Consider the following 57671-nt stretch of genomic DNA (forward strand, 5'->3'; position numbering starts at 1 on the left):
CTGACGTTCTGGGTACGGCGCCGGAGCGGCGGGCTGGAGACCTGCGCTCGCTCCGCGTCGGCGGTGAGCGTGGGCAGGGCCGCGTACGCGGCCGTCATGCGGTGGCGGTCGGCTGACTCCAGCATGGCCAGGAACCGGCCTGTCGTCGTGCCCGCCGCCTGGGACAGGCCCACGATGCTCAGCGCGAACTGCCCCTGCTGCAGGGCATCCAGGGAGGTGGCGAGCACGGAGAAGCACAGCTCGACATGGGCAGGGACCTGAGTGGCCTTGTCGACGGCGAGCGCGGCAAGATCCTCTTCCGTCAGGACCACCTCGCGTACCTGGTTCGCCGCGGCGTGTTGGGCGAGGGCCAGAAGGTGTTCGTCCCGGCGGGTTGAGCCCTGGACGGGTCGCTTGAGGACCGAGCCTCGGTACCCCGCCGGAAAACCGAGGCCGATGTCGGGATCGGTGAGGTCACGGACCGGAATGAGGGCGCCCATGCTGTAGCGCTCCAGGAAACGGGCGCGGTAGTCCTGCCAGGCCGGGGGCCCAGCCGGGAACGGCGAGATACGGGCCATGACTTGAAGGGCGTGTTCTGCTTCTCGGGCGACCTCGGCGGGCAGGACGACTTCGCAGTCGGGCCGCAGATTCACCACCAGGGTCCGCTCGGTGACGCCGGTCAGGGCTGTCATGCGGCGGGTGGCCTCGGTGCGCAGAGCCCGCTGTTCGTCGGCCGGGGCATGGTCGTGCCGGATCAGAAGCTGATGGATCTGCCGGAGATGCCCAACCGTTGCTGCCTGGGGCTCCATGCTGACGGTTGTCAGTTCGGCTAGGTCTGTCAGTTCGGCCACCAAGTGCCCGAGGGCGTCGTCGCAGGTCATGGGCGCCCGCAGGCTGGTGATGAGGATCTGGTGCGCGACGAGGCCATGCACCATGTCCTCGATCACCGACGTGGGCGTGTCGGGATAGCCGGCGTGCAGTTTGGCGATGATGTCGTCGACCGTGATCGCCGAACGGGCCAGTTCAAGGACTGCCTCGGCAGCGGGGGTGCGGCGCAGGGTGACCTCGGCCGGGCCGTTCTTGCCCGGCTGATGCGGTACGGCGATCCGGGTGCCCCGGACGATGCAGGTGGGATCGGCGATCACGGGCAGGCGGTGCAGCAGATCGCGGTTCTGCTCCAGGGCGGTGACGATCTCGGTGAGCCACTCGGCGTCCGCTCGGGCGAAAGCCCGGTGTCCGGCGCCCCATTGGACGTGGGCCTGGATCCCGAGGCGTACGGGCGCGGGGCCGGCGAACAGGCCGAAGGGGGTGGCACGGTGCTGCATCCGCAGCAGGTAGCGCACCAGGGAGATGACCGTGCGCCGAACGGTTCGGGGCCGCTGCTTACGGCTGTCGAGCACGCCGTGCACGGCCTCGACCAGAAGAGGGCTGGCGACCTCGATGGCAGCCGCCGTGGCATCGTCCGTCCAGACCTTGCCGATCCACTCCCGCCAGTGCTCTACATCGCCGGAGGAGCTGCCGTCCAGGTCAGGCCAGGGAGGCACCTGGGCCGCCAGCGGCCGGGCGGCTGCTCTGATCAGAATCGCGTCAACGGCCTTGTACATCCCCATCCCCGTGGCTCCTTCGTCCGTCGTCCTGGGCGGTGCGGGGCCGGGCCGGGCCGAGGACTTCGGCCCGGACCCGCACCGGTTGGTCAGCCTCCGATGCAGGTGCTGTTGGAGCAGGCGGACTGGCAGGTCGCCCCGCAGCCGTCGCCGGTGTCGTTCAGAAGACCCGGCACGACCGGGGCGGACGCGATGGTCTCGATGTTGAGGTCGAAGTCCGTGTCGGCGGCGGCCGTGAAGTCCGTGGCGGCCTTGAGCGCGGTGCTGCCCTGCTGTGCCATCTCGAATTCCTCCTGTAGGGCTGGGTGGGATGTGCCTTGCTGTCCTGGCCGGTGGGCGCTGTCGGCGCTACGGCCAGGTGATCAGGACCCGCGTGTGGGGCCGGTCGACGACCCGGCCCTCGGGAAGCTGCCCGTCCGGAGTGGACGCCGGGTAGACCTCGACCTGTGCCCGGTCGCGGCGGTGCTCGCCGTCCCAGACCCGGATCTCCTCCACCAGGCGCTCGGCGACCTTCTGGCCCTGCGAGCCGTGGCCGATGGCGCCAAGCTCGAATCGGTCCGGGTTGTCGGTACGACGCACGGTGCGGTAGGCGAAGCTGTCCGCGTCGACGAGCGTGGGCACGCCGAGCGGCGAGGCGGAGGCGACCAGGCCGCGTTCGCGGGCAGCCGGTGTCGCGGCCAAGAGCGGCAGGTTGTCCAGCGCGGTTGCCAGCCACAGGTCCAGGTGCTCGCTGGACTCGTCACCGGCGAGCGTCACCCCGGACCAGGCTTCGACACGAGGGCTGCGCAGGGCAACTCGCAGCCCGTCGGCATCGGGCTCGGGGTGACCGTCCAGCCGCAGCCCGACCTCTTCGCCCTCGGTGTCGTGCAGGAGGACCAGGCGGACCCGGTTCTCGCCGACGCCCTGCATGGGCACGAAACCGCACAGCTCGACGCTGTCGCTCACCAACCGGTCGCCGTGGCGGACGAGCGCGACGGTGCGGGTCATGCCGCGCATCCGCAGCGGCACGACGACACGGCCGCCGTCGACGAGTTGTCCGGTCCAGGCCGGCGGGATGTCGGCGGCCTGGACGGTCACGATGACACGGTCGTACGGGGCATGCTCCGCCATGCCGTACTCGCCGTCGGCGGTGACGACGCGCACCTGCTGGTCGTAGCCGGTCTCGGCCAGGAACTTCTCGGCGCGTGCGGTGACGTCGGGGTCGATGTCCACGGTGACGACGAGGCCCTCGGGGCCGACGATCTCGGCGAGGTAGGCGGCGTTGACGCCACCGGAGCCGATCTCCAGGACCCGCATACCGGACCGGATGTCGGCCTGTTCGATCTGCATGGCCTGGATGCGGGCGGCGGACACCGAGCTGATGGCCACGCCGTCGGCATCCTTTTTCGTGATCGCGGCATTCTCCGCCTGGTACACCGCCGCCATGTCATCTTCGGGGGTGGCCAGATGACGAGGGACTTTGCAGAACGCAGCCACGACGTGCGGGCTCCGGGCTGCACCGAGCGCGATCAGCTCCCGGACCATCGCGTCACGCAACTGCTGGTCGGACGCGGGGGCTCCGTCGTCAGGGGTGGTCATGTCGGGGACGTTGTTCACGGGCTCTCTCTTTCTCGGCGGTGGAGGTTGTCACGACGCCGCCTCCAGGGGCACGGGCTGGTCGACGTGCTCGGTGGCCATGGGACTCAGCGACCAGCTGCACCACACCCACTTACCGCGACGGTTCCCCCGCCTGCGGTATCCCCAGTCGTCCGACAACGCCTCCACCAGCGCTAACCCGCGGCCAGACTCGTCGTCGGCCGACTCGCGCCGCGGCACCGGAAGAGCGGAAGAGACGTCGGCGACCTCGACGAGGACCGTCTCGTCGCGCTGCTGCAACACCATCACGATCGGCTCTGAGGCGTGCTGCAGGGCATTGGTCACGAGCTCTGACGCGACGAGCACCATGTCGTCCACCAGGTTGTCCAGGCCCCATGCGGCCAGCGTCTCGTGCACGGTCCAGCGCGCCCTGGACACGGCTTCCGGTCTGGGCTCCAGAGGCGTCGCGACCGCGCGCAGGATGCGGCCGACCGACGACCGCGATCCGGTGGCCTTCATCATTCCCACCCGCGCGATGCGTCCTGGACTCGCCGTACGGTCCCCGTGCCGTTGCTGAAACGGCTGACCGAGGCGCAATCGGCGCCTTCACCGGCCGGAGTCGCCCACGACCGCACGGGCAGGGTGGTGGGACAGGCCCGGCCACCACCCGGACGTAGGGGAAGCGGCCGTCTGCCCCGGAGGGCCAGTGGGGGACTTTCCTGCATCACAGCGAGGCTCCTTGGAAGGGACGGACAAGACCGAGCGGGATCTCAACCACCGTGTACGTTGCCGGTGATGGCTCCTCGCACTCGGTGACGGCGACCAGAGTGGGCCTGATGTGGATCTCACCGCCATGGCCCAGCAGATAGCGTCCGGCGCTCTTCCGGGTGACAGACAGCGCGCGCGGGTAGCGTCGAAGCGTCGTCTGAGCCGAGGGCGTTGCGTGCGGAGCAGGTGACGGGATCTCCTGCATGCGAGGGAGCCGCAGGCCCAGGGCCGACGGCAGATGGTCAGTGGTCTTCTTGGCCGAGAGGGGCCGACGATGGATGAACGTCCCAGGACGCTACTCAAGGCCCTGGTGGCCCAACGCCACTGGCGCTACAGCGACTTCGTGGCCCACTTCAGCCGTACCGCCGAGAAGGTCATCAAGAAGGGCACCGCGAACCCGACGATCTCCGAGGCACAGTTCCGCCGCTGGACCGCGGGAACCATCCGGACCCTGCCCAGCCCGGACGCCTGCCAGGTGCTGGAGGAGATGTTCGGCGTCAGTGCCGCCGCCCTGTTCCAGGCGCCGCCCTCGCCCGAGTCACCCGCACCCGCATTCAGCCTGAAAGACGAGATCGACATGACCGCACGCGACGCATCCAGCGAGGCCGGCGCCGCCGCCTCCGCGTCCATCTCCGACACCACCCTCGACCAGTTGCGAGACGACGTCGCCGAACTCGCCCGCCGCTACCACTCCTTCTCGGCGTTCGAGGTCCTCCAGACAGCGCGCAGGCTGAGGGAGGAAGCCGAACAGCACCGAGACCGCACACAGGTACCCGCCCAGCAACAGGACCTGCTGATCATCGCCGGCCAAGCCTGCGCACTGCTGTCCGCGGCGGCCTTCGACCTCGGTTCTCTCGACGGCGCCACCCGCCTCGCCCGAGCCTCCGCGCTGTACGGGGAGACCGCCCGCTTCACACCGCTACGGGCCTTCGCCGGAGGCGCTCTCGCCTACATCGCCTACTTCTCCGGCCGCCCCGCCGAGGCAGCCCAGATCGCGCAACGCGCGCAGATGCTCACCGGCCTCGGCGACGTCGCGCACCGCCGCCTGGCGGCCATCGAGGCACGCGCGCACGGCCACCGAGGCGACGCCGCCTCCGCCCAGCAGGCCATCGACGTCTCCCATCGTGAGGGACGCGGTGTAACCGACGACCTGCACGACGGCGTGGCCGGCGAATTCGGCTTCCCCGGCGAGCGGTTGGCCATGTCCAACGCCTCGACCTGCCTGCTCCTCGGTGACGGCGAACAGGCCGAGACCGCAGCCCGCACCGCCCTGGAGCTGGTAACCAGCAAGCCCGAGGCACTCCGCTCTGCACACGTCGTGGGCGGCGCCGCCGCGGACCTGGCCGCCGCCCGGCTGCTGAGCGGCGATCTCGACGGAGCCGCCGAAGCCCTCGAACCCGTCTGGACCGTGCCAGGTGAGCAACGCGCCACCGGCCTGCTGACCCGCACCGCGCGCATCCGCCGGGCCCTGACCGCCGAACGCTTCCGCCGAACACCCCTCGCCGACGAAATCAGCGAGCGCCTGGAGCACTTCAGCCGACTCGCCGCCCAGCACCAACTTGGTGCGGGCGCCGGAGCAGTGGCCGCCCTGGAGGGCTGAGGGAACTCAGGAAGCAGAGGCCAGGGCAGCGAGAATCTTGGCCTCCTTCTCGGGGGCGAGCCCGTGCTCCGCCCAGCGGGGATGATCCACGGGGCGACCGTCGGCCCGCAACCACGCCCAAGTGTCCGTGATCGTCTCGGTGAGCGGGCGGCACCGCAGACCGGCCTCCACCGCCCGGCCGGCGTCCACCGACCACACCCCTGTGTGAGTACGCCACAAGGGCAGTTCGGTCCACTGCCGCACTCCGTGCTCGGCGAGCAACTCCGGCTCCACCCACACCAGGTGACCGTCCGTCCCGGTGACGGCGAGGCACGCGAGCAGGAAGTCCCCGAAGCCCATCCCCTCGGGGTGGGCCACATTGAAGGCACTGCCATTGGTCGCAGCTGCCTGGTCCACGGCGAAGGCCGCGACATCGCGCACGTCGACCGGCTGGATGAGCCGGTCAGCCGGAGCCGGCGCCAGCACAGATCCGCCCCGGCCGGCCCGGTGCAGCCACCACGGCAGCCGACCCACGTACTCACCCGGCCCAAGAATGACCCCGGGCCGCAGAAACACCGCCCGCTCACCGAACGCCTCACTGACCGCCCGCTCCCCGCCGGCCTTCTGAAACCCGTACTTGGTGGGCGAACCGTCCGAGCCCGTGTAGCCGAAGGACTCGTCCGCGTCGGACGGGCACTCCAGCACCTCAGACGACTCGGTCAGAGTCTGATGCGGCCACCCCGAATACACCGACACGGTCGAGACGTGCACCCACCGGGACGCCGCATCACGCAGCGCCTGTGCGGCCAGCCGCACGTCACGCGGCGGCAGCTCGGAACTCGACGTGTCGATCACGGCATCCCAAGGACCCTGGGAAGCAAGCCGGTTGAGGTCCGCTACTTCAGTACGGTCGCCATGGACCGCACGCACCCCGGGCACGTCCCGCCTGGACCGGCCACGGTTGAACGTCGTCACGTCCCAGCCACGGCGTAGTACCTCGTCCACGATGCTCTTGCCCAGGAACCACGTACCGCCCAAGACCAGAATCCTCATGCCCAGAATCCTGCCCTTCCCGAGGACCCAGGAGAAGAGACCCCAATCCAGCAGTGGGGAACAGAGCCTTGTTTCCTACGCTCGCCGAGTCGATGTGTTCGGGGGTGGGCCATGTCCACGCTCCGCCCGTCATGATGAGCCGGGAGGGGCGGATGATCGAGTGAGCGAAGTGTTCGACGGGACCATGGACGTATCCGTTATGGCCGTGGGCCTGGAGCAAGGGTGGCAGTAATGAACAGGTCCGTTTCCTGGAGCGAGGCGGCGTTCGTTGCCACGGCCTGCTGGGCGGTCAGCGCTCTGGGATACGGTGTGATCGCCGCCCTCGACGAGCCGCAACTGTCTGTCGCTCCCCTCATCGGACTGGGGCTTGCCCAGTGGTTTTGGGCGCGCCACCGCTCCTGGTTCGCTGCAGTCGCGGCAGGTCTCGCGGGGGCTGTCGTACTGTTCGGGCTTGTCGACATCCTGCGGCCGGAGCTGGGCCGGTATGTCGCGGACGCGTTGTCCACAGGGGCCGCAGCGACCGTCATCGTGGCCGTGCTCACGCTGGTGGAGCGGGGAAGGGGACACCGTGATCGCGCGGCAGATCGGTAACTCCCAGGCGGCGAGCCGTCCGCACCAATAGCTACGAAAGATTCGTCCGGGTACTCAGTGCGCGAATCAACATCAGAAGCCCGCTCAAATCTGCCGCAACCTGAGCGTTCTGCCCGCGCCTTGCGATGTGATCGACCATACTTCACGCTGAACGCCGCGATCGATGCACACCAGAGAGGATCGACATGGCGAGCGATACCCTCAAAATCAGTGTCCCAGGCGAGTTGGCGGATCTCCTTGTGACCGAGGGACACGCAACAGCAGCGCGGGGGAGGCGGAGTGGTGAATGGGCGCTGGATGCCCCATTTCTTGGCCAGGCCACGACCGTCATCGCTCTGCTCCAGGCTCCGCAGACGGTGGAGTACTTGGCACGCACTCTGCGCACACTGGTGTCTCGTCATCGGGCCACTCGCAGTGGCGCTGGCACCGGGGGCGAGTCCATGGTGCACATTGAGGCAGTAGGCCCTAATGGCCAGATCCGCTTCGATGGAGAAGCGAGCGTGGAAGAAATCGAGAAACTTCTTCGGCAGACTATTTTCGCCGCCGAGAATGACGGATAATCTACGCAGCGCCATCCGTAGGCGCTATATTCATTTTCTATCTGCAACACTGAGGCGAATCCTTCCTTTGAGCACGGTCAACAAGCTCAGAGAAGTGGATTCCGAAGATGTCCGAGCCATCTCAAGGATGTATCAGATACTCGATCGAAAACCTCTATACGCATCCAGCCTTGAGCATGTAATATCTTCGGTCATTGAGCATTATTCTCAATCAACCTATTCATCGCTCACCAGGTCATTGCTATCGGCATTGACACATGAAACTGCATTAAGATTTGACGAGATAGGCCGCCCCGAACAGGCCAACGAATGCCGTAATATGGCAGAGAAGTGGGCAGTCGGCGACTCCGATCAAGTGATTACTTGGTTGCGATTCTCGATTTCCGACTCCAGCAAACTTCACGAGCTGAAACCTCTGACCGTTGACGCTATAATCCGGGCACTCCTATTCGAAGTCGATAGATCCAGCCCCCGGCTTAATCGACCTCTCGTGCTCAGTGAGGTCGCCCACGCAGCGTTCGTCACGGGCAACTCCTTGCGACTCAAGACCGCGACCGATAAACTAGCAAATGCTGCAAATTCTCCCGGATTCCAGGCACTCATAAAATACTACGAATCCCGAATACTCGTCGCGGTCGGAAAATTAAAGGAATCCGAGCCACTGGTCGTAGAATTCGAGGAGATGGCCGCAGGGATCGCTAAGTCCGACCCTGCCTACGGGCACACGGATTTCCTACGTCGGCACCTCAAGGAGAGGTCCACGATCACTCAGGACTACACCGCCGATGAGTCCAGCGCCATGGGGCGGGCGGCAGTGGCGATGCAGCGCGGCGACTGGCAGCAGGCTGTCGAGTTCAACGAGCAAGCTGCAGCCGAGCTGCCCCTGGGTGCACTGCGCTCAAGTATGCATGGATTGGCCGAGACGGCCCGGCTAATGGGCGGCATGCTCGAGACATCATCTGCGGTCAATGCAAGTCTGGACCGAATGGCTTTGAATAATCTATTCGCCGCCAGGTCACTCCTGCCTTTGGAAAACCTGCTAGTACATTTATTTGCACAGGCCGTGAATATTTACGAATCGGGTGACGCATCGGCACCTGTAGCCCGGGTCTCCGATCTATTGGGAGAATTCCGCGGCGGTGCCGGCGTTGGTCGTGGGCACGGGAAATCCGGGTACCGGAGTGACGCTCTCGCCGATCTTACGTTGGTGGACTTCCTCTCCCACACTACCCAGGCAGTGACCCTCTCCGAGGTAAGTGACGCCTTTCCCGAACATCATGTCGTTTGGGTCAACTTCGCAGAGATGCAGAGTGGTGGACACGTGATCGTCACTACGACTCTGCGCCCAGGCTCCCCAGTTCCCCTAGTCCGTCGGACGCCTCTGTCACAATCGGATGGGAAGGCGCTGGCCCAATGCCTGGACGAAGAATCCGAAGAGGCCCCGCCCGAGGCCGTGGCCCGTGTCCGGCAGATGTTTTTCTCAGATCTGGGACAGGCATCCACTCAAGGAGCCAGAGTCCTAGTGGTGCCCGATGCGCCGACCTGGTGCATGCCCTGGAATGAACTGGCACCGCCCAGCGTGGAGGAGATCGCACTATCGGTTTCCATAGCTGCGGCTATGCGCATTCCACCACCCTCCTCAGTCGATGTTCCGCGTCTCATTGGCATCTTCGACGAAGTCGACCTTCACGGGTCACGCAAGGAAGTAAAAGCACTGGAAGATTTGGCGGCGGCAGGATATATTCATTTCACGCGCGCCTATTCAATAGATGAACTCCGCAACAAACTGGAGTCTTCGCGGTACGACGTGCTCACGGTCAGCGTGCACGGCACCACAGGCAACGGTATTGAGTACCGCATGCTTCTTCCTGATGGGCCCTCGTCCCCGGCAGGTCTGCTTCAACTGCAACTCCCACCGACGGTCGTTCTGGGTTGTTGCTGGTCAGCGAAGTCTTCCGAACAACCAGACACCACCGCCGCCGTACTGGCATGCCTCGTAGCTGGGGCCTCCCGGGTCGTCGGTGGCCTCTGGGCCATCGACGACGAAATCGCTGGCGACTTGCTCGCGCGCATGTATGAAATGCATTTCCTCTTCAGGAAACCGCTCGCGCAAGCCTTGCGAAGCGCTCACCTGACGCTCGACCCGGAGGTGCGCCCCGGGGCCGCAGGGTTGATTGTCGTCGGGCGAATCTGAGGGGCATCCCCGGAGCAAGCCTTGGCAAACCCTCAGCTAAGTGCAAGAACAACCCCGAGTAGTTCCTCAGTGCACGTCCGTCGCCTGTCCGTAGAGGCGAGCGGCACCTGTGAACACAGGCTCAACATCTCCCCCTGTTCGGCCCGGGGGCACCACCAACGACCGACGTGGCGTGAGACCCAGCGACACCATAGTCCCCAGCCTCTCCGATCGCGACCAGAAGGGCCGCTGATGCGGCGCACCCGGCCAGGCGCACTGGCTGCCCAAGTGCCATGCCCAGCAGCGACAGCGCGAAGGAAACCGTGATCCACCACACGGTGGCGGATCTCGCTTCCGACCACCACCGCAGACCCTGTTTCATCGGGCAACGCCAGTGATGGGGAAAGTGGAGACTGCCAGGGCGAGCCACTGCCAGGCCATCGTCGTGGTCTCTTTCGCGTAATAGGCGAACAACGGGACGACGATGTCGGCGGAGATGGGCCGCAGAAGGTGTTCGGTGCGCTCGCCGGGTGAGACGGTTTCGGCCGCCCGCCATTTGGTGGCGGGGTCACGGGTGGTGCGCAGGATCAGGCCCATCGCGCCGCCGGCGACGGTCGCGTGGACGCCGCCGTGCCGATCACCGTTGGCGCGATCGCGCCGCTTCCTGCTGGGGGATGGCTGCTGCGACGGGGGCCGGAGTGGGGTTCGACTTTGGGCGCCGAGGCGGTGCGGTGACGTATCCGAGGTGGTGCCGCCGCCAGACGAGGACGTCGCTGGCTGAGTCGGCGCTGTCGAGTTCGCGTTGGGCGGCGGCTTTGGCCAGTAGGGCGGCCGTGTCGTGGCCAGCTTGTTCGGCCTGGTCGAGGAGGGCTGTCAGTCCGTTCCAGCCGGGCTCGGCCTGGAGGCGGTCGGCGAGGTGGGGTAGGGCGGCGTGGACCGTGGCGGTGTGGCGGCGCCGGTTCGGGGCGGGCAGGTGTTCGCCATGGGCGCGCAGGGTGGCCAGTGGGCCGGCAGCGGTGGCCTGGTAGGCGGTACGCAGGTGACGGGCGGCGAACTGGGCGGCCTCGGCCTGCTGGGCGTGGCCACGAGCGGCGTGCCAGCGGGCGGCAGCGACAACGGCCAGGATCACGACGTCGAGGATCAGGGCGGTGGCGGCGCCGTCCGGGCCGCGGCCGAGGGCCGTGCCGGAGTGGACGATCTGGCCGGCTGCACGGCGCAGGGCGTACATCTCCTGATTCTTGGCGCGGATGTGGGAGCGGCTGGCACGCTCGAAATGGCGTGCGGCTGCTTGCAGTTCGGCGCGGCTGGAGGGGGGTGAGGTCTGGGCGAGAGCGTCGAGGACCTCGCCGACCCCGATCAGCTGGGCTGCCGCTGTGGTGTCGTCCGCGGACGTCATCGACGCGAGGGCGGAGTCGGCGGCCTGGACTGCGACGTAGCGGGCGCGGGCTGGTGCCGAGGCGCCGCTCGGGTCCAGGACCGTGGGCTGTGCGGTCGTGTCCGTGGGGGTGGTGAACCGTTTCCGGATGCGGGGCAGGGAGAGGTCAGGGGCGAGGGTGGATCCGGCGAACCAGATGGGTTCCTGGGTCTCGTTGCGGTCGCCGACCATGGCGACCTTGTAGCCGAGGGCATCGCCGGAGGGCGCGGTGCGTTTCTTTATGCGTACGCCTTCCGCGGCGAGCCGGTCGAAGAACTCCGTCTCGTCGGCGGCGCCGGCGAGGGCGCGGCGGACGTGTTCGTGCAGCAGTTCGCGGGAGGCGGCTTCCTGACCGAGGCGTTCGGCCTTGTGGCGCTCGGCGCTGGTGGGGCGCTTGGCGGCGGTGCCGTCGCCTTCGTTGAGGCGGCAGAGCCCGAACTCCTTCTCGATCTTGCGGCATTCGGCCTGGGCGCGGGTGCCGTCCTTGTGGTGGCGGGGGCGGGTGCGGTCGGCGCGGACGAGGGTGGCGACGATGTGGATGTGGTCGGGAGCGTGGCGGACGGCGATCCAGCGGCAGGCTTGGTCGTCGCCGTCGGGGGCGATGCCGGTGGCGTTCAGGACCCGGCGGGCGACGGTGGCCCATTCCTCGTCGGACAGGATCCGGTCGCCGGGGGCTGTACGGACGGGGCAGTGCCACACGTGCTTCTTCGGCGCGTTGTCGCCGAGGGCGTCGACCCACAGGTCGAGGTCGGCGGCCAGGTCGCTGAAGGTGGCGTGCGCATCGCGGCCGGGGTCGGGCAGGTGGGGATCGTAGGCGGCGACGAGGTGTGGGTCGACGTGGGCCTCGATGTCGCTGGTGCGGTAGAGGTAGTGGATCAGTCCGATGGTGCGGGAGCCGCGGGAGACGTCGGGGACCAAGGTCTCAGCTCACCAGCTTCCGTGCGGCGGTGCGGATCTCGGTGGCGGCATCCGCGACGGCGTCGGCGGCGCGGGCGATGTGGGGTGCGTCGCCACCGGAGTTGAGGACCTTGGCTATCTGGTTGAGGTTGGTGCCGGCGCGCACCAGCTGGATGCGGGCGGCTTCGAGGACGTCGAGGGCGTCGTCGTGGTCCAGGCGGGGGCGGCCGTGGATTTCGGCGTGGACGGACTGGGCGATGAAGCGGGCTTTGGAGATGCCCTTGGCGTCGGCGGCTTTCTGGATCTCGGTGGCCTCGGCGGTGCTGGCGCGGAAGGTCTGGCGCTCGGAGCGCTGCTTGGGCTGGCGGGCGCGGCGACGTCCTCCCCGCCCGGCCTTGGCCGGCGGCTCCTGCCCCTGTTCGTGGCCGCCCTCGGCCACGAACCCCTGACCCAGCGCCCCCTGGTGTCGGGCCTCCTCCGCCGCCCCCGGGGCGGAGGCAAGCGCACTGGACCGGCCATGGGACGGTCCAGTGCTACAGCTTGCTCCGTCTGGGGCAGAGGTGGTGGTCATCTGCTGCTGGGGTATGGAGAGTTCGTGGTGCTCGTCGGACATTGGCTTCTTCTCCATGGAGTCGTGCGGGATGGGGACCGTAATCGCGGGCGTGGACCCGAGGACCGCAAAGGGCAGTCACAGGGCGGGGCTTCAGAGTCGGCGTGGTGCAGGTGAAGAGCTGAAGTTCTGGGGCGCGGGCCAGCAGCGACGCTCAGGAGGCTGTGGCAGGCGTTGGCGGAACGTGATCCGCCAACGCTTTGCGTTCTGTCGTAGCGCTCATGTGGCGACGGCGTCCTTGGCGGCGCTCAGTTCCGCCCTGACGGTGTCGGCAGCCCTCTGGGCGCCGTCCTTGCTGATCGAGTAGCCCTTGGCCCGGACCGCCTTCTCCAAGGCAGGGCGGGGGACTTGGCCGGTCTCGGCACCCATGGCGCGGGCCATGGTCAGCAGCTCCTCGTCGGGTACGGTGCGTTTGCGCCGGTCCGTCCTGGGCGCCTTCTTGTCGGTCGGCGTCATGGCGACGGCGGGCTTCACCTCGGGCATGGGCACGTCGTTCGCCTTGGCGGGCACCCCGCTGTTGGCGTCGTCCGTCTCCTCGTGGCGGACCTGACGGTCCTGCCTTGACGTGGCGGATTCGGCAGGCGCCGTGGCGAGGGTCTCGTCCGCCATGGCGCCGTCGCCGCCGAGGTGGCGGTTCATCACGAGGTAGAGGTGGACGGCGCCGGCGAGGGCGAGTGGAGCGATGCCGGACAGAGCGCCGACAGTCGCGTTGTTGAGGAGTAGGTGAGTCCCTTCGTTGAGGCCGACGGCGTGTACGACGTTGGCCCAGATGCTGGTGAGGGTGGCAACGCCGACGAGCGCCCACACGTACAGGCGGGAGCGCAGCGGGGCCCCGCGCAGGATGAGCAAGGCGACGATGCCGATGGCGATGAAGCCGTCGATTACCAAGGGGAAGAGGTAGGTGAGCAGCCCGCGCACATGGCTGGCGACGGCCATCTGACGCAGCGCGTCGTAGGAGAGCGCGAAGCCGATGGTGGCGAGCAGGACGATGCCGACGCGGATGGTGAGGCTGCCTCGGACGGCGGCCGGGGCTGTCGGTGCAGGGGAAGGCAAGGCAATCGCTCCGGGAAGGCAGGGCACTGGGGCTTGAGGAAAGGTGCACTCCCACGCGGACCCCTCTACAAGGAGGGGGCCGCGCGTGAGTAACCCGTGGTGTGAGGCGTGTGTGGGTTCGCGTGAGCTTCTGACCTGGCCATTTACCGGCTGGGTAGCCCCGCGTGAGGGGCCTGTGAGTCCGTCGCCGGGACCTGGGCCGTGAGCGCCCGCGTGAGTCGCCGTTCCGGCGCCGGACGCCTCTCCGGCACCGGAACCCACCTCCGTCAGGAGACGACGGCCATGTGTCGTGCCGTGACCCGGTAGCGGACCTGGCGGCTGCCGCCCGGCTCCTGCTCCTTGGTGGCCTGCCCGACCTCGTGGAGGGCCTTCAGCGTGCGCCGGGCCCTCTCCTGCTCCTTGGCGCTCGGGTCCGCCTCTCCGGTCATCAGGGCCGCGAGTTCCCTGCTGGTGAGGCCGCCCGGTGCATCGCGCAGCAGGGTGTACGGGTCGAGGGGTACGTCGACACGCGAGGTGCCGCGCCGGTGGTCGTGGACGACCGTGAGGGGGCCGATCTCGCCGGTCACCGTCTTGGCGTGGTGGAGCTTGACCGTCGCGTCGCCCGCTCCCCCGCTCAGGAACATGACGCTGCCCGCGCCCGCCGTGAACCAGGTGGTGCCGTACACCTTGTCCAGCGTCGGGCGTCCGCCGGGCTTGGCGTCGGCTGCGGACTTGCGCTGGTGGTGCAGTTCCAGCAGTTCGGCGCCGGAGCGCAGCAGCTGCTGGCGGGCGCGGTTGTAGGCGCCGACGGCCTCGTCGTCGGTGAGCTTGCCGACGATGTCCTTGACGCTGTCGATGACCACGGTGTCGGCGTCGTGGTGGGCGGCGAGTTCGGCGAGCAGGTTCGGCTCGCGATCGAGCGTGGCCGGAAGCGGTCCTCCCCAGACGACGAGCCGGTCGCGGAGGGTCTCCTCGTCGATCGGGCGTACCAGGCGTCGCAGAGCACGGGCGATCTGCGGCGGCCGGTCCATGGCGAGGTAGAGCACACGCCTGCCCTCGGTGACGGGCATCCCGAGCACCAGCGCCTGGAAGCCGAGCCGAGCCATGACGAGCTGGTGGGCGATGGTGCTCTTGCCGACCCCCGGCGGGCCGACCACCATCAGGCTCTCGCCGCTCGCCCATCCCGTCTGCTCGGGCGTGCCCCATACCGGCGGGACCTCGGTGCCGAGGCTGTTGACGAAGTCCCAGCCGTCGACGGCGAACCGGCTGAGCCTGCCGCCACCACTCGATCCGCGCCAGTCGGTGCTGTCGAGGGCGCTCTGCAGCAGCACGCGTATCTGGGCAGGGTCGGCGCCTTCGGCACCGCTCTGCTGCAGGGTGTGCACCGCTGCTGCCTGGAGGCGGCGCAGCTCCGCCTTCTCCCGCACGATCTCGGCGTAGTAGTCGCAGTTGGCCGGCCCTGGGGTCGCACCGGCGAGAGTGTGGAGGTAGGGGGATCCACCGACGCGGGTGAGGGCGCCGACCCGTCCGAGTTCCTCGCCGAGCGCGATGGGATCAGTGGGTGATCCCTCGTCGCGCAGGGAGAGCAGGGTCCGCCAGATGTCGCTGTGGGCGGGTCGGTAGAAGTCGATGGCCTGCAGAATCGGCCGGGCGGCATCGACTGCCGCCGCGCTGTACATGCAGGCGCCGAGCACGGCTTGCTCCGCCTCCAGGTTGTGCGGCGGTACGGACAGACCGGGACCGTCGACCTCGTCGAAGCGGGTGTTGGTCTGAGGGGATGCGTTGCGGGTGGGCGAGAACGTACCCTGGGGCACAGAACTTCCTCACTCGGTGCCGTACGGGCTGGCAGGCCCGGCACCGGGACAGATCGTTTATGGGCGGTCGTCTGGGAGTCGTTTCGGCCTTCGGCGCTCCAACGCCGGGGGCCGCTCCCATGTCTGCGGCTGCTGCTGCGTCTACGCGGCCTTCGCGTACGTCGTGGTCGTCATCAGGTCGGCCAGCCGCGCCGCGCTGTGCGGGCTGATCGTCGTCCTGAATCCCGCGCAGACACGCTCCAGGGCCTGGGCGCGGGCCGCTTCCTGGGCCTCTCGGCGGCCGGACGGTCGTACGGAGACTGCGGTGTTCTGGCGCTCCGACGGCTGTGGCATGGGCAGGTCCTTGCTGACGGTGCGGGGCTGGCAGGCCCCGCACCGCCGGTCGTTCGATGGGCGGTCGGTCGTGCGCTCGGTCCCGAGGTGCTCCAACACCTGGGGCCGTGCGTGTCGCCTACGAAGGACTGGCAGGTCCTCCGCAGCTGAGCTCTTAAGTTTCCGGAGATTCGCCGGTTGGGTTAACCGGCGATCCGTGGTTATACTCCGCGGCTCCCTTGACGGGCACAGAGCTCAGGGACCGTGACCTTCATTGCCTACAGCGGGTTCTGCTCGATGGCGATCCGGTCCCAGTCGAAGACCCCGCTGGGTTTGCCGGACGCGTCGATGACCACCCCGGAGAACAGGAACCGCAGCACCGCGTTGCGCCGCTCGTCGGTCATCTCCTCGGCGTGCCAGGCGGCTTTCGCTCCGGGGCCCGTCAGCCCGTCGAGCAGCTTCATCGGCCGTACGACCAGACGGCGCTGGGCCTTGGCGATGCGGTCGGTGATCTCCTTGCGCATCTTGCGGTACTCCGCCGTGGAGATCTCCTTCGCGGTCCACATCCCGTTCAGCTCGACGAGCTGCTGCTGATCGGCCTCGACGGACTCCGTCGCGGCGTCCGGCAGCGAGGTCGAGGCGAGTTTCCCGGAGACCGTGAGCCTGCCGAGCAGGTCGATGGCGGCCTCCGTGACGAATTTCTCCAGCTTCACCGCGACGATGCGCCGCACGCACTTCTTGTCGCCGTTACGGCTCTTGCGCGTACACAGGTAGGACGGCACCGCGCCGACCTTCGTGCCGGACATGAGCGTGCCGCAGCGCGAGCACATGACCAGTCCACGCAGGAGATAGAAGCGGCGCAGCTCCAGGTTGGTCTGGTGGATCGCGGAGCGGTACTCACGCCGGGCCCGGGTCTCCTCCCAGGTGCCCCGGTCGATGATCGCGGGCCACTTGCCCGGCCCGACCTCTTCACCCTGGTGCATACGGATGCCGGCGACGTGGCGGGAGTCGAGGAGCGCGCGAACCGTGCCCTGTGACCACTCCTTGCCATACACGGTCTTGATGCCGCGCTGGTGGAAGACGAGGGCGATCGCGCTCGGGCTCTGGCCCTTGAGGTACCGGTCGAAGACCTCGCGGACGAGCTCGGCCTCGTCCTCCTTGATCGTCACACCGCCCACCTCGTACCCGAAGCGGCGCTTGCCCGAGTGCGGCAGACCGTTCTCGGCACGCTCCTTCAGCGCCGACTTGAGCCGCCGCGAGGTGTCGTCGGACGACCGGCAGGCATGGGCGACCTCGATGCGCAGGATGAACCGGTCGTCGGGGTCCGACAGGTCCCGCCGGTTCGCCTCGCCGTGCAGCGTGATCCGGTGCTCGTCGGAGACCTGGAGCAGTTCCTCCAGGTCCCTCGGCTGCCGCATCAGCCGGTCCGGGTGGTACGCGATGACGTGCCGGAACTCGTGCCGCTGGGCGCGTTCGAGAAGCTGGTCCCAGCCCGGCCGCTTGCGGCCACGGCTCCACGCCGACCTGCTGTTGTCCACGAAGACGTGGGCAGGGTCGATGGTGAGTCCCCGGCGCTCGGCGATCTCCCTGCAGATACGTTCCTGCCGATCGACGCCGGTCTGGTCGTCGTCGTCCGCCTGGGATATCCGGCAGTAGAGGGCCGCAGGCTCACCTGGGGTTATGGTCGGCTCGTGGGGCCTGGGTCGTCGCATAGGACCGATGGTATGAGCATGCAGTGGGCTCGCCGAATTTCCGGCACCCGGTGACCCTCGCCAAGGAACTCATCTCGCTCGACGACGTCTCCGACGGGCGGGTCACCCTCGGCATCGGCGCGGGCGGCACCGGCTTCGACGCCACCGCGCTCGGCCAGGAACCCTGGACCCCGCGTGAGCGTGCCGACCGGTTCGGGGAGTTCGTTCCGCTGCTGGACCGGTTGCTCACCGAGGACTCGGTGTCGTACGTGGGGGACTTCTACTCGGCGCACGAGGCGCGGAACATCCCGGGCTGCGTGCAGCGGCCCCGGCTGCCCTTCGCGGTGGCGGCCACCGGTCCTCGCGGGCTGAAACTCGCCGCCCGGTACGGGCAGGCGTGGGTGACCACCGGCGACCCCAAGCTGTTCGAGAACGGCACCCCTGAGCAGTCGGTTCACGCCATTCGCGGGCAGGTCGACAAGCTGACCGACGCCTGCGCCGCGATCGGCCGGGACGCGGCCGGGATCGACAAGATCCTGCTCACCGGTTTCACCCCGGACCGCGGCCGTCCGCTGGAGTCCCTCGGCGCCTTCGTCGACTTCGCGGGCCGGCACCAGGAACTGGGCTTCACCGACATCGTGATCCACTGGCCCATCCCGGACTCCGACTTCGCCGCGGACGAGAAGGTCTTCGAGCAGATCGCCATGGAGGCTCCGGCCCAGCTCCGCTGAGTCGGCACCCCCGCCCCGCCGACACCGTGGAGTACAACGGCCCTGGTAGGAGTGGTATCCACTCACCTGTGCACTCTCCCGCACAGCCGTGCGGGCATATGCGGGAGAATGGCCCGGTGACCTCAGCGACTCGACAGCCCGAGACCCCGGCCGCCGCCGTCCCGCCACGGCTGATCGCCACCGACCTGGACGGCACCCTGCTGCGCGACGACAAGTCGGTGTCCCCCCGCACGGTGGCGGCCCTGGCGGCAGCCGAGGAGGCGGGTGTCGAGGTCTTCTTCGTCACCGGCCGCCCGGCCCGCTGGATGGACGTCGTCAGCGACCACGTCCACGGTCACGGCCTGGCGATCTGCGGCAACGGCGCCGCCGTGGTCGACCTGCACGGCGGCCCCGGCGCCCACCGCTTCGTGAAGGTCCGCGAACTGGCCCGGGAGAACGCCCTCGACGCCGTACGCCTGGTACGCGAGGCGGCGCCAGGGACGGTGTACGCGATCGAGCTGACGTACGGCTTCTACCAGGAGCCGGCGTATCCGAAGCTGCACCTGGAGATACCGGACACCCTCGCCACCGCCGAGAAACTCCTGGCACCGGACGCCCCGGGGGCCGACGAGCCGGTGCTGAAGATCCTCGCGTTCCACCCCGAGCTGGACCCGGACGTCTTCCTGAACGTCGCGCGCCTCGCCCTCGGCGACCGCGCGAACGTCACCCGCTCCAGCCCCAGCGCCCTGCTGGAGATCAGCGGCCCCGGCGTCTCCAAGGCCAGCACCCTCGCCCTGTGCTGTGCGGAGCGCGGGATCGCACCCGAGGAGGTCGTCGCCTTCGGGGACATGCCGAACGACGTCGAGATGCTCACCTGGGCGGGACAGTCGTACGCGATGGGCAACGCGCACCCCGCCGTGCTCGCCGCGGCCTCCGGGCGGACGGTCGACAACAACGAGGACGGTGTGGCGGTCGTGATCGAGCGGATGCTGGCGGAACGGCGGTAACGGCAGCCGTAGTAATGGGCGTAATCCCGGAGCCCGTCCCTTACGCGAGCGACGAGTGCCCTAGCCCAGCGGGACTCCTCGCTGCGCCAGCCAGGGCAGGGGGTCGACCGCCGATCCCATGTCCGGGGTGACCCGCACCTCGAAGTGCAGGTGTGGGCCGGTGGAGTTGCCGGTCGTGCCGGACTGGGCGATCCACTGGCCGGTGGTGACGCGGTCCCCCTGGTCGACGGTGACGGCGGCGAGGTGGGCGTACTGCGTGTAGTAGCCGCCCGGATGCTCGATGACGATCTCGATGCCGAAGGCGCCGCCGCAGGACACCCGCACCACCCGGCCCGCCCCGGCCGCCCGGACCGGAGTGCCGATGGGCACCGCGAAGTCCTGGCCGGTGTGCCGGTTCGCCCAGCGGGAGCCGCCGCTGCCGAAGCCCGCGGACAGTTCGACGGTCTCCACCGGCGCGACCCACGGGTCGGTGACCTGGGTCGGCGGCTGGTCGAGACGGACGGCGCCCCGGCAGCTGCCCGCCGCGACCGAGGCGTCCGCCTGGCCCTGCAACTGGCCGCGCGCCTCTTCGAGTTTCCGCTGGATGCCCTGCTTCAGGTCGGCGAGTTCGGTGTTCCGTTTCTCCAGGGTCCGCCACGCCGACGCGGCCTTCGCCTCGTCGCCGGCGAGTCGCACCTCGGCCCGGTGGCTCCTGCCGAGCGCGTTGCCGACGGCGAGATCCGCCTGGGAGAAGACGTGCTGATCGCGCATCAGATCCTCGGGGCTGTCCGCGAGGATGATCCGGGCCGCCATGGGGATACCGCCGCCGCTGCGGTACTGGGCACGGGCGATCCGGCCCAGGTCCTCGTGCAGCCGTGCGATCTCCCGCCGTTCGCGGTCCAGTCGACCCTCGACCCGCTGGGCGCGGGCCCGTTGCGCGTCGGCCTCCTGCCGCCCCGCCTCGTACCGCTGCGCCGCGACGGCCGCGTCCTGGTACAGCCGCGCCACCTCGGCACTGGCACCGGCGGCGCCCTGGGAGTCATCGTCGCCGGGGCGGGCCGCCAGGACGGCGAGCGCGCACAGCAGCACCGGAACGAGCAGTGGATGACGGCGAGATGAGCGCATGTCAGCGATCGTGGCCCGCGCGACGGACGAAGGCCCTGTTCAAGTCGTACGCATGGGGGACGCGTTGCTGCGAACGGCTCAGCGGAAGCCACAGCGGACGGGGGCCTGACAGGGCTCAGTGGGAGTGACGGCGGACAGGGTCCCGCCGGGGCTCAGTGGAAGCCGCTCTGAACAGGGGCCCGGCCGGGGCTCAGTGGGGCACCTGCCACACCACCGTCGTACCGCCGCCGTCCTCGCCGATGCCCGGCCCGTACCAGCTGTCGCCGCCCAGGGATTCGGCCCGCCGCTTGAGGTTCTTCAGGCCGCTGCGCCGACCGCCGGCCGGGATGCCGACCCCGTCGTCCGCGACGGTGAGCCGTACTCCGGGCCGCCCGTCCGGCAGGGTCGCGGTCGCGTCGACGACGACCTCGATGCGAGCGGCCTCCGCGTGCCGGAACGCGTTGGAGAGCGCCTCGCGCAGGGCCGCGATGAGGTTCTTGCCGGTGAGGTCGCCGACCGTCGTGTCGACCGCGCCGACGAAACGGTGCCCGGGCTTGAAACCGAGCGGCACGGCCGCCATGTTGATCTCCCGCAGCACCCGCGTACGCAGCCCGGAGGGCGCCTCGGCGGGGCCCTGCTGGAGCGCGAAGATCGCGGTGCGGATCTCCTGGATGGTGACGTCGAGTTCGTCGACGGCGTTGCCCACACCGTGCCGCACCTCGGGGACGAGCGACCCCCGCTGGGCGCTCTCCAGCATCATCCCGGTGGCGAACAGCCGTTGGATGACCAGGTCGTGCAGGTCGCGGGCGATCCGGTCGCGGTCCTCGTACACCGCGAGCCGCTCCCGGTCGCGCTGTGCCTCGGCCATCATCAGCGCGAGCGCGGCCTGCGAGGCGAACTGGATCGCGAGGGTGCGCTCGGCCTCCGTGAACGGCCGCTCGCCCTGCGCGCGGGGCGTGACCAGGGCCCCCAGGACACGCCCTCCGCTCTGCAAAGGCAGCGCCATGATCGGCCCGTACGCGCGCGCCAGGGCGCTGAGCATACGGGGATCGGTGGCCGCGTCCGCCACGAACACCGGCTGTCCGCCGAGGAGTTGGGCGACGATCTCGCTGTCCGGCGGGACGACCCTGCCGAGCTGGTCCGACGGCTGTTCCGAGGCCACGGCGACGATCTCCATGCCGCCCTCGGCGGCGGGCAGCAGCACGATCCCGGCCGCCGAACCGGAGAGCCGGCGGGCCCGTTCCGCGACGACCTGCAGCGCGTCCTCGGCGTCCCCGCCGGACAGCAGGGCGGTCGTGACGGCCACCGACCCGTCGATCCACCGCTCGCGCTGCTTGGCGGCCTCGTACAGCCTGGCGTTGCCGATGGCGATACCCGCCTCGGCCGCCAGCACTCGGACCATGCTGACGTCGTAGTCGTTGAAGGGGTCGCCGCCGCGCTTCTCGCCGAGATAGAGGTTCCCGAAGACCTCCCCCTGAACGCGGATGGGAACGCCGAGGAAGCCGCGGATCCGTGGATGGTGCTCGGGGAAGCCCCAGGACCGGGGGTCCTCGCTCACATCCACCAGCCGTACCGGCTCCGGCTCCCGGATGAGCGCGCCGAGCAGCCCCGTGTGCCCGTCGGGGAACCGCCCGATGCGCCGCGCGGTCTCCGTGTCGACCCCGTGGAAGACGAAGTCGGCGAGCGCGTCGCCGTCCTCGTCAACGACACCGATCCCCGCGTAGCGGGCGTCCGTCAGCGTGGCCGCCGCCTCGCAGATCCGCTCCAGCGTGGAGTGCGGTTCGAGCCCGCTCCCCACGGACCGCATGGCTTCCAGCAACTGCGGGACGCGGGCAGCCAGTTCGGCCGACAGGCCCGGGTCGGGCGACAGGGGACCGGGGCGCTCGGCGGCTGACATATCCCGAGCCTAGTTAGTCCCCTTTGTCACGGAAAGTCGAGCGGCTCGGCCGCCGGACCCCTACCCGGCCGCCACCAACAGCTCCGACTCCGCCTCCCGCTCCGCCATCCCCCGCAACGGCCCCTCCACGGAGGCCAGTCCGGCGTACGGACCTCGCTGCACCACCCGCCCCTCGTCCAGCACGATCACCTCGTCCACGTCCTCCAAGCCCGCGAGCCGGTGGGTGATGAGCAGTGTCGTACGGCCTTCCGTGGCGGCCAGGAGATCGGCGGTGAGCGCGTCGGCGGTCGCCAGGTCCAGGTGCTCGGCGGGCTCGTCGAGCACGAGTACCGGGAAGTCGGCGAGCAGCGCGCGGGCGAGCGCCAGCCGCTGCCGCTGCCCGCCGGAGAGCCGTGCCCCGTGCTCACCCACGAGCGTGTCCAGGCCCTCGGGCAGCCCGTCCGCCCAGTCGAGCAGCCGGGCACGCTCCAGCGCGGCCCGCAGCTCGTCCTCGGTTGCGTCCTTCTTCGCGAGGAGCAGGTTCTCGCGCACCGAGCTGTCGAAGAGGTGCGCGTCCTGCGCACACAGCCCGACGAGCCGTCGTACGTCGTCGCCGTCCAGGGCGTACGCGTCCACACCGGCCAGCGTGTACGTGCCGGAGTCCGCGTCCAGGAAGCGCAGCAGCACCTGTGCCAGCGTCGTCTTGCCGGACCCGGAGGACCCGACCACCGCGACCCGGCGACCCTTCTCCAGCGTCAGGTCGAGTCCGGTGAGCGCGTCCCGGTCCTGACCGGTGTGCCGGGCGGCCAGTCCCTGTACGACGAGCGGGAAGGGTGTCGCGGGCGCCTGGCGGGGCCGCTCCGGTTCCCGTACGGGCTCGGGGGCGTCCAGCACCTCGTACACGCGCTCGGCGCTCTTGCGGACCCGTTGCCGGTACTGCACGGCGAGCGGGAGTCCGAGGACGGCCTCGAAGGCGGCGAGCGGGGTGAGGACGACGACCGCCGTCAGGACACCGCTGAGCCGTCCCGCGGCGACGGCCTGGGCGGCCAGGAGGGCGGTGGCGGCGACGGTCAGGCCGGAGATCAGCGCGGTGAGGCCGTCACCGAGTGCGGTGGCGGTGGCTGCGCGTGAGGCGATCCGGGTGAGTGTGCTGTCCGCCCGCTTGGCCTCCGCCGTACGGGCGGGCAGTGCGCCGGCGACCGTCAACTCGGCGGTGCCGGTGAGCAGTTCGGTCACGCGGATGGCGAGTGCCCCGCGGGCGGGGGCCAACCGCCGTTCGGCACGGCGGGCCACGGCGCCGGTCACGAGGGGGACGCCGACACCGGCCGCGAGGAGGCCGACCGCGAGGGCCGCACCGGCCTCGGGGAGCAGCCAGGCCGTGAAACCGACCGTCGTGGCGGAGACGGCGACCGCGACCCCGGCGGGCAGCAGCCAGCGCAGCCAGTAGTCCTGGAGCGCGTCCACGTCGGCGACGAGCCGGGACAGCAGATCGCCGCGACGGGTGTCGCGCAGCCCGGCGGGCGCCAGCCGCTCAAGGCGCCGGTAGACGGCGACCCGGGTGTCGGCCAGCATCCGCAGCACCGCGTCGTGCGACACGAGCCGCTCCGCGTACCGGAACACGGCCCGCCCGATGCCGAAGGTCCGGGTCGCCGTCACCGCCACCATCAGGTACAGCACGGGCGGCTGCTGCGAGGCCCGCGAGATCAGCCACCCCGAGGTGCCCATGAGCCCAACGGCACTGCCCAGCGCGAGACTTCCGAGCAACAGCGCCAGGGTGAGCCGACCGCGCCGGGCACCCGACATGGCACGGACCCGGGAGAGGACACCACCCGCATGTGCAGCAAGCCGCGTCTCGGGCTCGTCGGCGGCAGTGGAACTCACCGAGATTTCCTGGACAATCCGTGTCTCGGGGGTCGTCGGCGTGGCCTCCGCACGCGTCGCGGCCACGCCCTCCGTCACCCGCACCACCCGGTCCGCGACCGCCAGCAGGGCCGGCCGGTGCACCACGAGCAGGACCGTCCGTCCGACCGCCAACCGCCGTACCGCCTCGACCACTTCGGCCTCGGTCGCTCCGTCCAGCGCGGCCGTCGGTTCGTCGAGGAGCAGGACGGGCCGGTCGGCGAGGAAGGCCCGGGCGAGGGCGAGCCGTTGCCGCTGCCCGGCGGACAGCCCGGCCCCGTCCTCACCGAGTACGCTCCCGATGCCCTCGGGCAACGCGTCCACGAAGTCCAGAGCACCCGCATCGGCCAATGCCCGCCGTACGGCGGTGTCGTCGGCGTCGGGGCGGGCGAGCCGTACGTTCTCGGCGATCGTCCCGGCGTACAGCTGCGGGCGTTGCGGCACCCAGGCGATCCGTGACCGCCACCGTTCCAGGTCGACGTCGGTGAGATCGACTCCCCCGACGCGCACCCGGCCCTCGGTGGGCCGGACGAACCCCAACAGGGCGTTCAGCAGAGTGGACTTGCCCGAGCCGCTCGGGCCGACGAGGGCGACCGTCTCTGCGGGGGCCACGGCGAAGGACGCGTCCGACACGGCGTCTGCGGACCGCCCGGGGTACCGGACCGTCACGCCCTCGAAGGCCAGGGCGTCCGACGGCACTTCGGTGGTGCCGGAGGCCGGTACCGGCGTCTCCAGTACCGAGAAGATCTGCTCGGCCGCGGCGAGGCCCTCCGCCGCCGCGTGGTACTGCGCGCCGACCTGACGCAGCGGCAGATAGGCCTCCGGCGCCAGGACGAGGACGACGAGACCGATGTACAGGTCCATGTCGCCGTGGACCAGGCGCATGCCGATCGTCACGGCGACCAGGGCCACGGAGAGCGTGGCGAGCAGTTCCAGGGCGAACGAGGAGACAAAGGCGATCCGCAGCGTCCGCATGGTCGCCTGCCGGTACTCGCCGGTGATCCGGCGGATCGACTCGGCCTGTGCCTTGGCCCGGCCGAACACCTTCAGGGTGGGCAGTCCGGCGACAACGTCCAGGAAGTGCCCAGAGAGCCGCGACAGCAATTGCCACTGCCGGTCCATCCGGGACTGAGTGGCCCAGCCGATCATCACCATGAAGAGCGGGATGAGCGGCAGGGTGCCCACGATGATCGCCGCCGAGACCCAGTCCTCGGTGACGATGCGCGCCAGCACCGCCACGGGGACGACGATCGCGAGCCCCAACTGCGGGAGATAGCGCGAGAAGTAGTCGTCGAGGGCGTCGGCACCTCGGGTGGCGAGGGCAACCAGCGATCCGGTCCGCTGCCCGCTCAGCCAGCCGGGGCCCAGCTCCACGGAACGCTCCAGCAACCGCCCCCGCAGCTCCGACTTCACGGCGGCGCTGGCCCGGTGGGCGGCGAGTTCGGTGAGCCAGGAGACCAAGGCGCGGCCGACGGCGACCGTCGCCAACAGCAAGAGGGGAGTGCCTAGATCACCGACGGACATCCGGTGCTGGAAGGCACCGACCACGACCTCGGCGATGAGCATCGCTTGGGCGATGACCAGCAACGCACCGACAGCACCCAGGCCGACGACCGCCATCAGGAAGAGGCGGGTGGCACGGGCGTAGCGGAGCAGACGGGGGTCGATCGGTTTCACGTGAAACACACCCTCTTCTCAAGGGGTCCCAACAGGGCATGTTTCACGTGAAACATGCCCTGCGCTGGATTCAACGCTTGGACTCAGTGCGCGGCTTCGGCAATGTGCTGCGTGCCGATCCGCTTGCGGAACACCCAGTACGTCCAGCTCTGGTAGAGCAGCACGATCGGCGTGGCGATCCCCGCGCACCAGGTCATGATCTTCAGGGTGTACGGGCTCGACGAGGCGTTGGTGACCGTGAGGTTCCAGTCCGGGTTGAGCGAGGACGGCATGACGTTCGGGAAGAGCGACAGAAAGAGCATCGCGACGGCGGCCACGATGGTGACCCCGGAGAACGCGAACGACCAGCCCTCACGCCCGAGTTGGATCGCCCCCAGCGCCGCGACCAGGGCGACGACGGCCACGATCAGCGCGCCCAGACTCTTGCCGTCACCGCTGTCGACCTGCGTCCAGATCAGGAAGGCCAGCGCCAACAGGGCGGTGACGAGGCCGACTTGAAGGGCCAGCCTCCGCGCCCGCACCCGGATGTCCCCGACGGTCTTGAGCGCCGTGAACACCGCACCGTGGAAGGTGAAGAGGGTCAGCGTGACCAGGCCGCCGAGGATCGCGTACGGGTTGAGCAGGTCCCAGAAGGTACCGGCGTAGTCGAAGTTCTTGTCGATCTTCACGCCCCGGACGATGTTGCCGAAGGCCACACCCCACAGGAACGCGGGGAGCAGCGAGGTCCAGAAGATCGCCGTCTCCCAGTTGCGCTGCCAGTTCTCCTCGGGCCGCTTCGCGCGGTACTCGAAGGCGACGCCCCGGACGATCAGGCAGACCAGGATGATCAGCAGGGCGAGGTAGAAGCCGGAGAAGAGGGTGGCGTACCACTCGGGGAAAGCGGCGAAGGTCGCGCCGCCGGCGGTGAGCAGCCAGACCTCGTTGCCGTCCCAGACCGGGCCGATCGTGTTGATCAGGACCCGCTTCTCGGTGCGGTCCCGGGCGAGCAGCTTGGTGAGGATGCCGACCCCGAAGTCGAAGCCCTCCAGGAAGAAGTAGCCGGTCCACAGGACGGCGATGAGGACGAACCAGACGTCGTGCAGTTCCATGACTGTGCAGCTCCCTCGGCCTAGTAGGAGAAGGCCATCGGCTTGTCGGCGTCCTGGGAGTCGCCGCCGATCTTCGTGGGCGGGTTGAGGTCGGCCTCGGTGAGTTCGGGCGGGCCGGCCTTGACGTACTTCGCGAGCAGCTTGACCTCGATGACGGCGAGGACGGCGTAGAGCGAGGTGAAGACGATCATCGAGGTGAGGACCTCGCCCTGGGAGACGCTGGGGGAGACCGCGTCACGGGTCTGGAAGAGGCCGTAGACGACCCAGGGCTGGCGGCCCATCTCGGTGAAGATCCAGCCCCAGGAGTTGGCGATCAGAGGGAAGCCGAGGGTCCAGATCGACACGAGCCAGTAGAGCTTGGTGAGTTTCGGGCCCAGGGCCTTGTTCTTGAAGAGCACGACGTTCGGCACTTCGTCCTCGGCGACCCGCAGATGCTGGGGCAGCATGAACTTCTTGCGGGTCAGCCAGAGTCCGGCGAGGCCGATGACGAAGGACGCCATCCCGAAGCCGATCATCCAGCGGAACGCCCAGAAGGTGACGGGGATGATGGGCCGGTAGTCGCCGGGGCCGTACTTGGCCTGCTCGGCCTTGTTGGTGTCGTTGATGCCGGGGACGTAGGAGCTGAAGTCGTCGTCGGCGAGGAAGGACAGTATCCCGGGGATGGACAGCTCGACGGAGTTGTGGCCCTTGCTGACGTCGCCGTAGGCGAAGATCGAGAACGGCGCGGAGTCCTGGCCGTCCCACAGAGCCTCGGCGGCGGCCATCTTCATGGGCTGCTGCTTGAACATGACCTTGCCGAGGGTGTCGCCGCTGACGGCGGTGAGCAGGCCGGCGATGGCGACGGTGACCAGGCCCAGCCGCAGCGAGCTCTTCATCACCGTGATGTGCTTCTTGCGGAACAGGTGGAAGGCCGCGATGCCGACCATGAACGCGCCGCCGGTCAGGAAGGACGCGGAGAGCGTGTGGAAGGCCTGCGCGAGCGCGGTGTTCTGGGTCAGCACGTGCCAGAAGTCGGTGAGTTCGGCACGGCCCTTCGCCTTGTTGATCTTGTAGCCGACGGGGTGCTGCATCCACGAGTTGGCCGCGAGGATGAAGTACGCCGACAGAATCGTGCCGATCGAGACCATCCAGATGCAGGCCAGGTGGATCCGCTTGGGCAGCTTGTCCCAGCCGAAGATCCACAGCCCGATGAAGGTGGACTCGAAAAAGAACGCGATCAGCGCCTCGAAGGCGAGCGGGGCACCGAAGATGTCACCGACGAACCGCGAGTAGGCGGACCAGTTCATGCCGAACTGGAACTCCTGCACGATGCCCGTGACGACACCCATGGCGATGTTGATCAGGAAGAGCTTCCCCCAGAACTTGGTGGCCCTGAGGTACTTCTCCTTCTCCGTGCGCACCCAAGCGGTCTGCAGCCCGGCCGTGAGTGCGGCGAGCGAGATCGTCAGGGGGACGAACAGGAAGTGGTAGACGGTGGTGATGCCGAACTGCCATCGCGCCAGTGTCTCTGGCGCCAGAGCCATTTCCACGTCGTCGGTCTCCTTATGTCGCCGTGGTACAGCGGCAGTTTGCCCCTTTTAGCGCACACATCATGGGACGAACTGGGACACGCTTGTGAACGCGTTCACATTCACAAGCTATTATGACGTACGGATTTTCGGCAGCGGAAGGGGGGTCCCGTTCGGAAGCCCATTACGGAGGGGGGTCCCCCTGAGGCAACCCCCCTGACGTCACTCGTTACGAACCCTCACATCGGCAGGCGTGACGAACCACACCGCCGGCGACGGCTAGAGCTCCTTGCGGAAGCCCTCCGCCACCTTCAGGAAGATGTCGTTCCCCTCGGTCTCCCCGATCGTGATCCGCACGCCCTCACCCGCGAACGGCCGTACCACCACGCCCGCCTGGTCGCAGGCCGCCGCGAAGTCGAGCGTGCGCTCCCCCAGCCGTAGCCACACGAAGTTGGCCTGGGTCTCCGGGACCGTCCAGCCCTGGGCACGCAGCGTGTCCGCCACGCGGGTGCGCTCGCCGACCAACGAACCGACGCGGCCGAGCAGTTCGTCCTCGGCGCGCAGCGAGGCGACCGCCGCGTCCTGCGCGAGCTGGCTCACCCCGAAGGGCACGGCCGTCTTGCGCAGCGCCGCCGCGACCGGCTCGTGGGCGATCGCGAAACCGACCCGCAGCCCGGCGAGGCCGTACGCCTTGGAGAAGGTCCGCAGGACGCAGACGTTCGGCCGGTCGCGGTAGAGCTGGACGCCGTCCGGCACCTCCATGTCGCGGATGAACTCGCGATAGGCCTCGTCCAGGACGACGAGCACATCGCCGGGCACCCGGTCCAGGAAGCGCTCCAGCTCGGCCCGGCGTACGACCGTGCCCGTCGGGTTGTTGGGGTTGCAGACGAAGATCAGCCGGGTGCGGTCGGTGATGGCGTCGGCCATCGCGTCCAGGTCGTGCACGTCGCCCGGGGTCAGCGGCACCTGCACGGCCGTCGCGCCGCTGATCCGCGTGATGATCGGGTACGCCTCGAAGGAGCGCCAGGCGTACATGACCTCGTCGCCGGGTCCGGCGGTCGCCTGGATCAGCTGCTGGGCGACGCCGACCGAGCCGGTGCCGGTGGCCAGGTGGGAGACGGGGACGCCGAACCGTTCCGCCAGCTCGTTCATCAGACCGGTGCACGCCATGTCGGGGTACCGGTTGAAGTTCAGGGCGGCCGCGGTGACGCTCTCCATCACGCCGGGGAGCGGGGGGTACGGGTTCTCGTTGGAGGACAGCTTGTAGGCCACCGGACCGTCCGCCGAGGCAGCCTTGCCCGGCTTGTAGGTGGGGATACCCTCCAGCTCGGCGCGCAGCTTCGGGCTCGTCTCGCTCACCGCAGTCCTCCTTGTGACCACCACCACCGGCACCACCGGCTATCAATACTGCTCACCTTATGAGGATTCGACGCCGGGGCGTACAGGGCCGATGCGGGAGAGCAACCCCGGGTGTCCGCGCGAGACGCCTCCAGGCCTCTGTCGGGAGTCTGCCGGGATCGCCCCACGTGTCACATCCGCATCAGGGGCAACACCGTACGAAGGCGCACGAACCGGGGGCGCGCCGTACATATATCTATGCGCCGGTAGCTCGCGCCGTAGCGCGCATCCCTCGTGCAGGTGAGTTGAGACCTCTTCGAAACATGGGGGTCTTGGCAGGCCCATGCGCGCCGACAAGTCACGTAATGCCATCGCATCGCTTAACTGACTTTGTTTCTAAGGCAGTTGACCCCTTCTGACCTTGCAGAAACGTGCCTGTCAACGCGTGCATATGCGTCCGCACTACCCCACCGCCTGAGCCCTACTATCGGCTCGCCATGACAGCAGCAGGGAAGCACCAGGTGAGCCGCGCGGAAACCTCTCGTCGAGGAAGCCGGCCGGGCCGGGCGGGAATCAGAGACGTGGCCGCCGCGGCCGGAGTCTCCATCACGACCGTCTCCGACGCCCTCAACGGCAAGGGCCGGCTCCCGGACGCCACCCGACGCCACGTCCGAGAAGTCGCCGACCGGCTGGGCTATCGGCCCTCAGCGGCGGCTCGCACACTCCGTACCGGCAAGTCCGGCCTCATCGGCCTGACCGTGACGACGTACGGGGATGAACCTTTCACCTTCACCGAGTTCGCGTACTTCGCCGAGATGGCGCGGGCCGCCACCTCGGCCGCGCTCGCCCGCGGCTACGCCCTCGTGATCCTCCCCGCGACCTCGCGCCACGACGTGTGGTCGAACGTCGCCCTGGACGGCACGGTCGTCATCGACCCGTCCGACCAGGACCCGGTGGTCAGCGAGCTCGTCCGGCAGGGTTTACCGGTCGTCTCCGACGGCCGCCCGGCCGGCTCGCTCCCGGTGACCGCCTGGGTCGACAACGATCACGAGGCCGCGGTCCTGGGCATCCTGGACCACCTGGCCGACGCCGGCGCCCGCCGGATCGGCCTGCTCACGGGCACGAGCACGGACACGTACACGCACCTCTCGACCACGGCGTACCTCCGGTGGTGCGAGCGGGTGGGTCAGGATCCGGTGTACGAGTCGTACCCGGCGCACGATCCGTGCGCGGGGGCCGTCGCCGCCGACCGGCTGCTCGCCCGGCCGGACCGGCCCGACGCGGTCTACGGCCTGTTCGATCCCAACGGCACTGATCTGCTGGCGGCGGCACGGCGCTACGGCATGCGGGTGCCGGAGGATCTGCTGCTCGTGTGCTGCAGCGAGTCCACGGTGTACGCGAACACCGAGCCGCCGGTCACGACGTTGTCCCTGAAACCGCGGCGGATCGGTACGGCGGTGGTGCAACTCCTCATCGACGCGATCGAGGGGGTTGAGTCCGACCTGCCGATCGAGCAGGTGATACCGACGGAGCTGATCGTGCGGACGTCGTCCCAGCGACGTCCGCCTCGGACAACGGTCAGTCCGCCTCGGTCGCCTGAGGGGAAGTAGAAGTAGGGAGCGGGGGTGTCCTGGGGGGCAGGGTCGGTGCCGGTGCCGTCCCGGCGGGTGTGAGTGTGGGTGTGGGCTCGGGCGGGGTGGGGGTTTCCTGAGTTCCATCGGGCGCCGGGGTGGCAGGAGGCGGGGGTCGGGCTTGTTCCGGGTGTCCGTGGGGCTCGGTGCCGGGGGGTCGGTGCCGCGGGGCTCACCTCGGGTGCCGTCGCGCCCCCTGCCCGCCGGGGTGGCAGGGGGCGGGGGTCGGGCTTGTTCCTGGTGTCCGTGGGGCTCCGAGCCGGGGGCTCAGTGCCGGGGGGCTCACGTCGAGTGACGCCGGGCGCCCGGCGTCGAGGCTCACCTCGGGTGCCGTCGCGAGCCTCGGGTGCCGTCGCGAGCCTCGGGTGCCGTCGCGAGCCTCGGGTGCCGTCGCGAGCGGACCGGGGCCGGGACTCCCACCCGGCACCCCGGTCCTGCCCGCTACCCCGATCCGCCCCGCCACCCTGGTCCCACTCCCACCTAGGCAGGGCCCGGAGTACTCCCGCCAGTTGCCGCGGCCGCGGCCAGGACGGTACCGCCAGGCGCCATGGGGTGGCCGGAGCGGTACCGGGAACTCCCCTCGGCCCGCAGCGCGCAGGATCCCTCTCAGGTGCCCGTGGCGGGCCGGCCCGGGGCGCCGGGACTCCCACCCGGCGCCGGGGCCGCAGAGCGGGCAGTGAGGCCTCCGCCTTGGCGGGCAGGACCGGCGGTGGGGACCGGTACCGGCGCCGGACAGGCGGTCGGTACCGGGGCAGACAGGGCGGACTGTGAAACCGGCACCCTGGCGACCAGGGCTCGCGTTGGCCACCGGCGACGGAGCGGGCGACCGGCACCAGCGCCGGGCACGCGGCAACACCGGCGCCAGGACCGACTGGACCAGCTGTGAGACCGGCACCGCGGCGGACGGACCGCGCACCGGGAACCCACGAGGCGCAGGCACCCCGCACCAGAGCAGGAACCCGATATCGGCACCGAGTTGACCAACCGGCACCCAGCGCCGAACAGCCAGCCGGCACCCACACCAAGCAGGCAGGCAGGCAGGCAGGCAGGCAGGCAGGCAGGCAGGCCACACCAACCCCGATCAGCCGGTCCACACCAGCCCCACGGAAGCGGCCCACACCACCCCGAACGAGCACCGCCCAACCAGCCCCGCCCGACCAGCCCCGCACAAGCAGCCCCGCACAAGCGGCCCGCAAAGCCCGGTGCCCCACAGAGCCCCCTACTCGCCCGCAGCCGCCGACGAAACGGGAGCGGGTCGTGGCGGTACGGCGCAGCCCGCCGCGTACCCGGCACCAACCCGTTCAGCCATGTGGACAAACAGAGGGGCCCCACCAGCGGCGGGCTCGCCGTACCGCCACGACCCCGACCCACCCACCAACCGCGGGCGACCCACCCCGAACCGATGCCCCCATACACCCCGCGTAAGCAATCGCCACCGCCACCGCCACCGCCTCCGACCACGCACCCCACGCGCCCCACGCGCTGCCACGCACCCCACCGCACCCCACCGCAAGCAACCACCACCGGCGATTTCCAGCCGCCCGACGGCGCGAACCAACCCCCGTCCAACCCGCGTCAAGCAGACGGCCAACAGCCGAACCCCTGCCCAATCGGGGCGAAAGCCGCGGTGGACCGGAGTCCTGGTCCGATTCAGCACCCCTGGGTCATCACATGGCGCGATCCGCATTCCTATGATGGGCCCACGACACCGCGGGCCGCTGCGACCAGGCAGTCCGACGCGGTGCAGACGCGGCGTGATGGTGGAGGGGTCGATGACTCAGGGGGCCGGTCAGGGACCCGAGACGGAGCGGGCGGCGACGTTGCGCGACTTCCGGGTACCGGCGTACGTCCACGAGACCGGTCCGTACGCCGACAGCGCGCAGCCCGGCGAGGCCGTACGACCCGACGAGGAGGCCTTTGACGAGGCCTTCGACGAGGTCTATCCGGAGGGCTACACGCCCACTCAGCGCGATCTGCCCGTCATCCGTCGGGGTGACACGGTTCAGGTCGCGGTGGACCCGGCGTCGGTGGCCGTCCCGCAGCAGACGGAGGGCCCCGGTCCACTGTTCGTCGTAGGGGATGTGCACGGCTACCTGGACGAACTGGTGGCCGCCCTGCGGGAGAAGGGCCTGATCGACGCCGCGGGCAGCTGGTGCGCGGGCACCGCTCGGCTCTGGTTCCTCGGCGACTTCACCGACCGCGGACCCGACGGCATCGGCGTCATCGACCTGGTGATGCGGCTGTCCGCCGAGGCCGCCGCGGCCGGCGGCTACTGCAAGGCCCTGATGGGCAATCACGAGCTGCTGCTGCTGGGCGCCAAGCGCTTCGGCGACACCCCCGTCAACTCGGGCGCGGGCACCGCCACCTTCCAGGCGGCCTGGCTGCTCAACGGCGGCCAGAAGACCGACATGGACCGCCTCCAGGACGTCCACCTGCAGTGGATGGCCCGGCTGGACGCCATGGAGGAGGTCGACGGCCACCTGCTCGTCCACTCCGACACCACCGCCTACCTCGACTACGGCGACTCGATCGAGGCGGTCAACGACAACGTCCGCGAGACCCTCACGCGCAACGACGCGGACGAGGTCTGGGACGTGTTCCGCAAGTTCACCAAGCGCTTCTCCTTCCGCGACGAGGGCGGCGCCGACCATGTCCGCTCCCTGCTCGACATGTACGGCGGGACCCGGATCGTGCACGGCCACAGCCCGATTCCGTATCTCCTGGGCGACGTGGGCTCCGAGGACGGCGAGGACACCGCAGGCCCCGTGGTCGAGGGACCGCACGTCTACGCCGAGGGACTCGCCATCGCGATGGACGGCGGAGTGACCATGGCCGGAAAACTGCTGGTCCAGCAACTGCCGCTGGATATCTGAGCGTTTATCGGGCAGGCGTCCCCTCCGGAGGACCGGCGGACGACAGCGCTGGCCAGGGGCCAATTTCTGGAAACCCCCTGTCACCGTGTGCCGTCGCCGCTCTACCATCGGCTTATCCGTAGCAGGCTCCCCTCCGTTTCTGCCCGACGGCTCGTTGGCATGCGAGCCCCAAGCCCTACGGAGCATCGGGGGATGCACATGAACAGCGTTCCGCAGCACCTGCACAGCGAGGACCGCCAGGAGTACGAGCGGATCCTCGACGAGGCGCTGCGCTCCGCCCCTACCCGCCCGGAACTGGCCGCTGTCGGCAAGCGGCTCAACCCCGAACAGCTGCGCACCATGGCGCTGAACGCCACCGCGCTCATCACGGCGGCCGCGGCGACCGAGTACCAGCACTACGTGAAGGTCCGCGAGGAACTGCGCCAGCCGGCGTCGTCCACCCCGTCGGCCGTCCACGAGACCGGCTCCGCGGAGCCGGCCGGCGTGGGCGCGATGGGGCTCGCCACCACCCTGGGGGAGGCGGCCGAGGGTGCGGGCGCCATCGCCGTAGCCGCCGTCCTCACCCCCGTCCTCGCCGGCACGGCCGCGGCGATATTCCTGCTCGTGGGCTACATCCTCAAGATGCTCAGCCCCGAACCGGCGTTCGCCAAGACCATGCTCACCGCCGGCTGGGTGTTCGGCGCCATGACCGCGGCGGCGATCCTCGTCGCCATCGTCGGCCTGCTGCTCACCGCTCTGCGCAACAGGCCCTCGCCCGACACCGGCCCCTACGGCGAGTCGGGCGGCGAAGTGGCCCGCGCCAGGGAGGCCTGGCACGACGCCCTTCTGGAACGCGGCATCCTGCCGTTCCTCCAGGAGGCGCTCGCGGCTCCTGGCACGGCGACACTCCGCCGTACGACCCCCACGGCCCCGAGTCGCATGCCGAACCTCGGCTACGACCGCCCGGGCTTCTCCAGCCCCGACGACGGCCCGGAGCCGGGCCACCGTCCGAGCTTCAGCAGCCCGGACTTCTCCAGCCCGGACTTCGGGGGGCCCGAACACCAGCCGGAGTAGCCCCTCGGCTTGCGCCCCCACCCAACGGAGCGCAAGCCGAACACCCGGTCACCAGGTCGGGTTCACAGGGGTGACCGAGTGCTGCGGTCCGGCCGTGCGCCGGAATTGGTCACTCTGCCGTGGACACCTGGGCCACGAGGTCTACGGCATGCCCGCCGTCACCCCGCGCGGCGCGTACGCCGAGTCCACCGCCGTACTGGCCGACGCGGTGGCGCCAGCGCCCAAGAACCTCGACCTCGTGCACGCGGGGTCCGTCCGACTGGCCAAGGAACCCGGCGCGTGCGCCAACGGCGCGTCGATCACCACTCGCCCTTCGCCCCTCACCCCTCAGGAAGATCCAAGACCGCGATGCTCTCCGGCTGGGCGACAGCCAGTCGCGTGCCGCCCGGGTGCGGGGCCGCAACGGACGTCGGGATGTGGATGACCCCGTAACTGCCGTCTGCCATCTCTGAGGGGCACCTCCACGGCCGGCCATTCCGCCATCGACACCCCCGTAGTGACACCGATCAGCCGCGGATGCCCATACAGCGAGACGACCGTGTCACCCCGCGGGATCAGCGTGACGATGCTGAAGTCGACCCTGTTGCGATGGACCCACCGCTTCTCGGCGAGCGACCACACGCCCAACTCCCGTCGGCCCAGGGCAGATTTCTCCTCACCGTCGAGCCAGCACGGCGGGGTCCGCCAACACCCGTTCCAGGTCGAAGACTTCGACGATCCCGTACGGATGCCACAACCAGCCCACCGACAACAGATGGGCCCCACCCGGAGACACCGCCAGGCGCGAATGGAAAACGTCTCGCGGACTACGGCCGCCACCGGTGAGCCGTTCCCCCAGCACCTCACGGCTGTCCCACGGATCAGCCGATCGCCCGCGATCAACAGTGCCTCGGTGCCCCGCTCGCCGTAGAGCACGGTGAAGCGGCCGGACGGAGAGCTGACGCTGAGGTCGAGGGGAAACTCATGAACGACCAAGGCAGGCTGCTCCACACCATCAGCACCCCAACGCCGACCACCCACCTCCCCCCAGCAGCAACTCCACTCCACGGGTGAATCTACGGACGGGGGGTGAACCCGTAGGCCGTAGGGGGGCCAGGTGCACCCCTCATTCGGAGGGCAGTCCCATCCTCACGCGCCTGGGGATCCGGTTGGCTGGTGATCGTCACCGATCAGGAACCAGAGCACCGGGGGATACGAACATGCAGATGCCGTCGTCCAAGAAGACCGGCGCAGCAGTGCTGGCAGCGGCGCTGCTCGCACTTGGCCCACCCCTGGCCGCGACCGCCACCACCGGGCACACGTCGCCAAGGCCATCGCCCTACACCGAGCACACCCTCCAACAGGACCTCGCAGCCGTACGAAAGGCCGGCGGCGGCGATGTGAACGTGCTGGCCAGGGTCGACGGACCGAACGGCGCCCCGCTCATGGCACGCATCGGCACCCGCACGGCCGACTCCAGGGATCCGATCCCCTGGAACGCGCACTTCCGCGTGGCAAGCACGACGAAGACATTCGTGGCGACCGTAGTCCTGCAACTCGTGGCGGAGAAGCGCCTGTCGCTCGACGACACTGTCGAGCACTGGCTGCCCGGAGTCGTCGCGGGCAACGGCAACGACGGCGGCCGCATCACCGTCCGCGACCTGCTCCGCCAGACCAGCGGCCTGTACGACTACATCGACGACCCGGAGATCCAGGACCGACTGATCAACCACTTCGACGAGAACCGCTACGACGACACCCCGACGGCCGACCTGGTGGTGGTGGCGATGGAGCACCGGCCGGTGTTCGTACCCCAGCCGGGCGGGCCCACCCGGTGGGCGTACTCCAACACCAACTACCTGTTGGCCGGGGTGATCGCCGAGAAGGCGAGTGGCGCGAGCTGGCAGGACCTGGTCGAGCACAGGGTGATCGCGAAACTGGGACTGCGGAACACCTCCGTTCCCGGACTGAACCCCTTCCTGCCGGACCCGCACGTCAACGCGTATCTGACGACCGCCGACGGCAAGCGTCTCGACGTCACCGAACACAGCTACCAGCACACCGCGGACTCCGGTGTGGTGAGCACCACCGCCGATCTGAACACCTTCTTCCGCGCCCTGGCCGACGGCAGGCTGCTCCCCGCCGCGCAGTGGCGCGAGATGCGGCAGACCGTCCAGCGCACCGACGACCCGGAGGACGTGGCCGAGATGCCCGAGGGCACCTACGGCCTCGGCCTCCGCAAGATCCCGCTCTCCTGCGGCGGTTTCTACTACACCCACGAGGGCGACGGCGCAGGCGTCAACACCCGCCCCGCGGTGAGCGCGGACGGCAGGCGCGCGGTGACGATCTCCATCACGACCACCACCGCGCCCCCCGACCTGACCGCCCTCAACCGCGCGACAGGCACCCTCGTCGACCATGCCCTGTGCCGCACTCCGAAGAGCTAGCCGGTAGAGCTGGACGGTAGAGCCAGCCGGTCGTCGTCAGTCGGCGATCGGCAGGTACACCCGGTTGCCCGCCGCGGCGAACTCCTTCGACTTCTGCTCCATCCCGACCTCGATCTCCTCCCGGCTCCCGCCGTGCTCACGGCGGATGTCCTGGGAGATCTTCATCGAACTGAGTATTACTTAAAGCTACACATGCGCTACGATGGTTCTACCAGCACGTTCAGCGGACCGAGGGGGCCCCGTGGGCAAGCGTGAAGAGGTCATCAGCAAGTTACGAGGCGTACCCGAGGGACTGCCGGCCGTCGAGGCAGTCCGCGCCATGGTGGCCGCCGACCCCAATCTCAAGTGCGTCGTCTGCTACGCGCGGATCTCGTTCGACGGCCGGGTGAAGGACGCCCACGGCATCGAGGACCAGCACCGCGACATGACCAACGCCGCCGAGCGATTCGGGTGGTTGGTCGTGTACCGCTACACGGACAACGACAAGAGCGCCAGCAAGGAGGGCGTCGTTCGCGACGACTTCGAGCAGCTGCTCACTGACCTCTCGGCCGGAGTGACCCCTGAGGGGTACCCGGTCCACGGCGTCATGGCTGCGAATGACGACCGCCTGTACCGGCGTCCGAGCGACTGGGAGCGCTACTTGAAGGCGTTCACCGCGCACGAGGACCGGGTGTACCACGACTCGAACGGCATGCAGGATCTGTACGCCGAAGGGTTCGAGATCAAGGGACTTGTGGGTGTCGCCATGTCCCTCAGCGAGACGAGGAAGAAGCAGCGCCGAAGCCGGAACAGCCACCGCAGCCGGGCGATCCGTGGGCAGGCCGTAGCCGCGTGGCGCCCCTTCGGGTGGGAGGACGACAAGGTCACCCTCCGCCCGGAGGAGGCGGAGGCCATCCGAAAAGCCGTGCATGACGTGATCGCGGGTGCCTCCATTTCCGAGATCACGCGGCAGTGGAAGGAGGCCGGGTTCATCACGAGTCGCGGCAATCCCTTCCAGTACCAGACGGTCAAGCAGGTGCTGATGAACGCGCGACTGTGCGGATACCGCGAGATCAAGGGTGAGCTTGTCCGCGACGGCGATGATCAGCCAATCGTGGGCGAGTGGAAGTCGATCATCACTCCCAAGCAGTGGTTTGCGGTCACGGCCAAGATCAGGGAGCGCGGGGGCGGGACCGGCATGCCACGCGGTGGCTTGGTCCACAAGTACCTGCTGACAGGCATTCTCCGGTGCGGCCACGTGCGGGAAGACGGCACCGTCTGCAACAACAAGATGATCGGGATCAAGGCGAACGACTGGCTCAAGTACCGGCACGCCTACATGTGCAAGAAGACCGTGGACGGTGGTTGCAACAAGACGTACAAGCGCGGCGACATGACGGACGAAGCCGTCGAGAAGCTGGTGATCAGTAAGCTGAAGAAGGACGCCGCGAACAAGGCCCAGGATGTACCCGACTGGGACAAGACCGAGGCTCTGGAACGAGCGATCAAGAGCCGCAAGGAACTGGAGCGTCGTTGGCACGACGATGAGGACACGGACATCGATGATGAGATGTTCTTCCGCAACCTTCCGGTGCTGGAACGGCGGATCAAAGAGCTGCGTGCGGACGAGGCCAAGCACGAAGCCTTGAAGGCCGAGGCGGAAGAGGCTCCAGAAGACATCGACAAGGCGTGGAAGTCGAAGACACTCACGCAGAAGCGCGATGCGATCAAGAAGGTCTTGGGTGCGGTGGTCGCGGTGCCCGGGGGCAAAGGCAACAAGACCTTTGATCCGGAACTCCTCAAGCCTGTGTGGCGGACTTCCGGCGGATGAGCTGAAGTCCGAGGATCTCCCCCACACTCCGCAACTGATCATCGGAGAGCGGGGGAGATTCGCGTATCTGCCGCTCGATCCACGCATCCAAGGCCGCTTCCTGCCGCTCTGTGGCGGTGCTCTCGGCTCTCCGGCCACTCAGACGCCACCACCGCCTACGGAGCGGATCTCTTCCCTCGCGAACTCGCGACTTTGAGCGAGGTCGTCAGCAACACCCGCAGCAATCAGCGCGGCGCCGGGTGTGTGGCCGGAGTCGACGTAGCGCCAGTTCCGTTCGGTGATCGCGTCGGGCATGTCGGCGTGGCCCATGTGGTGGGCGCGTTCGGCGCGCAGGGCCGCGTAGGTTGTCGAGTAGGCGCGGGATTTGGTGAGGATGTGGCCGCGGTAGCCGAGGGTGTGGGTCCAGGTGCGCAGGTTCAGCGGCTCGTACTCAGCCAGGCTGCCGAGGCGCCAGCAGGCGCGCATGAGGGTGCGGACGTACGCACTGACGGGTGCCGTGTCGATGTCGGACCAGGTGGTGACCCTGTGGTCGGTGCCGGCGCCTGTCTCGCTGGCTCCCTTGGTGACGTACTTGGCCACGTACGCGGCGACCGCGTCATCGTCGGGCCCGTCACCGGCGGCACGCAGAGGCCGGGCGTCGACCTGGGCTCCCCCAGCGCAGGGCCAGTTCCCCCACGGCGGGACTGTAGGGGGTGTGGACCTGGACACGTTGGGCCGAGGCGAGCACGACATCAGTGAGCAGGTCCGCAGTGCCCCACGCCGGGGGTTCGTCGTCGGGCCCGTTGGGACCGTCGAGGCGGACGACGGCATGGACGTGGACGGCCGCCCGTTTCTGGTACTCGGCGACACGGGCGAAGGACAGCCGGGCGTTCGCCGCGAAGCGGGACTGAACGATGCCGGCCGATGAGGCCAGGCGCCGCCTTACGTCGATGACGAACCGGTCCCACAGCTTGGAGGCGTGCGCGTGCCACAGCACGTGGCCGGGGTAGTCGTAGCAATCAGCGCACAGCGGTTGACCGACAACCGATGCGTCCGAGGTGTGGACAAAGCCGCAGTTCAGGGAGCGCCGGTGCTCGCAGGTTCCACCTTCGCGGCGCGGTCGGCAGATCTCCCCAGCGCGATGGACCGGCCCGAACGACGGGGCGGTCAGGGTGACGAAGAGCCGGGGCCGGTTGCGGATCGTGGCGGGGATGTTCTTGCCGCCAAGGAGACCCGCACGGACGAGGTGGTAGGTGTCTCCGGCATGGAGGCGGGAGCAGGCCGGGCAGACGGTGGCGCGTCGGTTGCGGCAGCGGACCATCAGACGCTCGCCGGGCTCGGTGCGGGTGTCGTAGTGGTGCAGGATCTCGCCGGTCGTGCCGTCCAGGGTGGTGGTCGAGCCGGAGAGGTGGACGGGGTGGGCGCAGCCGCCGGTTGCGGTGATCTGCTCCAGCCAGCGCGGGAATTGAGGGTCTTGGGCGATGTGGATTGCGTCGCGGTCTGCTTCGGGGAGCTGACGCAGGCGCGCCGCGCGGTCGAGGGCGGCGCGCCTGTCAGCCGGGGTGAATGCCGGGGTGATGGTGGTGACCTTCCGGGGTGGGCCGCCGAAGCGGCTCGGGGGATGGGTGGTGGTGCGCCGGTGTCCATGGGGTTGTCCTCTCGGTGGTTCAGTCGGTGGGGTTGTCGGTCAGCGGATGGTTCCGGTGCCCCGGCAGACGCGGCAGCGCCGCAGCCGTCCGGTCCAGGTCCTGCGGGCTCCGTCGCCCTTGCAGAACGGGCACCTCACGCGAGACATGGGCATGGTGGTGGGTCCCTTCTGCTCAGGTGTGCGAGAAGCCGCTGACCATCCAGATCACGAGGCCATGGATGGTGAAGACCACGGGCGTTTGGCCGAGGTAGACGCCGAACAAGCCGACACAGACCGCCTCCCAGGCCCGCACGTCGCGGGAGCGGACGAGAAGGACCGTGATGATCCCGAAGATCACCGCGAACGTGAACGCCGTACCCTCGCTGATCACATCTCCAGTCACTTGTCGTCTCCTTCCAGCGCCGCAAGGGCGCGGCCAATAGCGGGCAGTTCGGGGGTCATGCCGGAGTACTTCCGTGCCGTCGACACGGCCTCTTCCGTCGGGGTGAGGTGGGAACGGGCTCGGCTCCATCCGCCGTCCGGGCCCGTGCAGACGGCCACGCCTCGTTCCTCCGCAGTGATCGTCTGAGCGACGGCCACGGCGTCCTTGTTCAGGTCGCCCAGGGTCATCTCGGCCGTGCCGGGGTCGTTGACGCGGTGGCAGATCCGGCCGCCGAGTTGGGCCCGCAGCGTGGTCACCCCGGGGCCGAGGTCGGAGCCGACGCGCTGTCCGGCGACGACCAGGTGCAGGCCGAGCGCGGCCCCGAGCTGCCCGATACGCAGTAGCAGCGTGGAGCACTGTTCCGCCTCCGCCTTGCTCTCACGGGTGCCGTCGGACAGGTACAGTTCCGCGATCTCGTCCACGAGCACGACGACCGGCACCGGCCGGAGCTTGTCCGGCAGCTCCCAGATGGAGCGCACGCCGGCCGACCGGCACACGCTCATGCGCTCCTGCATGTCGACCACCAAGGCGGAGAGCACGGCGACCGCTTCGCGCCTGCACGTGGCTAGCGCGCTCAACCGCCGGGTGAACAGGCCGAGTTCCATGCCGCCCTTGCAGTCGATGCCGACCAGGGCGACCGGCTGAGTCGCGAGCTGGGTGATCAGCCGGGCCAGCAGGGTGGACTTGCCCGAGCGGGTGGCCCCGGCGATCAGCCAGTGCGGGACCAGGCGCAGGTTCATCACCCACGCCCCGCCGGACTCCATCACGCCGATGAGCGCCGAGAGGAGTTCGGCCGGAGCGGTGGCTAAGCCGGGCCGCTGAAGCGGATCGGCAGCTGTCGCCGTCAGCAGCACCAGGCCGCGTTCCGGTGAGGTGACCCGCACCGCGTGCACCCGCCATGCGTGGACGAGTGCTTCGGCCGCCTTCATGTACGTCATGGGCGTCTGGCCCGCGTGCAGCCGCACGGTCACGGTCAGGCCCATGCGGGTGGCACGGGGAAAGGAGATCCGGGGTGCTATCGGCCGCAGCGGATCGCCCTTGACCACCAGGTCGCCGAGCAGGCCGCGCGGCGGACGACGCGAGACGGCGAGGTCGTTGAGCATGGCCACCTTGCGCCAGGTCGCCAGGACCCGGCACACGGTCACCGGGTAGCCGATCAGGTACCAGTGCCAGAGCGGACGATGCCAGCGCACCAGGTCGCCGACCAGCAGCCAGGCCAGCACGGCGAGCGCGAAGGCGAGCAGAATCGGACCCATCACGCGTCACCGCCCTTGCCGTGCACACCAGTTGAGTGCACGGGCGTGATCGCATCCGCGCGGAAGCTGACGCCGTGCCGGTCGCCCATCGACCACATGAACGCGGTCAGTCCGGTGACCTTGACGACCTGGCCCGCTTCGAGGCCCTTGGGCTCACCGCTCACGGCGATCTCGATGACGGAGATCCGCCGCCCGTCCGGCCGCACGGTGACCGCGACGCTGTAGACCGGGTTGCCGTCCCGGTCCTTCTTCACCTCCTGTGTCTCGGAGTTGCTGAACTTCACTTCGGGCACGCCCGCGCACCGCAGTACGCCCAGTCGCGCCGTGTCCACGGGAATGGACTGCATTTCTGTGGCCTCCCTGGCCAGTCAGTACGCCAACTCTGATGCTGACGTCACTTGTCCTTACGAGTTACGACTATGCAGGTCTGTACGGCGAGAGCGCAAGTACTTATGCTGACGAGTGATGTCGCGCGTGCGACGTGACTATGACCTCGACCCGGAGATGCCGCCATGTCGGAGATCCAGCGCCCCGGAGCCCTCTACCAGCAAGTCGCCGCCGTGATGCGGGAAGCGATCCTGTCCGGCGAGTTCGCCCCGGACTCGATGCTGCCGTCCGAAGCCCAACTGATGGCCCGCTACGGCGTTTCGCGGCCGACCGTCCGTAACGCGATCTCGGCACTGCGCGCGGAAGGACTGATCGACGTCCGGCACGGCAAGGGCAGCTTCGTGCGCTCCAGCGGACACCCATTCCTCACGGTCGAGCGCCGCATCAGCCGCACCACCGAGGGCAAGTTCGTGATGCCCAACGGCGACATCTGGCAGGAGACCGAGGAGCCCAGCACCTACCGCACCCACACCACCGAGGCCACCGGCCGACTCCTCCAACTCGACGAGGAGGAAGCCCTGTTCGGCTGTGACCGCCTGCTGATCGACCCAGCCACCGGGACGCGCGCCATGCACCGCACACTGATCCCCTTCCAGGTCGCCGAGGCCGTCCCGCTGCTCGGCAAGGAGCCGTGCAAACCCCCGGCAGCGATCTACTGGGTCCTTACCCAGGCCGGACACAAACTGACCTGGACCGAGACGGTACGCGCGCACATGCCGCTGCCCGACGAGCGCACCGCCCTCCAACTCCCCGACGCGACCCCGGTCCTGCACGTGGCCCGTACCGCGCACGGCGCCGATGGCCGCCCCCTGATCCTCGAAGAGTTGCGCGTCGGTGCGGACCGTGCCGAACTCGCCTATCGGATCACCGCCGACAAACAGCCCACGCGACGCACCCGCCTCTGAGCAGGAACGGCGATCGGTCGAAACAGCCTTCACTTCCTCAAGGGCGCGCCTGCGGCGCGCCGGGGCGCCCGGCCGCCCCGGCCGGGCGTGCGGCGTGGCCGCCGGTCCCGTCCGGTCGGCAAGCGCCCCGCACGACCACAGCTTGCCGGAGGAGTTGAAGCGTCGAACGGCCGTCGCCTGCCGGGGTGTTGGGGGCTGGGGGTCGCCGGCTGCCGAGACTTTAGGCAGCTCCCATGGGGCGAGCCTCGAAGAACAGGGGGCCGATCGGGCTAAACGCGGGCAGGCTCCAAGAGACTGCCCGATCCGCCGGCGAGCGTAAGGCCCCCTGTTCACTCGCCCCATGGCAGCTACCGCCCAAAGTCTCAACAGCCGCCGACGTGCCCACCCGCACCGCTCACCAGCGAAAAGACGCCTCATCGCGCGCCGCCGTCGCCGTCCGCGAGCGGCTCCAGGAGTCCAGCGAGCCGATCCACCGCACCCGGCCAGCCCGCCACCCGCACCACACCGCGCCCCTCCTCGTTCGCCGAGGCGACGGCCCGTAACTCGGACAGCTCGAACCCGACACCGAGGAATGCCCGGTTCAACTGATCAGCGGACTCCCGCGCTTCACGCCAGCCCGCGATGTAGTCGACACCCGACACCCACAGACCAAAGTCCGCCCCCGCAACGTCGCCGAGTCCATCGCTCAGCCAATTCTCACCCGCGCCAGACACCTTGCCCACCTCTGCCCTGATCTAGGTAACGGATCATCAACTCTCTTTGGTCCAAGGCAGATGCACAGCACAACGGCCCCGGTACCATCAGGCACCGGGGATCTTCGCGTTCCCCAACCGGGTCACCCTCCGCTTTTCCAGGGCTAAGGGGGTGGCCCGGTCTCCGTCTTTGGTTGTGAAGCGGGCCTCCTGGCACCGAGTGGGGAACCCGGCGGAGCTCCAGGAGGCGCGCCCCGTCCGCCGGAGGAATCAACCTCCGGCCCCCGGCCGCCGCTCACTCCCGAGGGAGCGAAACGCGTAGCGTCAGCCGGAGATCATCAGGACGGTTGGTCACCGCCTCCGCCGCCGAGGTCGAATCGGCACCACACGGTCTTGCCGCCCTTGTCCTCCGGTGTCCACCAGACCGCCGCAGCCAGTCGCTGAAGAATCAGCAGCCCACGGCCGCAGTCGGGTAAGACCGCTTCCGACAGCTCCCCCGCCAGCCCAGGCAAGAACGAGTCGCCCAGGGGAAGCACCGGAGGAGTCGAGTCCTCATCCGCGACCCCGATGAACAGCCACTTCGGCCACATCTTGAAGATCACGTCGATACGGCGGCTCGCGCCAGGGCGGGCAAGGCAGCGATCCGGCACCACGTGGTTGACCACGTTGCCGACCAGCTCCGAGACGGCCAACTGGGCATCATCTACAGCGGCATCCGCGCCCACGCTCCGGAGGAACACAGCCGTCTGATCACGCGCGATGCGTCCGGTGTCGCTGAACTCGGCAAGGAGCGTCAGCGTCAGGAAGTGCCCGCCGGAGGACGGATCAGGCCGCGTGTACCAATGAGCCATCGCGTTCAGTTCCTCGGCCACGTACGCATGCCGGCGCGCTTTCCTCGCGTCCATGACACGCCCCCGTCTCAGGTCACGGCTGCCGAGTCCCTCCCGGCAGGGTGACCCGAGGGTGCACCTCTCTTACCGGCTGTCGCTCCCCCCTCTTGGGGACCCCCCTCGTGGGTACACTCGCGAAACGGACGCGGCACAGCAGACAGAAACGCCAAACACCGTCAGGTCGATCACAATGGGGAAGTGAGATGACCGGAGCTGCACCGACACCGGCAGCGCTACCGCCGCACGTCCTGGAACGCGCGGACGTGCGGTCGGCTATCGCCAACCACGACTTCGGCGAAGTCTTCAGACTCGCCAAGATCCACGGAAACGTCAGCTACGCCAAGATCTCCGAGGCCGTCGGCTACAAGCGCGAGCACATCGGCAAGATGGCCCGCCCCGAAACGGGCGGCACGGGCGTTCGCCCACGGATCACCCAGTTCCACAAGATCCTTGAAGTCGTCGACGGCCTGCGCATCCCGGGCCATCTCGCAGGACTTGCCCCACGCCCGTGGGAGCTGGAACGACCGGCCACACCCTCCCGGCTCGACGACCCGAGCGCCCTGATCGCGCAGGGTGGCGCCGGACTGTGGGATGTAGCCGAGTTGCTCCGACGCACGGAGATGTCCAGCATCAACAGCGCCGCCCTGGAGTCGATCGAAGGGGGCATCGACCAACTGGCCCGCGCCTACCCGTACGCCGATGCCGACTACCTGCACGAGCGCACGCGCAACGGCCTGCAATACGTCACCAAGCAGCTCGAAGGCCGGATGACGCTCAGCCAGCACCGGGAACTACTCGTCGACACCGGATGGCTGTTCCTCCTCAACGCCTGCGTCCAGTACGACCGAGGCCAGCGTGAGGCCGCCAACCTCAGCAAGGCCGCAGCCCTCCGCATCGGCCAAGAGGCCGGCCACGGCGAGATCATGGCATGGGCCTGGGAGATCGAGGCCTGGTTCGCCCTCACCCAGAGCCGATGGCAAGACATGCTCAACGCCGTCGAAGCCGGACACGTCGCCGACCAGACACATTCCGTCGGCGTCCAGCTCTACGCCCACAAAGCACGAGCCGCCGCCCGCATGGGAGACGCCCGCCTGGTCCGTGACTCCCTGGACGCCGGACGTGCGCGCCTGGACCGACTGCCCCGCCCGGACCACCCCGAGCACCACTTCATAATCGATCCGGACAAGTGGGACTTCTACGAGATGGACGCCTACCGCCTCCTCGGAGACGACGAACGCGCCGCTACCCACGCCCGCTCAGTCATCCGCATCAGCACCGGCCCCGACGGAACCGAGATCTCACCCATGCGCGCCGCCGAGGCCCGCCTCACACTCGGAGTTGCCGCCGCCCGAACCGGCGAAATCGACGAAGCCATCGGCATGGGCACCAGGGCACTCGAAGCAGACCGGAAGTCTCTCCCGTCCCTGCTTTTAGTCGCTGACGAACTCGACAAAGAACTACGCGCCCATGACGAACCTCGGTCTGCTGATTCGTAGAGACCATGAGAGGAATCCTGCCGCCCGCTGGAGCCCGTTGTCCTGAGATCCGTAGCGTAGTAACCAATTTGATTCCATCGGTCGCATCGGATCGAGGCTCCATAGCTCAAGCAAGAGACACGCGGTCTGTGCTCTTGCCCCGGTGGTGTCAGGGCGAAAGCACAGACCGCTCGTGAACAAGCGTCAGTCCGCCAGCGGCAGATACACCCGGTTCCCGCTCGCCGCGAACTCCTTCGACTTCTGCAGCATCCCCTCAGCGACCTCCTCAGCCGTCGCCCCCGCAGCCGCCGTACCGCCGAACTGCGCTGTGATGCTTTGGCTAATCTTCATCGAGCAGAACTTCGGCCCGCACATGGAGCAGAAGTGCGCCGTCTTGGCCGGCTCCGCCGGAAGCGTCTCGTCGTGGAACTCCCGTGCCGTGTCCGGGTCGAGGGCCAGGTTGAACTGGTCCTCCCAGCGGAACTCGAAGCGGGCGTCGGACAGCGCGTCGTCCCATTCCTGCGCACCGGGGTGCCCCTTGGCGAGGTCGGCTGCGTGGGCGGCGATCTTGTAGGTGATGACGCCGGTCTTGACGTCGTCACGATTGGGCAGGCCCAAGTGCTCCTTGGGCGTGACATAGCAGAGCATGGCCGTGCCCCACCAGGCGATCATCGCGGCACCGATGCCGGAGGTGATGTGGTCGTACGCCGGCGCGACGTCCGTCGTCAGCGGGCCGAGCGTATAGAACGGAGCTTCATCACAGATCTCCTGCTGAAGGTCGATGTTTTCCTTGATCTTGTGCATCGGGACATGTCCCGGGCCCTCGATCATGGTCTGAACATTGAAACGCTTCGCGATCGTGTTGAGTTCCCCGAGCGTCCGCAACTCCGCGAACTGCGCCTCGTCGTTGGCGTCCGCGATCGAACCGGGCCGCAGGCCGTCGCCGAGCGAGTACGTGACGTCGTAGGCGGCGAGGATCTCGCACAGTTCCTCGAAGTTCTCGTACAGGAACGATTCCTTGTGGTGCGCGAGGCACCAGGCCGCCATGATCGAGCCGCCGCGCGAGACGATGCCCGTCTTGCGGTTCGCCGTCAGCGGTACGAACGGCAGCCGCACGCCCGCGTGGACGGTCATGTAGTCCACGCCTTGTTCGGCCTGTTCGACGACCGTGTCCTTGTAGATCTCCCAGGTCAGCTCCTCGGCGCGGCCGTCAACCTTTTCGAGCGCCTGGTAGAGCGGCACCGTGCCGATGGGGACGGGGGAGTTGCGCAGCACCCACTCGCGCGTGGTGTGGATGTTGCGGCCGGTGGACAGGTCCATGACCGTGTCGGCGCCCCAACGCGTCGCCCAGGTCATCTTCTCGACCTCCTCCTCGATGGAGGAAGTGACCGCGGAATTACCGATGTTGGCGTTGACCTTCACCAGGAACCGCTTACCGATGATCATCGGCTCGATCTCCGGATGGTTCACGTTGGCCGGCAGCACCGCCCGCCCGGCCGCGATCTCCTCCCGGACCACCTCGGGCGAAACCTTCTCCCGTACGGCCACGAACTCCATCTCGGGCGTGATCTCGCCCCGTCGCGCGTAGGCGAGTTGCGTGACCGGCGTACCGTCACGGCCTCGGCGCGGCTGACGCGGCCGGCCGGGGAACACCGCGTCGAGGTTGCGCAGTCCACCACGCGGTGAGGTGTGCTTGATCCCGTCGTCCTCGGGGCGGACGGGACGGCCCGCGTACTCCTCGGTGTCGCCGCGGGCGATGATCCAGTTCTCCCGCAGCGGCGCCAGCCCCCTGCGGACATCGGTGTCGACGAGCGGATCGGTGTACGGGCCGGAGGTGTCGTACAGCGTCACGGACTGCCCGTTGGTGAGGTGCACCTGACGGACCGGCACCCGGAGATCGGGGCGCGAGCCCTCGACATACCTCTTGTGCCAGCCGGCGGACTTCCCGGCCTCAGGGGACTCCTCGGCCCCGGTCGGCTGCTCGGCCCGTGCGGACTTCTCGCCCGGAATGGGCTGTTCGTCCTGGCTGGAGGCAGGCGTGCGTGCGTCCTTGTTGGTCATGAGACCTACTCCCTACGCCGGCATTACCCGGTAACAGGTTCGGCGGTCGACGCAGCGGCTTCCGTCAGCCGATGTTTCATGTGAAACATCACTCGATTCAGGTGACGTTTCCCGTGAAACATCGCAGAGACGAAGGTCAGCGCCCTCTCAGCCCGGTGCTCCGAGCTCCCGCGTGTGCAAAGGTGCCTCCACGCTAGCGTCATAAGTGGCGCGGTGAACAGTGGGCCTCCGGCGTTCTTGCGATGATCGGGCGGTGACCACGACACAGCAGCCCCCGTACCCGCCGACCGGGCCGCCGCATGGCCACGGCCAGGGATCCGGCGACGACCACGGTTCCGGTTCCGGGCACGACCACGGATCGGGTGGGGACGGCGGACACGGACCGGGTGGAGACGGCGGGCACGGTTCCGGGGCAGGCGGTGGCCACGGTCACTCGCACAGCCACGGCCCCGCCGCCCCCGTCTCCCGGCATCTGCGGAAGGTCATCGCGGCGATCCTGATCCCGTTCACGGTGGCGGTCGTGGTCGGCATGGTGGTCCTCTGGCCCGGCGGCGCCCCGTCGCACAAACGCACCGGCGTCGGCTTCGACCGGCAGACACAGCAGGCGACGGTCACCAAGGTCGTCAGCGTGAGCTGCGCGTCGGTGAACGCCTCGGGCGGAGGCTCGACCGGGGACACCTCCACCGCCGAGGGCTCCTCTGCCGCGCAGGAGGCGGCCGGCACCTGCAAGAAGGCCACGGTCACGGTCTCCACCGGCAAGGACAAGGGCCGTACGTTCACGGAGATCGTGCAGCCCGACCAGTCACGGCAGTTGCATCAGGGCGAGAAGGTCGTGGTCGCGTACGAACCCTCCGCGCCCAAGGATCTGCAGTACTCCGTCACCGATGTGAACCGTAAGTTCCCGATGGCACTGCTCGCCGGGATCTTCGCGCTGGCCGTCGTGGTGGTGGGCCGGCTGCGTGGCGTCATGGCGCTGGTCGCGCTGGCCATCAGCTTCATGATCCTGAACTTCTTCATCCTGCCCGCGATCCTGCACGGCTCGAACCCGCTGATCGTGGCGGTGGTCGGATCGAGCGCCATCATGCTCATCGCCCTCTACATGTGCCACGGCCTGTCGGCGCGAACGTCGGTGGCGGTGCTCGGCACCCTGATGTCGCTGGTACTGATCGGCGTCCTGGGCTCGGTGTTCATCGGCTGGGCCGCGCTGACCGGGAACACGGACGACAACACGGGCCTGATCCACGGGCTGTACCCGTCGATCGACATGAGCGGTCTGCTGCTCGCCGGCGTCATCATCGGTTCGCTCGGCGTGCTCGACGATGTGACGGTCACGCAGACGTCGGCGGTCTGGGAACTCCACGAGGCCAACCCGTCGATGGGCTGGCGCGGGCTGTACCGCGCCGGCATCCGCATCGGCCGCGACCACATCGCATCGGTCGTCAACACGCTCGTCCTCGCCTACGCGGGCGCCGCCCTGCCCCTGCTGCTGCTCTTCTCCATCGCGCAGAGCAGCGTGGGAGCGGTCGCCAACAGCGAGTTGGTCGCCGAGGAGATCGTGCGCACGCTGGTGGGTTCCATCGGCCTGGTCGCGTCGGTACCGGTCACCACGGCCCTCGCGGCCCTGGTGGTCTCGGCGGACCGTCCGGGGCCCGAGGCGGTTCCAGCGGGTGCGGCTCCGACAGGCGGTGGGGCTTCAGCGGGTGGGGCTACGGCGGCCACGGCGGCGCCGAGCGCCAAGCCCGCTGCGGCGCGCGGCGGGAAGGGCCGGCGCCGCAAGCACTGAGACGCCGTAGTGCTGAGGCACAGCAGCGCTGAGGCACCCGTAGGCACGTGGGCGCTGAGGACGGCGGGAAGGGCCCCAGGGGGCCGCGCAGAAGCGTTACTGCGGTTCCCTGGCCCCAGCGGACCTTCAGGGCTCACAGCGCCTCCAGGAGCTTCAGGGCGCGTGGCGAAGCGTTACGCCAACTCCCGCCCCACCGCCGTGACGACACATCAGCCCGCGCTCTGCTCCTCCGCCAGGATGCGGTCCAGCGCTTCGTCGAGGTGGGTGTCGAAGTCCGCGAGGGCACCTTCCTGACCGAGCGGAACCAGCCGGTCGGTGCGGTCGAGGAACGCCACGAGCGGGGCCGCGCCGGTGCGGAACAGCGCCTGGTCGCTGCCCACCTGAAGCCGGATCAGCACCTCGCCCAGCGTCTCGGGGTCGACGGGCTCGATCCGCACGTCGCCCTCCCCGCACGCCATGCCCACCCCGTCGATCAGCAGCTCGCGACCGAAGGCCCAGGTCACCGGGGCGTCGCCCGGCAAGTGGAAGGTCAGCCGCACGGCGTACGGATCGGACGTCTCGTAACCCAGCTCGACCGGGATACGGAAGGAGAGCTCCTCGGAAACGAGGAAGCTCATCATGACCTCTGCCTGTACGGACTCGCGCATCGCCTATCCCGTCAACTGCCGTCGCCTGGCCGGGAATGATCCCCGTGACACTGAAGGAATATTGCTGAACGTACACGTTAGATCACAAGGAGTAAGTTTTCAGATACTGATAGAGAGCGCGAGCGACCCCAGAAGCCTGCCGACCTCGGCCTGCAACTGCCGCGCCGCGACCGGCAGTCGGTCGGCCTGATGCGAGGGCAGGGAGATGGCCATCGTGGCTGCCGTGGCGCCGAGCGTGATCGGAATCGCCGCGCAGACCGTCCCCAGCGCGTACTCCTGACGCTCCACCACCAGCTCCGTCCGCCGCATCCCGTCCAGGCGCCGCACCAGGGCGTGACCGTCGCGCACGGTGTAGGGCGTGAGGGACCGCACGGGGTAGCGGTCGAGGTGGTCACGGCGGACGTCCTCGCCCAACTGGGCCAGCAGACACTGACCGATCGCGTGCGCGTGCCCCGTCTCACGGAAGTCCGCCCACTCCTCCACCGCCGGGCTGCCGGGGGTGTCGGAGACGCACAGCACCTCGATCTCACCGTCGCGGTACATCGCGTAGTACACCGGTGCGCCGACCAAATCCCGCCACTGCGCCAACGCGTCGACGATCGTGCTGCGACGTTTCTCCTGCGCCCCGCTGCTGCTCAGCCGCTCGGCCGCCTCCCCTAGGAAGAACAGACCCTTGTCGCGGCGGAGATATCCCTCGTGCACGAGGGTGCGCAGCAGGTGGTACGCCGTGGGGAGGGCGAGGCCCGTCTCGCGGGCCAACTGCTTGGCAGGGGCGCCGTGTTCGTGTCCGGCGACGGACTCCAGCAGACGCATGGCCCGTTGGACGGAGCCGATGAGCGTGGCGGCGGACTGCTGCGGGCCGTCGGCTGTCGCGGAGCTCTGCCGGTCAGGGGCTGCGGGGAAGGGCTGCTGGTCGGTGGCCGCCGCGGAGCGCTGCCGCGGCGGGGCCGCCACCGGGCGCTGTTGTGGCACCGGCCTGGGCTGTGGCACCGGCTGCAACCGTGCCACCGGACCCGACCGTTCCACCAAGCCTGGCTGTGCCGCCGGGCCTGGCTGTGGCACCGGTCGCAGTTGTGCGGGGACCGCCACCGAGCGCGGCCAAGTGGACGGGACGGGCAGGGTGGGGCGTGCGTGTGGTTCTACGGGTGCGGTGTCAACCGTGGCCAAGGGTCACTCCCGGAGCGCGAGGAGGCAGCCCGTGCGGGGAACACGGGGAGGGGGTGCGCCGCCCGCGGGGTTCGTCCCCGCGTCGAATTCCGGACTTTAACCGCCCGCCACCGCCCGCAGACGGCCTGTCCGGGAAACTTCCCCCGCCCGAGGGAACCGGTGATTCCTGTTACCGATCACCGGTCGGCCGGCAGGGCCTCACCAGTCGCCGCGTGAGGAGGAGCTAGACGTGAACTTCCGCACGACGTAGATCACTCCGCCGACCAGCGCCACGAAGACCAGCAGCTTGAAGAGCAGTCCGATGACGATGCTCACGACGGTCGCTATCAGCCCGCCGAACACGACCAGGGCGATGACCGGCACCGCGACCCACTTCACCCACCACGGCAGTCCCGCGAAGATCTCTCGCATTGTCCTCGTCCTGTACCTCTCCGCCCGTCGCTCGTACCGGGTCCGGTCTGTGTCCGGCACTCTCGTACCGGATCTCTGATGTCCTGCACTCGATGCTAGGGCGGGCGAAGGCCGAACGGGGGCCTCGCATCCCTTGTCCTCCCCTGACCGTTCCCCTAGGGAACCCTGAGACGCGGGTCAGGCTTCGGGTGGAGAGAACACCACGAGCACCCGCAGATCCTCGCTGATGTGGTGGAACTTGTGGGCCACCCCGGCCGGCACGAAGACCACGCTGCCGCGCGCCACCTGGGTGGTCTCCATGCCGACGGTGATCGCGGCCCGGCCGCTCACGACGAAGTACACCTCGTCCTGGTTGTGCGGCTGCTGCCGGTCGTGCTCACCGGAATCGAGCGCGTACAGGCCGACCGACATGTTCTTCTCTCGCAGGAACTGCAGGTACGCACCGTCGTTGGCGGCACGCTCCGCCTCCAGTTCATCCAACCGGAATGCCTTCATCGCCCTCGTCCACGCTCGGAGTCGATCTCTTCTGTCACGATCAGACACATGAAGAATTTCCTAGTCAAGACGATCGCCAACGCGGGTGCCCTGGCGGTCGCCGTATGGCTGCTCGACAAGATCACCCTCACCGGTGACAGCACCTTCAAGAAGGTCTGGACGCTGCTCCTCGTCGCCCTGGTCTTCGGCCTGGTGAACTTCCTGGTCAAGCCGATCGTCAAGGTGCTGACCTTCCCGCTGTTCATCCTGACGCTCGGTCTGATCACCCTGGTGGTCAACGCGCTGATGCTGATGCTCACTTCATGGCTGGCCGACAAACTCGACCTGAGTTTCCATGTCGAGGGCTTCTGGACCGCCGTCCTGGGCGGCCTCATCATCTCGGTCGTCTCCTGGGCGCTCAACGTCGTCCTGCCCGAAGGGGACTGAGCGCGCGATGACGTACCGCGTCAGCTTCGTCTGCACCGGCAACATCTGCCGTTCGCCGATGGCCGAATCGGTCTTCCGCGCGTGGGTGGCGGAGGCCGGGCTCGACGGTCTGGTCGAGGTCGACAGCGCGGGCACGGACGGCTGGCACGAGGGCGACGGCGCCGACCCGCGCGCCGTCGCCGTCCTGGAGGAGCACGGCTACGGCACCGACCACGTCGCCCGCCGGTTCCAGGTCTCCTGGTTCGGCCGCCTGGACCTCGTCATCGCCCTCGACTCCGGCCACCGCAAGATCCTGCGCCGCCTCGCCCCGACCGAGCAGGACGCCCAGAAGGTCCACCTGCTCCGCTCCTATGACCCGGACGCCGGCGACGACCTCGACGTACGGGATCCGTACTACGGGGGCCTGGACGGCTTCGAGGAGTGTCTTGAGATGGTGGAGGCGGCGAGCGCTGGTCTGCTCGCCGCAGTGCGTGACGAAGTGGAGGGACGAGCGGTATGAGTGATTCCGCTGCAGACAAGGGTGCAGGGGACGGCACGCGCGCGGTGCGGGCCGGTCTGCCCGAGCCGGTCAAGTACGACCCGACGCTCCCCGGGCCGGTGTTCGCCGCGCACTTCCATCTCCCGGGCGAGGCGACGGGCCCGTACAAGTACGGGCGGGACGAGAACCCCACCTGGACCCACTTGGAGCGCGCCATCGGCGAGCTGGAGGCGCCAGGGCGGGACGATGTCGAGACGCTGGTGTTCGCCTCCGGCATGGCCGCCATCTCGTCGGTGCTCTTCTCCCAGCTGCGCGCCGGCGACGCGGTCGTCCTGCCCGACGACGGCTACCAGGTACTGCCCCTGGTGCGCGAGCAGTTGGAGGCGTACGGCATCGAGGTGCGTACCGCGCCGACCGGCGGGGACGCCCAGCTCGACCTCCTCGACGGCGCCAAGCTGCTGTGGATCGAGACGCCGTCGAACCCCGGGCTCGACGTGTGCGACGTACGACGGCTCGCCGAGGCGGCACACGCGCGTGGCGCCCTCGTGGCCGTCGACAACACCCTCGCCTCGCCCCTGGGGCAGCGCCCGCTGGAACTCGGCGCCGACTTCGCCGTGGCGAGCGGCACCAAGCAGCTCACCGGGCACGGGGACGTCCTCCTCGGGTACGTCGCCGGGACCGATGCCACCGCGATGGCCGCCGTACGCCGCTGGCGCAAGGTCGTCGGCGCGATTCCCGGGCCCATGGAGGCCTGGCTCGCGCACCGCTCGGTCGCCACGCTCCAGCTGCGGGTCGACCGGCAGAACGCCACCGCGCTGATCCTCGCTCAGGCCCTGCGCGAACGGACCGACGTGACGGGCCTGCGCTACCCGGGGCTGCCCGACGACCCCTCGTACAAGATCGCCTCGCAGCAGATGCGGCGCTACGGGTGTGTGGTTTCGTTCACGCTGCCCACGCGCACGCGTGCCGAGCGTTTTCTCGACGCGCTGCGGCTCGTGGACGACGCGACGAGCTTCGGCGGAGTGCGGTCGACCGCCGAACGGCGGGGGCGCTGGGGAGGGGACGCGGTACCGGAGGGCTTCGTTCGCCTCTCGGTCGGTGCCGAGGACCCCGAGGACCTGGTGGCCGATGTGTTGCGTGCGCTGGACGAGTCGGCGCGGTGACCGCTTTACGTACCGCCGGTCGGTGTCCGGCTACGCACAACGGACGGTCCGAGCCTCCCCCCTCGTGGCTCGGACCGTCCTCGGTTCTGCGCGCGAAGAACCGCGCGCACAAGGCTAGTTGACTCTGTGTCAGTGTCCAATCACAGTAGCGACAGAGACCTATCGACTTATTTATAGTTGGGCCCTGCCCGGGGCCGGAGGAAGGGTGGGGAGAGGAGAGTGCGTGCCATGGATCTGGCCTTGCTGCGCACCTTCGTCACAGTGCACCGGGCCGGCTCCTTCACCCGCGCAGCGGCCCTGCTCGGCCTCTCACAACCCGCGGTGACGTCCCAGATCCGCACCCTGGAACGGCAGTTGGGCCGCCCCCTCTTCCTGCGCCAGGCCCGTGGGGTCACCCCCACGACCATGGGCGACGAACTCGCGCACAAGGCCGCGCCGCATCTCGACGCCCTCGTGGAGATTGCCGAGACGGGGCCCGACAACGACGCCTCGCTACGCACCCTGCATCTCGCCGGTCCCCCCGAATTCACCGCCGAGCGGGCTCTGCCCGCGCTCACGGAGCTGACCGGCGACGACGGCCAGGGCTTCGCGCTGCGCGCGTCCTTCGGGAACGCCGAGGAAACCCTGGAGGGACTGGCCGCCGGACATCATGATCTGGCCATCAGCACGGCCCGTCCGCGAGGTGCTCTGCTCACCGCGACGACGCTCTGCGACGAGGAGCACGTCCTGGTCGCCGCCCCACACCGGGCCGAGCAGCTCGGCTCCGCGAAGCTCGGCCCCGAGGACGCGCCCGCCCCGGACGACCTCCCCGTGATCGAGGTCCACGAGTCGCTGCCCTTCGTCTCCCGGTACTGGGCCTCCGTCTTCGATTCCCGCCCGGCCGCCCCGGGCACCGTGATCGTGCCGGACCTCCGCGCGGTCCTCGCATGCGCGATCGCGGGCGCCGGGCTCGCGGTACTGCCCCGCTATCTGTGTGCCCTGGCGCTGAAACGCGGCGAGGTCGTCCCGCTCCACGAACCCGCGATTCCACCACTGCGGACGTATTTCCTGGTGGTGCGCACCGGCACTCTCGCGATGCCGCACATCGCCCGGGCCCACGAGTGGTTGCAGCGGGCCGCGACCAACTGGGGCTGACCAGGCACTTTGCCGCCGTTCCGCGACGAACCCGCTGGTTCCACGTGAAACATCACGCTCCGAACCGTCAAGGTGACGTCATGCGATGTTTCACGTGGAACCAGCCGGGCCACATTTCTCCCATGACCGTCCGACCCGTGGTCAAGCGCACCGCACGTGCCGTTCTCCTCGACGGTGACGCCCTGATCCTGATCAAGCGCACCAAACCAGGTGTCGATCCCTACTGGGTCACGCCCGGTGGCGGGGTCGAACCCGAGGACACCACCGTCGTCGATGCCCTGCACCGGGAGGTGTACGAGGAGCTCGGCGCCAAGATCAGCGACGTGGTGCCCTGCTTCGTGGACACCGTCGAGCACATCGGCGCGGACGCGGCCTCGACCGGCGTGAAGGTGCAGCACTTCTTCGTCTGCCACCTGGAGTCCATGGACCCGGCGCTACGCCACGGTCCCGAAGTGGATGAGCCCCTCGGCGAGTACGAGATCGTCAGAGTGCCCTTCACCCGCGTAGGCATCGCGTCCGTCCACCTCGTGCCCCTGTCCCTACGGCACTACCTGGACGGCAACATCGAAGGCGTCCTCGCGATGCATGCCCCCGACCTGGGTTGAGGCCTCCGGCACCGGGT

The 57671-nt window shown here is 68.9% G+C and carries 47 protein-coding genes, 3 pseudogenes and 1 riboswitch (2 of these 51 cut by a window edge); of the genes and pseudogenes, 18 read left to right on the forward strand and 32 right to left on the reverse strand.

What is annotated here, in order from left to right:
• The 4 genes from ACGFY9_RS00240 to ACGFY9_RS00255 form a co-directional block, all read right to left on the reverse strand.
• Positions 1-1589 carry the 5' portion of a lantibiotic dehydratase gene (locus ACGFY9_RS00240; RefSeq protein WP_393750431.1) on the reverse strand. The gene continues 1474 nt to the left of window position 1, outside the view, so the window shows 1589 of its 3063 coding nt (coding positions 1-1589); its start codon is at positions 1587-1589; the stop codon falls past the left edge of the window.
• An 83-nt stretch (positions 1590-1672) separates the two neighbouring features.
• On the reverse strand, positions 1673-1864 hold the full coding sequence (locus ACGFY9_RS00245) for an FxLD family lanthipeptide (RefSeq protein ID WP_393750433.1): 192 nt from the start codon (positions 1862-1864) through the stop codon (positions 1673-1675).
• 67 nt (positions 1865-1931) lie between these two features.
• A complete protein-coding gene (gene fxlM, locus ACGFY9_RS00250) occupies positions 1932-3161 on the reverse strand; it encodes a methyltransferase, FxLD system (RefSeq protein ID WP_393750435.1) in 1230 nt (409 codons plus the stop codon).
• A gap of 48 nt (positions 3162-3209) precedes the next feature.
• On the reverse strand, positions 3210-3677 hold the full coding sequence (locus ACGFY9_RS00255) for an ATP-binding protein (protein ID WP_393750437.1): 468 nt from the start codon (positions 3675-3677) through the stop codon (positions 3210-3212).
• A 523-nt stretch (positions 3678-4200) separates the two neighbouring features.
• On the opposite strand from ACGFY9_RS00255, the gene ACGFY9_RS00260 reads away from it, so the two are divergent.
• Positions 4201-5526 carry a DNA-binding protein gene (locus ACGFY9_RS00260; protein WP_393750439.1) on the forward strand — a complete coding sequence of 442 codons (1326 nt, stop codon included), beginning with the start codon at positions 4201-4203 and terminating at the stop codon, positions 5524-5526.
• A 6-nt stretch (positions 5527-5532) separates the two neighbouring features.
• Here ACGFY9_RS00260 and ACGFY9_RS00265 read toward each other — a convergent pair whose 3' ends face one another.
• Positions 5533-6558 (reverse strand): NAD-dependent epimerase/dehydratase family protein, encoded by a 1026-nt coding sequence (locus tag ACGFY9_RS00265; RefSeq protein WP_393750441.1) that lies wholly within the window; start codon positions 6556-6558, stop codon positions 5533-5535.
• A 231-nt stretch (positions 6559-6789) separates the two neighbouring features.
• Between ACGFY9_RS00265 and ACGFY9_RS00270 the strand changes: the two genes are divergently transcribed.
• Together ACGFY9_RS00270 and ACGFY9_RS00275 are read left to right on the forward strand one after the other, a co-directional pair.
• A complete protein-coding gene (locus tag ACGFY9_RS00270; RefSeq protein ID WP_393750443.1) occupies positions 6790-7149 on the forward strand; it encodes a hypothetical protein in 360 nt (119 codons plus the stop codon).
• Between the two features lie 627 nt (positions 7150-7776).
• Complete coding sequence (locus ACGFY9_RS00275; protein WP_393750445.1) at positions 7777-9903, forward strand: CHAT domain-containing protein; 2127 nt, start codon at positions 7777-7779, stop codon at positions 9901-9903.
• 357 nt (positions 9904-10260) lie between these two features.
• Here ACGFY9_RS00275 and ACGFY9_RS00280 read toward each other — a convergent pair.
• From ACGFY9_RS00280 to ACGFY9_RS00310, 7 genes and pseudogenes are all read right to left on the reverse strand, one after another.
• Positions 10261-10503: pseudogene (locus ACGFY9_RS00280) on the reverse strand (Na+/H+ antiporter NhaA); the annotation flags it as partial.
• Between the two features lie 16 nt (positions 10504-10519).
• Entirely contained in the window at positions 10520-12214 is a 1695-nt protein-coding gene (locus ACGFY9_RS00285) for a relaxase/mobilization nuclease domain-containing protein (RefSeq protein ID WP_393750447.1), read from the reverse strand.
• Positions 12215-12218: 4 nt separating this feature from the next.
• The gene (locus tag ACGFY9_RS00290; protein ID WP_393750449.1) at positions 12219-12632 is read right to left on the reverse strand and encodes a plasmid mobilization protein; all 414 of its coding nucleotides are present in this window, start codon (positions 12630-12632) and stop codon (positions 12219-12221) included.
• A 390-nt stretch (positions 12633-13022) separates the two neighbouring features.
• A complete protein-coding gene (locus tag ACGFY9_RS00295; RefSeq protein WP_393750451.1) occupies positions 13023-13856 on the reverse strand; it encodes a DUF2637 domain-containing protein in 834 nt (277 codons plus the stop codon).
• A gap of 266 nt (positions 13857-14122) precedes the next feature.
• Entirely contained in the window at positions 14123-15649 is a 1527-nt protein-coding gene (locus ACGFY9_RS00300; RefSeq protein WP_393750453.1) for a DnaB-like helicase N-terminal domain-containing protein, read from the reverse strand.
• 141 nt (positions 15650-15790) lie between these two features.
• The gene (locus ACGFY9_RS00305) at positions 15791-15982 is read right to left on the reverse strand and encodes a hypothetical protein (RefSeq protein ID WP_393750455.1); all 192 of its coding nucleotides are present in this window, start codon (positions 15980-15982) and stop codon (positions 15791-15793) included.
• Between the two features lie 257 nt (positions 15983-16239).
• Positions 16240-17673 (reverse strand): recombinase family protein, encoded by a 1434-nt coding sequence (locus tag ACGFY9_RS00310; protein ID WP_393750457.1) that lies wholly within the window; start codon positions 17671-17673, stop codon positions 16240-16242.
• 23 nt (positions 17674-17696) lie between these two features.
• On the opposite strand from ACGFY9_RS00310, the pseudogene ACGFY9_RS00315 reads away from it, so the two are divergent.
• Positions 17697-18383: pseudogene (locus tag ACGFY9_RS00315) on the forward strand (LLM class flavin-dependent oxidoreductase); the annotation flags it as partial.
• A 98-nt stretch (positions 18384-18481) separates the two neighbouring features.
• Entirely contained in the window at positions 18482-19369 is an 888-nt protein-coding gene (locus tag ACGFY9_RS00320) for a Cof-type HAD-IIB family hydrolase (RefSeq protein WP_393751723.1), read from the forward strand.
• Positions 19370-19429: 60 nt separating this feature from the next.
• On the opposite strand, the gene ACGFY9_RS00325 is transcribed toward ACGFY9_RS00320, so the two are convergent.
• The 6 genes from ACGFY9_RS00325 to hisC all read right to left on the reverse strand — a co-directional run bounded on the left by ACGFY9_RS00325 (position 19430) and on the right by hisC (position 29859).
• Entirely contained in the window at positions 19430-20473 is a 1044-nt protein-coding gene (locus ACGFY9_RS00325; RefSeq protein ID WP_393750459.1) for a peptidoglycan DD-metalloendopeptidase family protein, read from the reverse strand.
• Positions 20474-20663: 190 nt separating this feature from the next.
• A complete protein-coding gene (locus ACGFY9_RS00330) occupies positions 20664-22349 on the reverse strand; it encodes a GAF domain-containing sensor histidine kinase (RefSeq protein WP_393750461.1) in 1686 nt (561 codons plus the stop codon).
• Between the two features lie 60 nt (positions 22350-22409).
• Entirely contained in the window at positions 22410-25904 is a 3495-nt protein-coding gene (gene cydD, locus ACGFY9_RS00335) for a thiol reductant ABC exporter subunit CydD (RefSeq protein ID WP_393750463.1), read from the reverse strand.
• Between the two features lie 83 nt (positions 25905-25987).
• Positions 25988-26992 (reverse strand): cytochrome d ubiquinol oxidase subunit II, encoded by a 1005-nt coding sequence (gene cydB / locus ACGFY9_RS00340; protein WP_393750465.1) that lies wholly within the window; start codon positions 26990-26992, stop codon positions 25988-25990.
• Between the two features lie 20 nt (positions 26993-27012).
• Positions 27013-28521 (reverse strand): cytochrome ubiquinol oxidase subunit I, encoded by a 1509-nt coding sequence (locus ACGFY9_RS00345; RefSeq protein ID WP_393750467.1) that lies wholly within the window; start codon positions 28519-28521, stop codon positions 27013-27015.
• A 258-nt stretch (positions 28522-28779) separates the two neighbouring features.
• The gene (gene hisC, locus ACGFY9_RS00350; protein ID WP_393750469.1) at positions 28780-29859 is read right to left on the reverse strand and encodes a histidinol-phosphate transaminase; all 1080 of its coding nucleotides are present in this window, start codon (positions 29857-29859) and stop codon (positions 28780-28782) included.
• A gap of 476 nt (positions 29860-30335) precedes the next feature.
• Here hisC and ACGFY9_RS00355 point away from each other — a divergent pair, with 476 nt between their 5' ends.
• The 3 genes from ACGFY9_RS00355 (at position 30336) to ACGFY9_RS00365 (ending at position 35395) form a co-directional block, all read left to right on the forward strand.
• Complete coding sequence (locus ACGFY9_RS00355; RefSeq protein ID WP_078622773.1) at positions 30336-31448, forward strand: LacI family DNA-binding transcriptional regulator; 1113 nt, start codon at positions 30336-30338, stop codon at positions 31446-31448.
• A gap of 1778 nt (positions 31449-33226) precedes the next feature.
• Entirely contained in the window at positions 33227-34342 is a 1116-nt protein-coding gene (locus ACGFY9_RS00360; protein WP_393751727.1) for a metallophosphoesterase, read from the forward strand.
• A gap of 192 nt (positions 34343-34534) precedes the next feature.
• The gene (locus tag ACGFY9_RS00365; RefSeq protein ID WP_393750471.1) at positions 34535-35395 is read left to right on the forward strand and encodes a hypothetical protein; all 861 of its coding nucleotides are present in this window, start codon (positions 34535-34537) and stop codon (positions 35393-35395) included.
• A gap of 109 nt (positions 35396-35504) precedes the next feature.
• Here the strand turns inward: ACGFY9_RS00365 and ACGFY9_RS00370 are convergent, their stop codons facing one another.
• Positions 35505-35639: a hypothetical protein gene (locus tag ACGFY9_RS00370; protein ID WP_393750473.1), complete on the reverse strand. Its 135-nt coding sequence runs from the start codon at positions 35637-35639 to the stop codon at positions 35505-35507.
• Positions 35640-36594: 955 nt separating this feature from the next.
• On the opposite strand from ACGFY9_RS00370, the gene ACGFY9_RS00375 reads away from it, so the two are divergent.
• Entirely contained in the window at positions 36595-37821 is a 1227-nt protein-coding gene (locus ACGFY9_RS00375) for a serine hydrolase domain-containing protein (protein ID WP_393750475.1), read from the forward strand.
• Between the two features lie 36 nt (positions 37822-37857).
• Here ACGFY9_RS00375 and ACGFY9_RS00380 read toward each other — a convergent pair whose 3' ends face one another.
• Entirely contained in the window at positions 37858-37986 is a 129-nt protein-coding gene (locus ACGFY9_RS00380; protein ID WP_393750477.1) for a hypothetical protein, read from the reverse strand.
• 154 nt (positions 37987-38140) lie between these two features.
• On the opposite strand from ACGFY9_RS00380, the gene ACGFY9_RS00385 reads away from it, so the two are divergent.
• Entirely contained in the window at positions 38141-39631 is a 1491-nt protein-coding gene (locus ACGFY9_RS00385; RefSeq protein ID WP_393750479.1) for a recombinase family protein, read from the forward strand.
• 138 nt (positions 39632-39769) lie between these two features.
• Here the strand turns inward: ACGFY9_RS00385 and ACGFY9_RS00390 are convergent.
• The 4 genes and pseudogenes from ACGFY9_RS00390 to ACGFY9_RS00405 all read right to left on the reverse strand — a co-directional run bounded on the left by ACGFY9_RS00390 (position 39770) and on the right by ACGFY9_RS00405 (position 43282).
• Positions 39770-41132, reverse strand: a pseudogene (locus ACGFY9_RS00390) (replication initiator).
• 298 nt (positions 41133-41430) lie between these two features.
• Positions 41431-41628, reverse strand: a complete 198-nt coding sequence (locus ACGFY9_RS00395) for a hypothetical protein (RefSeq protein WP_393751729.1) — start codon at positions 41626-41628, stop codon at positions 41431-41433.
• 8 nt (positions 41629-41636) lie between these two features.
• Entirely contained in the window at positions 41637-42935 is a 1299-nt protein-coding gene (locus tag ACGFY9_RS00400) for an FtsK/SpoIIIE domain-containing protein (RefSeq protein ID WP_393750481.1), read from the reverse strand.
• Positions 42935-43282, reverse strand: a complete 348-nt coding sequence (locus tag ACGFY9_RS00405; RefSeq protein WP_393750483.1) for a hypothetical protein — start codon at positions 43280-43282, stop codon at positions 42935-42937. The genes ACGFY9_RS00400 and ACGFY9_RS00405 overlap by 1 nt, the downstream gene beginning before the upstream one ends.
• 165 nt (positions 43283-43447) lie before the next feature.
• Here ACGFY9_RS00405 and ACGFY9_RS00410 point away from each other — a divergent pair, with 165 nt between their 5' ends.
• Complete coding sequence (locus tag ACGFY9_RS00410) at positions 43448-44227, forward strand: GntR family transcriptional regulator (RefSeq protein WP_393750485.1); 780 nt, start codon at positions 43448-43450, stop codon at positions 44225-44227.
• Positions 44228-44640: 413 nt separating this feature from the next.
• Here the strand turns inward: ACGFY9_RS00410 and ACGFY9_RS00415 are convergent, their stop codons facing one another.
• Together ACGFY9_RS00415 and ACGFY9_RS00420 are read right to left on the reverse strand one after the other, a co-directional pair.
• Complete coding sequence (locus ACGFY9_RS00415; protein ID WP_393750487.1) at positions 44641-44940, reverse strand: hypothetical protein; 300 nt, start codon at positions 44938-44940, stop codon at positions 44641-44643.
• Positions 44941-45257: 317 nt separating this feature from the next.
• Positions 45258-45824 (reverse strand): ATP-binding protein, encoded by a 567-nt coding sequence (locus ACGFY9_RS00420; RefSeq protein ID WP_393750489.1) that lies wholly within the window; start codon positions 45822-45824, stop codon positions 45258-45260.
• Positions 45825-46012: 188 nt separating this feature from the next.
• Here ACGFY9_RS00420 and ACGFY9_RS00425 point away from each other — a divergent pair, with 188 nt between their 5' ends.
• A complete protein-coding gene (locus ACGFY9_RS00425; protein WP_393750491.1) occupies positions 46013-47305 on the forward strand; it encodes a tetratricopeptide repeat protein in 1293 nt (430 codons plus the stop codon).
• 183 nt (positions 47306-47488) lie between these two features.
• On the opposite strand, the gene thiC is transcribed toward ACGFY9_RS00425, so the two are convergent.
• Entirely contained in the window at positions 47489-49345 is a 1857-nt protein-coding gene (gene thiC / locus ACGFY9_RS00430) for a phosphomethylpyrimidine synthase ThiC (protein ID WP_393750493.1), read from the reverse strand.
• A riboswitch (TPP riboswitch) is annotated at positions 49338-49527 on the reverse strand. (Overlaps the previous gene by 8 nt.)
• 71 nt (positions 49528-49598) lie before the next feature.
• Between thiC and ACGFY9_RS00435 the strand changes: the two genes are divergently transcribed.
• Positions 49599-51128 carry a YibE/F family protein gene (locus ACGFY9_RS00435; protein ID WP_393750495.1) on the forward strand — a complete coding sequence of 510 codons (1530 nt, stop codon included), beginning with the start codon at positions 49599-49601 and terminating at the stop codon, positions 51126-51128.
• 209 nt (positions 51129-51337) lie between these two features.
• Here ACGFY9_RS00435 and ACGFY9_RS00440 read toward each other — a convergent pair whose 3' ends face one another.
• The 4 genes from ACGFY9_RS00440 to ACGFY9_RS00455 form a co-directional block, all read right to left on the reverse strand.
• A complete protein-coding gene (locus tag ACGFY9_RS00440) occupies positions 51338-51775 on the reverse strand; it encodes an SsgA family sporulation/cell division regulator (protein WP_033285771.1) in 438 nt (145 codons plus the stop codon).
• 99 nt (positions 51776-51874) lie between these two features.
• Positions 51875-52729, reverse strand: a complete 855-nt coding sequence (locus ACGFY9_RS00445; RefSeq protein ID WP_393750497.1) for an IclR family transcriptional regulator — start codon at positions 52727-52729, stop codon at positions 51875-51877.
• A gap of 411 nt (positions 52730-53140) precedes the next feature.
• Entirely contained in the window at positions 53141-53353 is a 213-nt protein-coding gene (locus ACGFY9_RS00450; RefSeq protein ID WP_019055111.1) for a DUF5326 family protein, read from the reverse strand.
• A 177-nt stretch (positions 53354-53530) separates the two neighbouring features.
• Positions 53531-53848, reverse strand: a complete 318-nt coding sequence (locus tag ACGFY9_RS00455; protein ID WP_393750499.1) for a cupin domain-containing protein — start codon at positions 53846-53848, stop codon at positions 53531-53533.
• A gap of 48 nt (positions 53849-53896) precedes the next feature.
• On the opposite strand from ACGFY9_RS00455, the gene ACGFY9_RS00460 reads away from it, so the two are divergent.
• From ACGFY9_RS00460 to ACGFY9_RS00480, 5 genes are all read left to right on the forward strand, one after another.
• Positions 53897-54274 (forward strand): phage holin family protein, encoded by a 378-nt coding sequence (locus ACGFY9_RS00460; protein WP_384153526.1) that lies wholly within the window; start codon positions 53897-53899, stop codon positions 54272-54274.
• A 7-nt stretch (positions 54275-54281) separates the two neighbouring features.
• Positions 54282-54773 carry a low molecular weight protein-tyrosine-phosphatase gene (locus ACGFY9_RS00465; protein WP_393750501.1) on the forward strand — a complete coding sequence of 164 codons (492 nt, stop codon included), beginning with the start codon at positions 54282-54284 and terminating at the stop codon, positions 54771-54773.
• A complete protein-coding gene (locus ACGFY9_RS00470; RefSeq protein WP_393750503.1) occupies positions 54770-55915 on the forward strand; it encodes a cystathionine gamma-lyase in 1146 nt (381 codons plus the stop codon). Before ACGFY9_RS00465 ends, ACGFY9_RS00470 begins: the two co-directional genes overlap by 4 nt.
• Before the next feature lie 228 nt (positions 55916-56143).
• Positions 56144-57049 (forward strand): LysR family transcriptional regulator, encoded by a 906-nt coding sequence (locus ACGFY9_RS00475; RefSeq protein ID WP_393750505.1) that lies wholly within the window; start codon positions 56144-56146, stop codon positions 57047-57049.
• A 122-nt stretch (positions 57050-57171) separates the two neighbouring features.
• Positions 57172-57654 (forward strand): NUDIX domain-containing protein, encoded by a 483-nt coding sequence (locus ACGFY9_RS00480; protein WP_328830369.1) that lies wholly within the window; start codon positions 57172-57174, stop codon positions 57652-57654.
• Between the two features lie 16 nt (positions 57655-57670).
• Here the strand turns inward: ACGFY9_RS00480 and ACGFY9_RS00485 are convergent, their stop codons facing one another.
• Position 57671: a 1-nt sliver of a globin domain-containing protein gene (locus ACGFY9_RS00485; RefSeq protein WP_393750507.1), read on the reverse strand. Its footprint extends 1751 nt past the window's final position; only 1 of the gene's 1752 nt is visible here; its start codon lies beyond the right edge, outside the window; only part of the stop codon is in view: it crosses the right edge, with 1 base visible at position 57671.

Origin of the sequence: Streptomyces sp. NPDC048504 (assembly GCF_043200035.1) — a bacterium.
Taxonomy (GTDB): domain Bacteria; phylum Actinomycetota; class Actinomycetes; order Streptomycetales; family Streptomycetaceae; genus Streptomyces.

What these genes read in the sequence shown, in the direction of transcription:
- ACGFY9_RS00385 (WP_393750479.1), top strand. Translation starts at nt 38,141, where the DNA reads ATGGTGGCCGCCGACCCCAATCTCAAGTGCGTCGTCTGCTACGCGCGG.
- ACGFY9_RS00360 (WP_393751727.1), top strand. Translation starts at nt 33,227, where the DNA reads ATGGTGGAGGGGTCGATGACTCAGGGGGCCGGTCAGGGACCCGAGACG.
- ACGFY9_RS00310 (WP_393750457.1), bottom strand. Translation starts at nt 17,673, where the DNA reads ATGCGACGACCCAGGCCCCACGAGCCGACCATAACCCCAGGTGAGCCT.
- cydB (WP_393750465.1), bottom strand. Translation starts at nt 26,992, where the DNA reads ATGGAACTGCACGACGTCTGGTTCGTCCTCATCGCCGTCCTGTGGACC.
- thiC (WP_393750493.1), bottom strand. Translation starts at nt 49,345, where the DNA reads ATGACCAACAAGGACGCACGCACGCCTGCCTCCAGCCAGGACGAACAG.
- ACGFY9_RS00405 (WP_393750483.1), bottom strand. Translation starts at nt 43,282, where the DNA reads ATGCAGTCCATTCCCGTGGACACGGCGCGACTGGGCGTACTGCGGTGC.
- ACGFY9_RS00480 (WP_328830369.1), top strand. Translation starts at nt 57,172, where the DNA reads ATGACCGTCCGACCCGTGGTCAAGCGCACCGCACGTGCCGTTCTCCTC.
- ACGFY9_RS00460 (WP_384153526.1), top strand. Translation starts at nt 53,897, where the DNA reads ATGAAGAATTTCCTAGTCAAGACGATCGCCAACGCGGGTGCCCTGGCG.
- ACGFY9_RS00400 (WP_393750481.1), bottom strand. Translation starts at nt 42,935, where the DNA reads ATGGGTCCGATTCTGCTCGCCTTCGCGCTCGCCGTGCTGGCCTGGCTG.
- ACGFY9_RS00440 (WP_033285771.1), bottom strand. Translation starts at nt 51,775, where the DNA reads ATGCGCGAGTCCGTACAGGCAGAGGTCATGATGAGCTTCCTCGTTTCC.
- ACGFY9_RS00455 (WP_393750499.1), bottom strand. Translation starts at nt 53,848, where the DNA reads ATGAAGGCATTCCGGTTGGATGAACTGGAGGCGGAGCGTGCCGCCAAC.
- ACGFY9_RS00425 (WP_393750491.1), top strand. Translation starts at nt 46,013, where the DNA reads ATGACCGGAGCTGCACCGACACCGGCAGCGCTACCGCCGCACGTCCTG.
- ACGFY9_RS00330 (WP_393750461.1), bottom strand. Translation starts at nt 22,349, where the DNA reads ATGTCAGCCGCCGAGCGCCCCGGTCCCCTGTCGCCCGACCCGGGCCTG.
- ACGFY9_RS00380 (WP_393750477.1), bottom strand. Translation starts at nt 37,986, where the DNA reads ATGAAGATCTCCCAGGACATCCGCCGTGAGCACGGCGGGAGCCGGGAG.
- ACGFY9_RS00470 (WP_393750503.1), top strand. Translation starts at nt 54,770, where the DNA reads ATGAGTGATTCCGCTGCAGACAAGGGTGCAGGGGACGGCACGCGCGCG.
- ACGFY9_RS00410 (WP_393750485.1), top strand. Translation starts at nt 43,448, where the DNA reads ATGTCGGAGATCCAGCGCCCCGGAGCCCTCTACCAGCAAGTCGCCGCC.
- ACGFY9_RS00420 (WP_393750489.1), bottom strand. Translation starts at nt 45,824, where the DNA reads ATGGACGCGAGGAAAGCGCGCCGGCATGCGTACGTGGCCGAGGAACTG.
- ACGFY9_RS00265 (WP_393750441.1), bottom strand. Translation starts at nt 6,558, where the DNA reads ATGAGGATTCTGGTCTTGGGCGGTACGTGGTTCCTGGGCAAGAGCATC.
- ACGFY9_RS00375 (WP_393750475.1), top strand. Translation starts at nt 36,595, where the DNA reads ATGCAGATGCCGTCGTCCAAGAAGACCGGCGCAGCAGTGCTGGCAGCG.
- ACGFY9_RS00325 (WP_393750459.1), bottom strand. Translation starts at nt 20,473, where the DNA reads ATGCGCTCATCTCGCCGTCATCCACTGCTCGTTCCGGTGCTGCTGTGC.
- ACGFY9_RS00475 (WP_393750505.1), top strand. Translation starts at nt 56,144, where the DNA reads ATGGATCTGGCCTTGCTGCGCACCTTCGTCACAGTGCACCGGGCCGGC.
- ACGFY9_RS00355 (WP_078622773.1), top strand. Translation starts at nt 30,336, where the DNA reads ATGACAGCAGCAGGGAAGCACCAGGTGAGCCGCGCGGAAACCTCTCGT.
- ACGFY9_RS00270 (WP_393750443.1), top strand. Translation starts at nt 6,790, where the DNA reads ATGAACAGGTCCGTTTCCTGGAGCGAGGCGGCGTTCGTTGCCACGGCC.
- ACGFY9_RS00320 (WP_393751723.1), top strand. Translation starts at nt 18,482, where the DNA reads ATGCGGGAGAATGGCCCGGTGACCTCAGCGACTCGACAGCCCGAGACC.
- ACGFY9_RS00465 (WP_393750501.1), top strand. Translation starts at nt 54,282, where the DNA reads ATGACGTACCGCGTCAGCTTCGTCTGCACCGGCAACATCTGCCGTTCG.
- ACGFY9_RS00450 (WP_019055111.1), bottom strand. Translation starts at nt 53,353, where the DNA reads ATGCGAGAGATCTTCGCGGGACTGCCGTGGTGGGTGAAGTGGGTCGCG.
- ACGFY9_RS00260 (WP_393750439.1), top strand. Translation starts at nt 4,201, where the DNA reads ATGGATGAACGTCCCAGGACGCTACTCAAGGCCCTGGTGGCCCAACGC.
- ACGFY9_RS00305 (WP_393750455.1), bottom strand. Translation starts at nt 15,982, where the DNA reads ATGCCACAGCCGTCGGAGCGCCAGAACACCGCAGTCTCCGTACGACCG.
- ACGFY9_RS00255 (WP_393750437.1), bottom strand. Translation starts at nt 3,677, where the DNA reads ATGAAGGCCACCGGATCGCGGTCGTCGGTCGGCCGCATCCTGCGCGCG.
- ACGFY9_RS00245 (WP_393750433.1), bottom strand. Translation starts at nt 1,864, where the DNA reads ATGGCACAGCAGGGCAGCACCGCGCTCAAGGCCGCCACGGACTTCACG.
- ACGFY9_RS00365 (WP_393750471.1), top strand. Translation starts at nt 34,535, where the DNA reads ATGCACATGAACAGCGTTCCGCAGCACCTGCACAGCGAGGACCGCCAG.
- fxlM (WP_393750435.1), bottom strand. Translation starts at nt 3,161, where the DNA reads ATGACCACCCCTGACGACGGAGCCCCCGCGTCCGACCAGCAGTTGCGT.